Source organism: Paraburkholderia sp. J10-1 (assembly GCF_905220165.1).
In the GTDB taxonomy this organism is placed as follows: Bacteria; Pseudomonadota; Gammaproteobacteria; order Burkholderiales; family Burkholderiaceae; genus Paraburkholderia.
Genome location: NZ_CAJMYW010000002.1, coordinates 627604 through 685274, shown reverse-complemented (window position 1 = coordinate 685274; position 57671 = coordinate 627604). Strand labels below are relative to the sequence as shown.

Genomic DNA, 57671 nt, shown 5'->3' with positions numbered 1-57671 from the left:
ATGATCATCATGTTCGGAATGCAGCGCATGAACGCGAGATCGTAGGCGCCCGCGTGCGTCGCGCCATCGGCGCCGACGAGACCCGCGCGGTCGATGGCGAACACGACCGGCAGGTTCTGCAGCGCCACGTCGTGAATCAGCTGGTCGTAGGCGCGCTGCAGGAAGGTCGAGTAGATCGCGACCACGGGCTTCAGGCCCTCGGCTGCGATACCGCCCGCGAACGTCACCGCGTGCTGCTCGGCAATGCCCACGTCGTAGTAACGGTCCGGGAAGCGCTTTTCGAACTCCACCATGCCCGAGCCTTCGCGCATGGCCGGCGTGATGCCGATCACGCGGTGGTCGAGCTCGGCAGCGTCGCACAGCCATTCGCCGAACACCTGCGTGTAGGTCTTCTTCGCGGGCGTTGCCGACGGCTTGATGCCTTCAGCCGGGTTGAACTTGCCGGGACCGTGGTACAGGACCGGGTCGGCTTCGGCGAGCTTGTAGCCCTGGCCTTTCTTCGTCACGACGTGCAGGAATTGCGGGCCGCGCAGTTCCTTGATGTTCTGCAGCGTCGGGATCAGCGAATCGAGGTCGTGACCGTCGATCGGCCCGATGTAGTTGAAGCCGAATTCCTCGAACAGCGTGGCCGGCACGATCATGCCCTTCGCGTGCTCTTCGAGCTTGCGCGCGAGGTCGAGCACCGGCGGCGCATGGCGCAGCACGCGCTCCACGCCTGCGCGTGCGGCGGCGTAGAAGCGGCCCGACATGAGGCGCGCGAGATGGCGATTGAGCGCGCCCACCGGCGGCGAAATCGACATGTCGTTGTCGTTGAGGATGACGAGCAGCGGCACGTCGTCTTCGACGCCGCCGTTGTTCAGCGCCTCGAACGCCATGCCGGCCGTCATCGCGCCGTCGCCGATCACGGCGATGCCCATGGCGTTGTCGCCCTTGAGCTTGCTCGCCACGGCCATGCCGAGCGCCGCCGAGATCGACGTGCTCGAGTGCGCGGTGCCGAACGTGTCATACGGCGACTCGTCGCGTTTCGGGAAGCCCGAAATGCCGCCGAGTTGGCGCAGCGTCGACATCTGGTCGCGGCGGCCCGTCAGGATCTTGTGCGGATAGGTCTGATGGCCCACGTCCCAGACGATGCGGTCGCGCGGCGTGTCGAACACGTAGTGCAGCGCGATCGTCAGTTCGACCGTACCGAGGTTGGACGACAAGTGGCCGCCCGTTTGCGAGACGCTCTCGAGAACGAAGGCACGCAGTTCGTCGGCAAGCGGTTGCAACTGGCGGCGATCAAGGCGGCGCAAATCCGCCGGGTCGTCAATGGTTTTCAGCAAGTCGTACATCGTCGTTCCATTGTAGGAAAACTGGCGCTCCCGCACTTGTTCTGCGCATTACATCCCATTTCATGCGCGTGGGCGGGTTGGCGCGATCAGCTCACCCGGTTCACCACCAGGTCAGCGAGTTCGGCGAGGCGCTGTGCGCGCGCGCCGAACGGTTCGAGCGCCGCGTGCGCGTCGGCGCGCAACTGCTGCGCGAGTGCACGCGAGGCATCAAGACCGATAATCGACACGTAGGTCGGCTTGCCGTCCTTCGCGTCCTTGCCCGCGGTCTTGCCGAGCGTTGCGGAGTCGGCGGTGACGTCGAGAATGTCGTCCACCACCTGGAATGCGAGGCCCACGGCCGCTGCGTATTTGTCGAGCGCGGCAAGGCTTTGCGCCGAAGGCGTCTCGCCCGCAAGCGCCCCCATGCGGACCGCGGCGCGCAGGAGCGCGCCGGTCTTCAGGCGGTGCATGGTCTCGAGTTGCTCGCGGGTGAGCGAATGGCCCACGCTCGCGAGGTCGATGGCCTGGCCGCCGGCCATGCCGATCGAGCCGCTAGCCAGCGCGAGCTCGCGCACGAGCGAGGCCTGGCGCTCAGCGCTGAGCACATCGGACGTCAGCGCGACGAAGGCTTGCGACTGCAGCGCATCGCCCACGAGGAGCGCCGTCGGTTCGTCATATTTGACGTGTACGGTGGGTTTGCCGCGACGCATGTCGTCGTCGTCCATGCACGGCATGTCGTCGTGCACGAGCGAGTAGACGTGAATCATTTCGAGCGCGCAAGCCGCCGCATCGAGCGCTTCGGGCGTGGCGTTCGTGAGTTCGCCCGCCGCGTGGCACAGAAGCGGACGCACCCGCTTGCCGCCGCCCATCACGGCATAACGCATGGCGTCATGCAGCGGCGCCGGCAGCACGTCGGCAGCCGGCAAATAGTGATCGAGCGCGCTTTCGACCCGATCGAGTACCTGCCGGGTCCATTGGTCAAATGTCATAGATCGTCGTCTCCGCCCGCTGCGGAGTCTGTCGTATTGAGGGGCACGGGCCGCAACGTCTCGCCGTCGAGCACGCGCACCTGTTGTTCAACCTTTTCGAGCTGCTGCTGGCAGAAGCGCACGAGCGCCGCGCCGCGACGATACGCCGCTAGCGATTCTTCCAGGCTCAGGCTGCCGCCTTCCATGCGTGCAACGAGCCCGTCGAGCTCCGCAAGCGCCGCCTCGTAGCTCTCGGGCAGGGTTTCGCCCTCGGCCAGCCCGGCTGCGCTTTCGCCCGCGCCAGCGCGGTCTTTCGTTGCGGATTTCGCCATGAGTCGTCGCCAGAATGAAACAAGGCGGACATTCTACGGCAAAAGGTCCCTTTCGACCCGCTCCCCGGCTTGTGTACCCTCTCGACCACACACTCGGGGACAGTACAGATCGGTTCCAGACGGCCCGATTCCCCGTGCATTTGTCTCATATTTCCTGATTTTCTGCCGTCTTTCCGGTGTAATTTTGGCAAAAATCAGTCACTTAGCTACCCCATGACGGGGTAACCGGGTATAATCGCCGGCTCCCTAAATCGAATCTTCGATGGTTGGGTTGTTCACTGCTTTCACGTCTTCATCGGGAGTGGGAATGTCCAATCTGAGCAATGCATTGCAGCTGAAGTCTATCCACAGCCAGCTGCCAGTCACCGCTTATTTTGACGAAGCGCTACTCAAGCGCGAAATCGACACGCTTTTCCAGAAGGGTCCTCGCTACGTCGGGCACGAACTCATGGTGCCCGAGGCGGGAAACTATTTTGCGCTGCCTGGCGAGAAAGAAGGCCGCGTGCTCGTTCGCAACAAGAGCAACGAGATCGAACTGCTCTCGAACGTGTGCCGGCACCGCCAGGCCATCATGCTAAACGGTCGCGGCACGGCAGACAACATTGTATGTCCGCTGCATCGCTGGACCTATGACCTCAAGGGCGAACTGCTCGGCGCACCGCACTTCGCGGACAAGCCGTGTCTGAATCTGAACAGCTCGCCGCTGCAGAAGTGGAACGGGCTGCTCTTCGAATCCGCGGGCCGCGACGTCGCGCGCGATCTTGCACGCCTTGGGCCGGCGAAACACCTCGACTTTACGGACTATATGTTCGACCACGTCGAGGTCCACGAGTGCAACTACAACTGGAAGACCTTCATCGAGGTCTATCTGGAAGACTATCACGTCGTGCCGTTCCACCCGGGCCTCGGCAACTTCGTGTCGTGCGACGACCTCCAGTGGGAGTTCGGCGACTGGTATAGCGTGCAGACGGTCGGCGTGCACAATCACCTCGGCAAGCCGGGCAGCCCGACGTACCGCAAGTGGCACGACGAGGTCCTGCGCTTTCGCAATGGCGTGCCGCCCGAGTTCGGCGCGATCTGGATGGTGTACTACCCGAATCTCATGATCGAGTGGTATCCGCACGTGCTCGTCGTTTCGTGGCTGATCCCCCAGGGCACGCAGAAAACGACGAACATCGTCGAGTTCTATTACCCCGAGGAAATCACGCTGTTCGAGCGCGAGTTCGTCGAGGCCGAGCGCGCCGCCTATATGGAGACGGCCGTCGAAGACGACGAAATTGCCGAGCGCATGGACGCCGGCCGCCGTGCGCTCTTCGAGCGCGGCGTTTCGGAAGTCGGCCCGTACCAGAGCCCGATGGAAGACGGCATGCAGCACTTCCATGAGTTCCTGCGCCGCGAGCTGGGACCGATCTGATGCCCGGCAGGCGCAAGCCTCTGGCGATCATGAGCAATGCGGAACGCATGACGGAAAGACGGGCTTAGGCCCGTCTTTTTGTTTAGACTGACGGCATCGGGCCGTTGTATAGCTGGAGATGGCGGCCTTGCACGAATCAAGGAGCCGTCATGCCCCACACGCACTACACCACACTGATCTCGGCCGCCAATCTGCACGAACGCCTGACCGCCGCGCCGGGCAGCGTGCTGGTCTTCGACTGCCGCTTCGATCTCGCCGATCCCGCCGCCGGTGAAAATGGCTATGCGCTCGGCCATCTGCCCGGCGCGCAATACCTGCATCTGGACCGCGACCTCTCGGGCCCGAAGACCGGCAAGAACGGCCGCCACCCGCTGCCCGACCGTTCGGCGCTCGTCGCCACACTCTCGCTGCACGGGCTCAACGAAGGCCAGCAGGTCGTCGCGTACGACGCACAAGGCGGCGCCTACGCCGCGCGCCTGTGGTGGCTCTTGCGCTGGCTCGGCCACGACTCGGTGGCCGTGCTCGACGGCGGCCTCAAGGCATGGGAAGCAGCCGGCTTCCCGCTCGTGCGCGACGTGCCCACGCCCGCTCGCGGCACCTTCAAGGCCGGTGCACCGCTCCAGGTGACGGTGGATGCGCAGGCCATCGTACGCAATCTCGCCACGCACGAACTCACGGTCGTCGACGCGCGCGCCGCCGACCGCTATCGCGGCGAGAACGAAACGATCGACCCGGTGGGCGGCCATATTCCTGGCGCGCGCAATCGGTTTTATCAGGACAACCTGACGGCAGACGGCCGCTTCAAGTCGGCGCATACGCTGCGCGAGGAATTCACCGCCGTGCTGCCCGGTATCACGCCCGAACACGTGGTCCTGCAATGCGGCTCGGGTGTGACCGCCTGCCACAACGCACTCGCGATGGAGATCGCCGGCCTGCACGGCGCGGCGCTCTACCCCGGATCGTGGAGCGAATGGAGCGCCGACCCATCGCGGCCGGTCGCCACGGGCCCCAACCCCTAAGCCGGGAGCCTGGAACCCGGCACGGCGTCAGCTCTCGCCGTGCTCCTCGAACCAGGCAATCGCGCGCTTCCAGCCGTCTTCGGCATCCGCCTTGCGATAGCTCGGGCGGTAGTCAGCGAAGAATGCGTGGCCCGCGTCGTTGTACACGACGATTTGCGAGCCGCGCCCGCCCTGCGGACCTTGCGCGATAGCGGCCTTCATCTGCTCGAGCGTGTCCTGCGGGATGCTCTGGTCCTGCAAGCCGTACATGGCGAGCACCGGCACCTGCAAGGTGTTCGCGAGATCGAGCGGATTGCTCGGCGCGTTCGCCGTGTGCGGTCCCGCCACGCGCCCATACCACACCACTGCCGCCTTGATGTGCGGGTCGTGCTCGGCATAGAGCCACGCATAGCGCCCGCCCCAGCAAAATCCGTTCACGCCTACGCGCTTCGTGTCGCCGCCATGTTCGCCTGCCCAGGCAATGGCCGCGTCGATGTCGCCGATCACCTGCGCGTCGGGCACCTTGCTCGCGATGTTGTCGTTGATCTGCTGAATCGTCGGGTACGCCGAGGCATCGCCCTGGCGCACGAAGAAGTCCGGCGCGATGGCCAGATAGCCGAGCTTCGCGAAGCGGCGGCACACATCGGCGATATGCTCGTGCACGCCGAAGATCTCGTGGATCACGATGATGACAGGCAGATGCGTCTTGCCGCGCGGCTGCGCACGATACGCCGGGATGAGCGTGCCGCCCGACTGAAAGCCGATCTCGCCGGCTTCTAGACCTTCGCTGTCGGTGTGGATGGTTTGCGCGGAGACGGGCAGCACGGCAGCGGCGAATCCGCTGCCGAGCGCCGCCTTGATGAAAGTACGCCGGTTGAACGGCACGTGCGGGACGAGGCTATCGACTTCGGGTTTCAGCATGCAGCGCTCCTTTGAGGTCAAACTGCGAAAACAAGCAGAATAGCGCTGCGCCCTCCGCGCAAGCGCCGCTCAGTGCAGCTTCACACGCGGCAGTGTCGTGCGGCGCAGCCAGTGCGCGAAGGTATCGAGCACCATGCGCGCGTAGCCGTGCAGCGCCGCGATGTGCAGCCGGTACAGCGACATGTACATGAAACGGGCAAACAATCCTTCGATCAACATATTCCCGCCGATCAGCCCGCCCATCAGATTACCGACCGCGCTGAAGTGGCCGAGCGACACCAGCGAGCCGAAGTCGCGATAGGTGAACTCCTCCAGCGGCTTGCCGGCGAGCAGATTGCCAAGCGACTTGAACAGGAACGTGGCTTGCTGGTGCGCGGCCTGCGCACGGGGCGGCACACCGCGTTCGTGGCCCGGCCAATCACAGGCCGCGCAATCGCCGAGCGCGAAAATGTTGTCGTCGAGTTCGGTTTGCAGCGTACGGCGCACGATGAGTTGGCCGAGCTTGTTGACGGTGAGGCCATCGAGCCGCGAGAGCACAGCCGGCGCAGTGATGCCCGCGGCCCAGACCGTGAGGTCCGCGCGCAGGTTCTTGCCGCTTGCCGTGCGCACGACGCCCGGCGCGACCTCGGTCACGCGCTCGCCAGTCAGCAGCCTCACACCGAGCTTGTTCAGCAGCTCCGCCGTGGCCGAAGAAACGCGCTCGGGCAACGCAGGCAGGATGCGCGTGCCCGCCTCGATCAGCACGATGCCCACGTCGTGCCGCGGATCGAGCTTGTGCAGCCCATAGGCCGAAAGCACCTGCGCGGTGTTGCGCAACTCGGCGGAAAGCTCGACGCCCGTCGCGCCTGCGCCGATGATCGCCACTTGCACGCGCGGCTCGCCGCCCCCGTTCATGGCCGGTGTGAGATCGTCTGCCGTCACCTCCGCCGCGACGCTTTCGGGCGCCAGATGTTCGGCGCGCATGCACGCGGCGATCAGGCGCTTGCGAAAGCGCTCGGCCTGCTCGACGGTATCGAGCGCGATGGAATTCTCGGCCGCGCCCGGCACGCCGAAAAAGTGCGTCGTGCTGCCGATGGCGAGCACCAGCGTGTCGTACTCCAGCACGCGCTCGGGCAGCATTTCCGCACCGTCTTCGTCGAGCACGCGCCCGAGCGTGATGCGCTTCGCCGCGCGGTCGAGCCCGATCAGTTCGCCCTGCTGGAACTCGAAGCCATGCCAGCGCGCCTGCGCCGGATATTCGAGCTGATGCGTGAACGGATCCATGCTGCCCGCCGCAACTTCGTGCAGGAGCGGTTTCCAGATATGCGTTGGATTGCGGTCGACCAGGGTGACCGATGCCGCTTGCGGTTTGCCACGCTTCGCGCGCGCTTCGCCGTAACGATCGCCGAGCCGTGTTGCCAGTTCCAGCCCGCCTGCGCCTCCTCCCACAACGATAAAGCGATGCATAGACTCTCCGTGCATATCGAAAGGCGATAGAAAGGCCGATGCATCGGCAACATCACGCGCGGGGCACCGGCCTTCGATCAAATCATTGTCGGCTGACGGAGCGCGCGGCGGCAACCCTTGCGGCGCGCATTCGCGACATCACGCACGCGAGGCTTGCCTTATCGCGCGCGTGCAGTTAGGTCCTTGTTGCGGTACGGCGCATTCAGTATGTACTTAGTAGAGCTGCACTAAGCACTGCAACGCCTTCGGTACGGCTTCAGTGCGCCTCTTCCCAGTTTTCGCCCACACCGACTTCGGCCACGAGCGGAACCTTGAGCTGCGCCACCGAGCACATCAGTTCGGGCAAGCGCTTGCGCACCTCGGCGAGTTCGTCGCCCGGGACTTCGAGCACCAGTTCATCGTGCACCTGCATGATCATCTTCGTGCCGATCTTGCGTTCGTCAAGCCACTTCTGCACCGCGACCATGGAAAGCTTGATGAGGTCGGCAGCCGTGCCCTGCATGGGCGCGTTGATGGCGGCGCGCTCGGCGGCCTGGCGGCGCGGGCCGTTGCCGCCATTGATCTCGGGCAGCCACAGACGGCGGCCGAACACGGTCTCCACATAGCCGCGCGACTTCGCATCCATGCGCGTTTCGTCCATGTAGCGCGCAACGCCCGGATAGCGCGCGAAATAGCGGTCGATATAAAGCTTCGCCGCGTCGCGCGTAATGCCGAGATTCGATGCGAGCCCGAACGCGCTCATACCGTAAATCAGGCCGAAATTGATGACCTTCGCGATGCGCCGCTGGTCCGAGCTCACTTCGAGCGGCGTGACGCCGAACACCTCGGCGGCCGTGGCGCGGTGAATGTCGTCGCCGCGTGCGAACGCGGCGAGCAGCGACTCGTCGCCCGAGATATGCGCCATGATGCGCAGTTCGATCTGCGAGTAGTCGGCGGAAACGATCTTGTGACCCGGCGGCGCGATGAACGCTTCGCGAATGCGGCGCCCTTCGCCCGTGCGCACGGGGATGTTCTGCAGATTCGGATCGTTCGACGCAAGCCGGCCGGTGACCGCCACGGCCTGCGCGTAGTTCGTGTGCACGCGGCCCGTTTGCGCATTGACCATGCGCGGCAGCTTGTCGGTGTACGTCGACTTGAGCTTGGCAAGACCGCGATGCTCGAGCAGGATCTTGGGCAGCGGGTAATCTTCGGCGAGCTTTTGCAGCACTTCTTCGTCGGTGGAAGGCGCGCCGCTAGGCGTTTTCTTCACAACCGGCAGTTGCAGCTTCTCGAAGAAGATCTGGCCAATCTGCTTGGGCGAACCGAGGTTGAATTCGCCGCCCGCGAGCGCATACGCTTCCTGTTCGAGCGCAATGAGCCGCACGGCGATCTCGGCGCTCTGCTTCTCGAGCCGTTCGGTGTCGATGAGCACACCGTTGCGCTCCATCTTGCGCAGCACGCGCGACGTAGGCAATTCGATGTTGCGATAGACGTAGTCGAGGCCCTTCTCCGGCGCGATCTGCGGATAGAGCGCGCGGTGCAGTTGCAGCGTGACGTCGGCGTCTTCGGCAGCGTATTCGGCGGCCTTTTCCAGCGAGACATCATCGAAGCCGATCTGCTGCGCGCCCTTGCCCGCCACCTCTTCGTACTTGATCGTCTTGATGCCGAGATGGCGCAGCGCGAGGCTGTCCATGTCGTGACTGCGATGCGATTCGAGCACATACGATTCGAGCAGCGTGTCATGCTCCACGCCGTTCAGCTCGATACCGTAGTTCGCGAGCACCTGCTCGTCATACTTCATGTGCTGGCCGACTTTCTTGTGCTTTTCGCTTTCGAGCCACGGCTTCAGGCGCGCGAGCACTTCGCCCTGCGGCAGTTGATCGGGCGCGTCCGGGCCGCGATGCGCGAGCGGCAAATACGCGGCCACGCCCGGCTCCGTCGAGAACGACATGCCAACGAGCTTCGCGACCATCGGATCGAGCGCCGTGGTCTCGGTGTCGAACGCCGTGAGTTCGGCGGCCTCGATTCTCTTGAGCCACGTATCGAACTGCGGCCACGTCTGGATCGTTTCGTAATGGCGCGGCGCATCGACGAAGAGCGCGGGCTGCACGATCGCGTCTTTCTCGGGGGCGTCGCCTTGGGTTGCGGCGGGCACCGTCTCGCTCTGCTGGCTCGCTTCGGTCACTTCGCGCAGCCAGGTCTTGAAACCGTGGCGCGCGAAGATATCGCGCAGTTCTTCGCGCGCTTCAGGGCGCGTCGCGAGCGACGCTTCGATCGTCTCGAGATGCGGCGCGAGGTCACAAGCCGTTTCCACCGTGACGAGCTTGCGCGCCATCGGCAGGAAGTCGAGTGCGTCGCGCAGATAGCCGCCCACGGCGCCCTTGATTTCGTCCGCATGCGCGATCACGCCATCGAGCGAATCGTATTGCGTGAGCCACTTCACCGCGGTTTTCGGGCCGCACTTGTTCACGCCCGGCACGTTGTCGACGGTGTCGCCGATGAGCGAGAGATAATCGATGATGCGCTCGGGCGGCACGCCGAACTTCGCGATCACGCCTTCGCGATCGAGCGTTTCGTTCGTCATCGTGTTGATGAGCGTGACGTGGTCCGTGACGAGCTGCGCCAAGTCCTTGTCGCCCGTGGAAACGATGACCTTCATGCCGCGCTTTTCCGCCTCGCGGGCGAGCGTGCCGATCACGTCGTCGGCCTCGACGCCTTCGATCATCAGAAGCGGCCAGCCGAGCGCGCGCACCGCCGTGTGAATGGGCTCGATTTGTGCTGCGAGCGGCTCGGGCATGGAAGGCCGGTTGGCCTTGTACTCGGGGTACCAGTCGTCGCGGAACGTCTTGCCCTTTGCATCGAACACGCACGCGCTATACTCTGCCGTAACGTCCTTGCGCATGCGACGCAGCATGTTGATGATGCCGTATAGCGCGCCCGTCGGTTCGCCGTCGGGACCGCGCAGGTCCGGCATCGCATGGAAGGCCCGATAGAGATAGCTAGAACCGTCGACCAGCAGCAGGGTCTTCCCTTCCAGCTCATTTTGTAGCTTCGTTTCCACGCGTAGTTCTTCAGGCATTATGGACAAGAGAAAAGTGATTCCGAGTCTGCGTTCACTCGCAGATCAAGAGCGCGCGACGGCCAAGAAGGCGCGCGCATCGTGGCAGATGTTCACGATTATGGCAGAGTTTATTGAGGCGACCGAGTACCTGTCCGAGATCCGGCCAGCGGTCAGCATCTATGGCTCCGCCCGCCTGAAACCGGAGTCGGAGTACTACCAGCTCGCCAGCACGATCGCGCGAAAAGTCTCGGACGCGGGCTTCGCCGTGATCTCCGGTGGCGGCCCCGGCATCATGGAAGCCGCGAACCAGGGCGCGCATGCGGGCAAGTCGCCTTCGGTGGGCCTGAACATCGAGTTGCCGCACGAGCAGTCGGGCAACCAGTGGCAGGACATTTCGCTGCGTTTTCGCCATTTCTTCACGCGCAAGGTCACGTTCGTGAAGAACTCGGACGCCGTGATCGTCATGCCCGGCGGCTTCGGCACGCTCGACGAACTGGCCGAGGTGCTCACGCTCATCCAGACGAAAAAGTCGCGTCACGTGCCCATCATTCTGGTGGGCAGCACGTTCTGGAAGGGCCTGCTCGACTGGTTCCGCTCGGCGCTCGTGCCGATGGGCCTCATCAATCCCGAAGACATGGACTTGATGCAGGTGATCGACGACCCCGACCAGGTGCTCGAAGCCGTTCTCAAGTTCTACGAAGATGCGGACACCGCCGAAGATGCCGGCAAGGAACACCCAGCGCGCCGCGACCGTGACCGCGACTCCGACGAAGACCGGATGTTCTACCTCTGATGCGGCGCTTCAAGCGCAGCGTGCGGATGGCTTGCGGTTAATGTTTCCGTAGGCCTGCGCACCGCTCGCGCTTGAGCGCCTCACACTCCTCATGCTTTCTCCGCGCTTGCGGGCACGCCGGATGCACCGAGCGGCGCCCGCGCGCTCGCCTGCTCCTCCAGCCAGCGGCAAAACTGCGAGACGAGCGGCGCTTGCGCCACCTCGCGGCGCGCCACCCACCAGTAACCGCGCGCGTCGAGATGCGGTCCTGCCAGCGGGGTGACGAGACGCCCTGAAGCGAGTTCGTCGTCGAGCAGCGGCAGTGGGCCGAGCGCCACGCCAAGACCATCCACGGCAGCCTGCAAGGCCAGGTAGAAGTGGTCGAACGACTGCTTCTTCCGGCATTTGGCCTTTACCCCCGCGGCCGCAAGCCACGTACGCCACGCATCGGGACGCGTGTCCGAATGCAGCAGCACATGGCGCGCCAGATCGCCCGCCTGGTGAATCGGCGCGCGTTTGAGCAGCGCCGGGCTGCACACCGGCAGCTCCATCTCATCAAGGAAATGACCGGCCTCGCAGTCGGGCCAGTGGGCCGGACCGCGCCGCACGGCCACGTCGAAGCCTTCGAGCGTCTCGACCGGCGCGTTCGAGGTGGACAGGCGCAACTCGACGTTCGGCGCGAGACGCTGAAACTGCGAGAGCCGCGGCAGCAGCCATTTCATCGCGAAGGTAGGTAGCGCATTCACGCGCAGCACGTGCACCACGCCCGTGTCGCGCAACTGGTTGGTTGCGCGCGCGATGTCGTCGAATGCCGATTGCACAGCGGCCAGGTAGCGCCGCCCGTCCTCGGTCAGCGCGACCCGCTTGCCGTGACGATGAAACACCTGCACGCCGACCCACGCCTCGAGCGCGGCCACCTGCCGGCTGATGGCACCGTGAGTCACATTGAGCTCGCCCGCCGCGGCGGAGAAGCTGTTGTGCCGCGCTGCGGCTTCGAACGCGCGCAGCGCGGGAAAGGGAGGAAGGGAGCGTGCCATCCTTGTGAGTGTAGATCACAAGAGCGCGCCATAGAAATCGTTTTGCCGCGCGCGCGATTGGGCTTAATCTCCGAACTTGCCTCAGAGGTCCCTTCCATTCATGAAACAACCCATCTCATCGCCCGCCGCTACCGCTGCCGCGACCGGCACGGACGACGGCCTGCACACGCCCACGGTGCGCGATCTGTTCTACGGCTTCCTCGGTCTTGGCTTCACATCGTTTGGCGGCGCCCTGCCATTGGCGCGCCGCACCATCGTCGAGCAGCGCCGCTGGCTCAGCGCCAGCGAGTTCACCGACCTGCTCGGGCTCTGCCAGTTTTTGCCGGGCGGCAACGTCATCAACCTGTCGGTTGCGCTCGGCATGCGATTTCAGGGCTGGCGCGGTGCGCTCGCGGGCATTCTCGGCCTGATCGCGGGTCCGTCGCTCGTCGTGATCGGGCTCGGCGTGCTCTACGAGCGCACGCAAAACGACCCGCACGTGCGGCACTTGTTCGTGGGGCTCGCCGCGGCGGCCGCCGGGCTGCTCGTCTCGATGGCGCTGAAGATCGTGCTGCCGCTGCGGCGCGACCCCGCCGCGGCCGTCGTCGCCGCGCTCGGCTTCGTGGCCATTGCCGTGCTGCGCACGCCCCTTTTGCCCACCATGCTCGTGCTGACGCCAGTCGGCATCGCGCTCGCGGCCCGCGCGGCGCGCAAGGAAGGAGGCTCGCGATGACCGCCACACTCGTTGCGCTCGCTGCAATCTTCAGCCAGCTCTCGCTGCTCGCATTCGGCGGCGGCAACACGATCCTGCCCGAGATGCAGCGTCAGGTCGTCGAGGTGCACCACTGGATGCCCGCAAGCGAGTTCAGCGCGCTCTTCGCGCTTGCCCAGGCCGCCCCGGGGCCGAACATGATGGTCGTGACGCTGGTGGGCTGGCACGTGGCCGGCTGGGCGGGCATGCTGGTCACGTCGATTGCGAAGTTCGGACCGTCGTCGCTCGTCACGATCGCCGCACTGCATGCGTGGGACCGCTTCAAGGACCGCCCGTGGCGTCGCATCGCGCAAAAAGGGCTCGTGCCGGTAACGGCGGGCCTCGTGGCCGCGAGCGCGGTGCTGATTGCGAAGGCTTCAGATCCTTCGTGGATCGCGTGGGCGATTACCGGCGTGTGCGCCGTGCTCGCGTTTCGCACGAAGATTCACCCGCTGTGGCTGCTTGGCGCGGGGAGTCTGATCGGGTTGTTGGGGTTTGGGCAGTGAAGTGACGGCGGGGGTTGGGGATGGTGCGATTCAGGCTTCCTCGATATTCACCATCCACGCCGCACGCCTGCCGCCGATCGCCACCCGCGCGACCAGTGCGATTCCGATCAATGCCATGCACAGGGTCAGCGCGAGAATGACGGCCTCCGTTCCCAGGCGCGACGCGCAGAGCCCAACCAGCAGCCCGGCAAGCGGCTGGGTCAGATTGTTAAGTAGTGCGATCAGACCCACGGTCTTGCCGAAGTCCTCCGCGGGAATCAGCCGTTGCCGCACCCCACGCATGAATACGCTGAACATCTTGTCAAAGCCGATGACCGCGACAAAGCCTGCGACATAGACAAAAGGCAGCGATTTCCACCCCGTCAACAAACCGCCTAGCACGATCAGCAGATAGGAGACCGCGCCCGATACGCGCGCGGGCAGCTTCACATGAGCGACGAACATCAGCACGACGACCGTTGCGATCGAGCCGGCCACCTGCAGCCACGCATAGGCTGAAGCCGTCTGACCATACACCCCCGTGAACATGGCCGCCGATGTCGCGAGCGTCACGCCAATGACGAGATTCACCCCAGCCGCAAGCAGGATCATTTCCAGCAAGCCGGGTATCGCGACGATGTGCACGAGCGCAATGCGATACGGGACGAGCCAGTTCCGGCGAGGATGCGCTTGATCGAACACCGGCACCTGCTGCCCCGCAGCCCAAAGTGAAAACGCGATATCGGACACGAGGAAAATCGCGGCTGTGGCCAACACCACGTACTCCCAGCCCGAAACGCCCAGTAAGCCCGCTGCTGCGAGCGGTCCCAGGACGGTCCCCAACTGATCCGCGATCTGCGTGTACGAGAGACTTTTACGGTAGGCGTCGCCATGAAAGATGCGCGGCAACATGGCTTCGCGCGCCATGAAGCCTTGCGTCGTGAGCACGCCCGCGCCCGCCGAAATGACGATGAGCCACACGAGGCTGCCGTGTATCGCGAAAGCAAGCACGCCGCCAACGCAGACGATCGAGCGCCAATGCTGACTCCAGCGAATCAGCTTGAGCGTCGAAACACGGTCGCAAAGCGCACCGCAGACCGGAAAGGCCGCATAGCGCGGCAACGCTTCGCAGAAGAATGCGATGCCCGACCATGCAGCGCTCCCCGACAGCTTGAATACGACAAGCGGCACGGTGAATAGCAGGATCTGATCCGCGAGTCGCGTGAGCAGCAGTGAGAGGTAGAGGAGTCTAAGGTGCCCGCGCACGCCTGCGTTCCTGTCAGGTAAGCGAGAACGACAAGACAAACCGGCGGCGAGCCTGTGGCCAGCCGCCGTCGTTCAAGACGCGCCTACTGAAACGCCACCTCCGCAAAACTGCGCAATTTCCGGCTATGCAGCTTGTGCAAGCCGTTCGTGCGCAGAATCTCCATCGCCTTCACGCCGATCTGCAAATGCTGATCGACCTGCGCGCGATAGAACGAATCGGCCATGCCCGGCAGCTTGAGCTCGCCGTGCAACGGCTTGTCGGAAACGCATAGCAAGGTGCCGTACGGCACGCGAAAGCGGAATCCGTTCGCGGCGATGGTCGCGCTTTCCATGTCGAGTGCGATCGCGCGGCTCTGCGAAAGGCGCAGCACCGGCTCGCGATGATCGCGCAGCTCCCAGTTGCGGTTGTCCACGCTCGCCACCGTCCCCGTGCGCATCACGCGCTTGAGTTCCACGCCGTCGAGCTTCGTGACGTCCGCGACCGCCCGCTCGAGCGCGAGCTGCACTTCCGCGAGCGCCGGAATGGGCACCCACAGCGGCAAATCGGCGTCGAGCACGTGATCCTCACGCACATAGCCGTGCGCGAGCACGTAGTCGCCCAGGCGCTGCGTATTGCGCAGGCCCGCGCAGTGGCCAAGCATGATCCACGCATGCGGGCGCAGCACGGCAATGTGATCGGTGATCGTCTTCGCGTTCGACGGGCCCACGCCGATGTTGATCATCGTGATGCCGCTGCCGTCTGCGCGCTTGAGGTGGTAGGCCGGCATTTGCGGCAAGCGCGCCGGCGCCGTGCCCTCGTCGTCCTGCTCGCCCAGGTTCGCGTTGTAGGTGACGACGTCGCCGGGCTCGACGAACGAGGTGTATTCGCTGCGGTAGTTGCGCAGGTCGGCGTCGTCGGTATGCGCCATCATTGCGCGGCCGAGCTTCACGAACTCGTCGATATAGAACTGATAGTTCGTGTAGAGCACGTAGTTCTGCACGTGCGTGGGCGACGTCGCCGTGTAGTGCTTGAGCCGGTGCAGCGAGAAGTCCACGCGCGGCGCGGTGAAAAGCGCAAGCGGATGCGGCTCGCCCGGCTCCGGCTCGTAAGTACCATTCACGATGCGGTCGTCGAGCTGCGCGAGATCGGGCACATCGAACACGTCGCGCATGGCGAAGAGGCGTTCGCGGTCGAGATCGCCTTCGAGGTGGATGCCTTCGGCGAACGCGAAGTGCACGGGAATCGGCTGATCCGATACGCCCACTTCGATAGCCACGTGATGGTTCTTCGCGAGCAGGCGCAACTGCTCGCGATAGTAATTGCCGAACAGGTCGGGCCGCGTGACGGTGGTCTCGAACACGCCTGGGCCGGCCACGAAACCGTACGAGCGGCGTGAGTCGATATGTGTGTTGACGTTGGTGCGGATGCGCACGAACGGGTAGCACGCGCGCACGCGACGGTCGAACGCCTCGCCGCGGCGATAGCGCGCAAACGCGTCGCGCAGGAAAGACGTATTCGCTTCGTAAATGCTCGAGAGGCGCGCCACGGCGTCGGCGGCGTCGTCGAAAGATTCGTCCGGGAAGTCGTGCGCCGGCGTCATGAGGGGCCGCAGGTAGTCGTTCTTCATCTTCGTTCGCCTCTCCGTTTGATGGGTCCACATTACCACGGAAGCCACGAATTTCTGGCGACGAACCTCGCCGCGTCCAGGGCTTTTGCAACACCGGCCACGCGCGGGCTGCGGGCGCGGCGCACCGCCCGCCGGGCGCGGGCCGCAGCGCCTGCGCGACATGGGGCGAAGCGCCCGGATTTGCTAGAATTGGGGCATCCCATCGGAGAATGACCATGAAGTCGCACCTTCTTGCCGCCGTCGCGGTGACACTCGCTTTCAGCAGGGTCGCCATGGCCGCGCCGGCCGACGACGCAAAGACCGCCGTCGAGGCACAATCCGCGCAGTCCGAGAATGAACGCGCGGGCCTGCCCGACCTGGCCGCGATCAACAACCAGCCGGCCGCACGCGTCACCTCGAAGGTCAACATCAACGACGTGCCGCGCGTGCCCAGCTATCACGAAGTGAGCCGGAACGGCACCGAAATCACCGAATACCGCGACAAGGGCAAGCCCGTCGAGATCAACGTGCATTCGAACTTCGGCACGCGCTACACGATGAGCGCGAACCCCGACACCTCGCCGCAAGTGCGCAACAACGGCCAGGCCAGCACGCGGCTGCCGTCGATCAACCTGCATTACTGAGCCATCCGGGCGCGCGTATGCCTTGGCATGCCCGCGCCACCGCCATGTGCGCCGCCCCGTGAGCCGGGCCGCCGCCATCGCACCTGAGCCGGACACGCTCGCAAATCCCTCGGGCAGCACGACGCAGCGTTCGCCGACCCGCCAATACCACTCAACCGACCTTCTTGCATGGCCGTCTTCACCGCTGTCACCGACCAAGAGCTTGCCCAATGGCTGCGCGACTACGATCTCGGCGATGTCGTCGAATTTCGCGGCATCCAGTCCGGCATTGAAAACAGCAACTTCTTCCTGACGACGACGCGCGGCGAATACGTCCTGACGATCTTCGAAAAGCTGACGGCCGAACAACTGCCGTTCTACCTCGACCTGATGCGGCACCTCGCCTCGCATCGCGTGCCGGTACCCGACCCCGTGCCGCGCAAGGACGGCGCGCTTTTCGGCCTGCTGCACGGCAAGCCCGCGGCCATCGTCTCGAAGCTCGAAGGCAAGCCCGAACTCGCGCCCGGCGTGGAGCACTGCGCGGAAGTGGGCCAGATGCTCGCGCGCATGCATCTGGCGGGCCGCGACTACCGCGGCGACCAGCCGAACCTGCGCAGCCTGTCGTGGTGGGAAGAAACGGTGCCGACGGTGCTGCCGTACCTCACCGACGCCCAGCGCACGCTCCTCACGAGCGAACTCGACCACCAGCGCGCGTTCTTCGCCTCGGCCGACTATGCGGCGCTGCCGGGCGGTCCGTGCCATTGCGACCTGTTCCGCGACAATGCGATGTTCGCGCACTCGCATCCGGCGCCGGGTCACGAAGTTCGGTTGGGCGGCTTTTTCGACTTCTATTTCGCCGGCTGCGACAAGTGGCTGTTCGACGTCGCTGTGACCGTGAACGACTGGTGTGTCGACCTCGCCACCGGCAAGCTCGACACGGCGCGCGCCGACGCGCTTTTGCGCGCCTACCAGACCGTGCGCCCATTCACGCCCGAAGAAGCCCGGCACTGGATGGACATGCTGCGCGCAGGTGCGTACCGCTTCTGGGTCTCGCGCCTGTATGATTTCCACCTGCCCCGCTCGGCCGAACTGCTCAAGCCGCACGATCCCGGCCACTTCGAGCGCATCCTTCGCGAGCGCCTCGCTGGCAGCGAGGCCGGCTCCCATCACGCCTTGCCCCATCGCCCATGCAACTAATTGAAGTCCCCGCGAAGACGGGCTACGTCTGGTTCCGCCAGGGTATCTGGCTGTTCCGCCGCAATCCGCTCGCGTTTCTCACGCTGTTTTTCGCCTATTTGCTGGCGATGACGCTGATTTCCGCCATTCCCGTGATCGGCGGCGTGCTGCCGCTCCTGTTCGTGCCCGGCGTGGCCGTCGGCTTCATGGCGGCGTGCCGTGACACGATCGCGGGCAAGCCGGTGTTCCCGACCATCCTGATCGACGGCTTTCGTTCGTACGGCAGCAACGTGGCGAAGCAGCTTCTGGTGCTCGGGGCGATATACGTGGTGGCGATGTTGCTGGTACTGGCCGCGTCTGCGTTCGTGGACGGCGGCGCGCTATTGCACCTGATGACGATCGGCGGCGACCTCGACGCCGAAGCGCTCGCCAACAGCGACGTGCCGCTTGCGGTGCTCGCCTCGCTGCTCTGCTACGTGCCGGTGTCGATGCTGTTCTGGTTCGCGCCCGTGCTCACGGCATGGCACGACGTGCCGCCCGTGAAGGCCATGTTCTTCAGCATCGTGAGCTGCTGGCGCAACAAGGGCGCATTCATGGTGTACGGCGCGCTGTGGTTCGCGGTCTCGACCGTCGTATCGATCGGCTTGTCGACGCTGCTGCGCGCGCTCGGCGCGGGCGACTTCACGGTGGCGATCCTGATGCCCGCGCTCATCATCGTGACGACGATGCTCTATTGCTCGTTCTACGCGACCTATCGCGGCTGCTACGGCGTGCAGGAAAAGCAACCCGCCGAAATGCCGGATTCGGGCCGCTGAACGGCGCGGCGATCCAGTACTCGTCACGCACGCTTGAACGCAAAAACGGCGCCCTGGGCGCCGTTCTCATTTTGCCCCTTCGTTATATAGACGGGCACAGCATTCCTGCTTAGCCGTAGTGATTCATCCACGACGGGTGACGCGTGGTCTTCTCGCGATCCATCTTGCGCATGCGAAATTCGAGATCGTAGATGTCGACGGACTCCGCGAGATACGCTTCCTCGCGCTGCTGGCGGCGAGCTTCGGCGGTTTCGGAGAGGAACAGGAAAAGTCGGCTGAGCAGGTACATGATTTGGCCCTTCTTTGACGGGCACGTGCCCGCGAATCGAATGAAGCCATTATAGGGTAAACCCTGTTAAGGGTAAACACCTAAGTTGCCCGCAAACGCGTTTAACCTGCGTCCTGCGTCAATTCGTCGTCATAGGCCTCGTCGATCGCCTCGCGCCGATGAGCCTCGAAAAAGTCCCAGATCAGCGTGCTCGCGTCCGGTCCCGTCGACGAATGGAACGGCACGGTGTCGTCGCCGCCGCTCCAGGCGTGGTCGAGGTCCGCCACGCGGCACAGCCGCACGACGCTTGCGCCGTCGAGTTCGTAGTCCTGCTCGCGATAGCCGTCCTTGAACGTCTCGTGCGACACGACGCCCTGACGCACGCCGCGCGAATCCGCAAGACCGTTCAGGCGCAGCAGTTGCACCGCGAGCTGTTCCGCGTTCACGGGCGCGACGACCGCATCGGCGTCGCCCTGCACGACGATCGCCGGCATGCCCGGGTGGATGCGGGCGCCCAATTGAGTGTCGACGAGCGCCACCGGATCGTGGTGCACGCCGCGCCGCATCACGTCGAGCGCGGTCACGCCGGAGCGTGCCTCACCGAAAGCGGGGCCGGAATGCAGCGCGATGGCTGCAAAGCGGCTGGGCGAGCGCACCGCGAGCAGCATGGCGAGCCCTGCGCCCGCCGACAAGCCCGCCAGATAGACGCGCGAGCGGTCGAATCCATGCTCCTCGACGAGCGTATCGACCAGAGAAACAACGGCCGCTGCCTCGCCGCCGCCCGCCGCGTCGCGCGAGTCGTACCAATGCCAGCATTGGTGCGGGTGCGCGCGCTCGGACTGCTCGGGATAGACCACCGCGAACCCATGGCGGTCGGCGAGCAGATTCATGCGCGTGCCTTCCGCGAAAGAGTCCATCGACTGCTTGCAGCCATGCAACATCACGACGAGCGGCATGCCCTTCGTCTTGTGTCCCGGCGGCAGATAGAGCCCGTAAGGCAGCGAGCGCCCGGCATGCAGGGCGTTCGCCGGTACAAGGTGCTCGGCGCGCTGCCATTCGCCTGCGGCCCAGGCGGCCGCTCGCGGGCCCACGCGCGACTCGCGCACCGGCGCGCCGCTGCGCGCCTGCGCCGGCGTAACCTGCTTCGCCGCCTGATCGGCTGCGGCCTGAGCGGCGCGCCAGATTGCCTGCGGCTGGGGCATGTCGATCCCCGCGCCCTTCAGGGCGTCGCGGGTAGCCCGGGTCTGGATGGCGAGCAGACGTCGCATGCCACCTGCCCATAGCTTCGTCAGATTTTTCGTCATCTATGGCCTCGTAAAAGGGTCTGACACATCGTGGCGTTTTGCCGCGATCCGTCGTTGTGCAACGCACAATAACACCATTTGGACGCGGCTGCAGATCGGATCAGTTCGATTCCGTCCTTGCGTCCGTTCGACGGGGCACGCCTGCGTTTATGCGACGCAGCTATACTGGATACTTGTCTCGCGCGCGTGTCAGCCAGCCTGGCGGCTCGCGCGTTGAGTCGCTATCAGGTAGCGACTCACCACCTGCAATCCCTGGATCTTGTTCAGAAAGCCGGCAGTACGGACTCATGCCAGATTTACCGATTCACCTTTGGTACTCGATTACCAACCTCGGCGGCGCAGGCCTCACCCTGCCGCTCGCGTTGGCTATCGCGCTGTGGCTCGTGGTCGGCTACTCGTGGCGCATGGCGGCGAGCTGGGTGTTCCTGATCGGCGTGGCAATCGGCCTCGTGACGCTCACCAAGATCGCATTTCTGGGCTGGGGCGTAGGGGTAAGAGAACTGGACTTCACGGGTATCAGCGGCCACGCCATGCTTTCCGCCGCCGTCTATCCCGTCGCGTTTTTCCTGGTGCTGCAAGGCACGCCATCCTTCGTGCGCGCCGCAGGGGTGACCGTTGGGCTCGCGGTGGGGCTCGCGGTAGCGCTCTCGCGCGTGGTGCTCGACGCCCATTCGCCTTCCGAGGCTGTCACGGGCTGTGTGGTCGGGGCGCTTACCGCGCTGGTGTTCGTGCGGTACTGGTGGCGAGCGCAGGCTCAGCGAATTTCGGCGGCGGTCGTCGCGCTGAGCCTCGCGGCGCTCACTGTCGCATTGCACAACGTGCACGTGCCCACGCACCGCTGGGTCACGAACATCGCGCTGACGGTTTCGGGCCACGACCGGCCCTATGTGCGCGCCAAATGGAAGGCCAACCGCGTCAACCGGGCCCCCGTCGCGCCCATCTCTCAAACCCGCAACGGTCTCACGCCGCCCCCGCAACGCCGCGCCTGATCCCGCCTCGCTGACCGCACCACCCCGGTTAGCCGCTGCCCAGACGCTCAGCCGGCCACGCCCAGCAGCACACTCGAAGCCTTGAACACGGCCGTCGCCGCTTGACCCGCGGCGAGTCCGAGCGCGTCCACGCTCGCGTCGGTCACGATTGCAGCGATGACGGTGCCGCCCGGCATGGCAAGCGTCACTTCGGCGTTCACGGCGCCGCGCCGCACGACTTCGATCGTCCCGCTCAACCGGTTGCGCGCAGAGAGCCGCGCCGCATCCGCCGCACTCGCGACCAGCACGACCGAAGTCGCCTTCACGAGCGCCACCACGGGCGCACCTTCCACAAGCCCCAGGGCCTCGGCGCTTTCTCGCGTGACCGTCGCGACGAGCGCTTCGCCGCCGGGCAGCGCGATCGACACCTCGTCGTTCACTACGCCCCTCACGATTGCCGAAACGGTGCCAAAAAGCTGATTGCGCGCGCTCGTGCGCATCGCGAAGCGCCCGAGTACGGCCAGATCGCGCGCGAAACCGCCAGCCGGTGCATCGTCGCCTTCGTTCGAAACGGCCCCGAGCGCTTGCGCCGCATGCTCGATAAAGCGCTGGTGCTCGCGCTCGATGGCGCGAAACGTCTCGACGAGCCGCAACGCCCGCGGCGTGAGCGTCGTTCCGCCGCCGCCCTTGCCGCCCGTCGCGCGCACCACGAGCGCCTCGCCCGCGAGATTGTTCATGACGTCGACGGCGTCCCAGGCGCCCTTGTAGCTCATGCCGACCGCTTTCGCCGCGCCTGTGATCGAGCCGGTCGCGTGGATCGCTTCGAGCAGCGCGATGCGCGCCCCACCGCCGAGCATCTGCTGGCCGGACTGAAACCAGACCGAGCCGCCCAGACCCAGTTCCGGCGCCTCGGAGGATCGGGATGTGTCTGTGGAACCGGCATCTGCGTGGCCGGCGCCGGTGGATGGGGAGTGCGAGTCAGTGGGATTCATCATGCGTAATACAAGCAAAAACAAGACAAACAAGCGACGGTTCGGCGTGGCTCGCCGAAATCCGCCAGCGATTATAGAGACGCGCCTCAGGCGCCGCGCGGCACCTTCGGCTCGCCCAGTTCGCGCAACAGGCGCTCACCTTCCTTTGCGGTATAGCGCTTGACGGCCTCGCACCAGCCACGAGCGAACCCAAGCTGATACGGCTCGGCATCCATGCGCTCGAGATAGCGCAGGGCCACTGCCGCGTCGTTGCCGTCGCCGAGCACGGTCTGCAGCCGCGCGAGCGAGCGCGCCACCTCCACGCGCGTGCGGCGCGACGTGAGCGTGGCGAAGAATTCGATCGTGTAACGCAAATATTTCGCGTTGATGCGCGCGCGATGGCGGCTCGCCTCGTCGATGGCGGTGAGCTTTTGCGTGCTCGCGAGCCGCTCGTAGTAGCGCCGCACGCGCTTCTTCGCGTGGCGGTGCAGCGAGCGCCCACCGGCGCCGGCGTCGCTCGCGCGCCGCGCGAGCGTGTCGAGCCACCGGAGCCACGCCAGCGCCACCCGCGCGTAGCGCGGCGAAGCCAGCCCCTCGCGCAGCCGCGCCCGCGCGGCGAGCCGTTGCGCGTTTGCCTCGTCGCGAATCGCGTTCCAGCGCCCCGGCTCGACGTCGGCGGCGGCGAGCGCCGGCAGCGTCGATTCGACGAAGACGTCGCGGTCGCGCGCATCGCCGAGCAGGCCGCCCAGCCATTTGAGCTCCGGCTCGATGCGCGTTTCCCAGGCCTCGTCGCACCAGTGCGAGAAGATGCGCATGGCGGTACGCAACCGCCGCTGCGACACGCGCATCTGATGGATGAACTCGCCGTTCGTGCTGTCGCGCACGCCCGCGTCATTGCCGAACCACTGCGCGCTGATGTTGCGCCCGATTGCCACGAGCGCGGCTTCAGCGGTGGCCGCGGCGCCGAGATTCACGGCTTCGGCTTTGATGGCAGCGGCGTCGCCGGTCACGCTGCCCGAGGCGGCGCGCTCGAGCGCGTCGGTCAAGCGCACGAACGCGGGCAACGCCTCGATCAGGTCGCCGGCGCAGGCAAAAAGCGCGTCGACGACAGGCCGCTCGTCTTCGCCATCGGGCCAGGGCGCACTCACGCGTAACTCGTGCAGGCTGGGCAAGCCGGGCGCAGGCGATGCATCCGCGCCTTGCGTGCCCCCGGCCAGCGCGGTTTGCGGCAGAGCCGCCGGCTCGTGCAAATCTTCGTCGAACGTGAGCAGCACCTCGATGCCATCGCGCGGCCACTGCCAGCAACTGCGCGCGGCCACGAGCGTGGCCGCCGCAGAGAGATCGTCCGCGCTGCCCAGCGCCTCGCGAAACGGCTCGGGCGCGGCGTCGAAGAGCGCATGCGCGATCCCGTTCGCATCGAGCGCCGCCTCGAAGATCGGTGCGACCGCGGTGACACCGGGCGTATGAACGCGCCGCTTCGACACGACGACGCACTGTGTCTCGCCGCGCGATTCGACAGCGACGCGCCAGCCAAGCCCCGCAAGGACGCCGCCGCGGTCGAAGACGACCGTCGTCACGCGTTCGCGCGCATCGGACAGCGGCACGAGCGACGGCACGGCGGCGCACAGAGCGACGCTCCACTCCGAAGGCGTCGGGCTGGCGTGCGGCCTGGACGCCGCGCCCGTGGCGGCGGCGTTTGAGCTTCTTCTATCCGGCGCTGCCGGGATCACGACATCCAGCACGATTTCCAGAACGCGATCCATGAACGCTCCAGGATGCTGTGGGTGGGCGCGAAGGCTTAGAACAGTGCAAGGGGATGGAGAGCCAGGAACAGCGACGACGCGATCGATGGTACACGCGAGCGCGCCTCGACGCCCCAGGTAACGTCCCTGACCCTTCCAGCGGGTCTCTGATGATGGTCAAGACTGCCACGACGAGACGGTGGAAAAATAATTACGTTTCAATTTCTCCCATTTTGACTATCTGTAAGGAGTGTTGAGTGTTCCCAGAATACCGAGATTTGATTTCGCGCCTCAAGATTCAAGACGACCATTTCGCCCGCATTTTTCATCGTCACAACGAGCTCGACCAGCAGATCAAGAACATGGAGGCCGGCGTCGTGGCTTCGCATGGCATGGAAGTCGAGCAGTTGAAAAAGGAAAAGCTCCAACTCAAGGACTCGCTTTACCTGATCCTGAGAAAAGCGGCGAACGCCTGAACCAGGCGGCGTCCAGCGCTGGCCGCCAGTGTGCCGGCGCTGGCCATCGACCGCCGGCTTTGCGCTGTCGCGCCTGCTAATCAAGCCGCGACGGCTTCCCTGCGCCCTGGTGCCGCTCACGCGTTATTCCTTTCGCTTCGATGCTCCCGCTTTGAATGCGAGTCACTTCGCACGCACTCCGCTCTCCGCGTTCGCCTACATCATGCCCAAATCCATTCCCTACTCCGCCTCCGACGACCCCAGCCCCGCCGCGCGCCTGCCGCTCGTCACGCCCCACAGCGCCGAGTTGCGCACCGTCGACAGTGCCGTCGAGTCCGCGAGCGAAGTCATCGCAGGCGCTGTCCATGATCTCGTCACGCGCGCTCACGCCGAGCAAAATCCGCCCGCCAGGTTGCTCGAGTCGATCGCGGCATTGATGCAAGGCATGTCACCCGACGAAGCCGCCCAGTTGCGCAGTCTGATTCTCGAAGGCAACCCTGCCGACTGGCGCAACTCACGCACGCGCCACCCCGACGAGGAACTTGCCGCTGGCTGGCGCGAAGGCGGCTATCCGTATCGTAATTTGATGTCGCGCCGCGCCTACGAGCGGCAGAAGTATCGGCTGCAGGTCGAATTGCTCAAGCTTCAGGCGTGGGTGCGCGAAACCGGCCAGCGCGTGGTGATCCTGTTCGAGGGCCGCGACGCCGCCGGAAAAGGCGGCACGATCAAGCGCTTCATGGAGCATCTGAACCCGCGCGGCGCGCGCGTGGTGGCGCTCGAAAAGCCCACCGAAGTCGAACGCGGCCAGTGGTATTTCCAGCGTTACGTGCAGCATCTGCCTTCGGCGGGAGAGATCGTGCTGTTCGATCGGTCCTGGTACAACCGCGCGGGCGTCGAGCATGTCATGGGCTTCTGCACGCCTGACGAATATGCGGATTTCATGCAGCAAGCGCCGGAGTTCGAACGGCAACTGATTCGCAGCGGCATCCACCTGATCAAGTTCTGGTTCTCGGTGAGCCGCGCGGAGCAGCGCCGCCGCTTCAAGGAGCGCAAGGTGCATCCGCTCAAGCAATGGAAGCTGAGCCCTGTCGATCTCGCTTCTCTCGACAAGTGGGAAGCGTATACGCAGGCAAAGGAGGCGATGTTCTCGCAAACCGACACGGCCGATGCGCCGTGGACCGTCGTTCGCTCCGATTGCAAGAAGCGCGCACGGCTGAATGCCATGCGGTTCGTGCTGCATAAGCTGCCTTATGCAAGCCGGGATGGGGAGGCGATTGGGGTAGTCGATCCGTTGCTGGTGAGTCGGGCGCTGTAGAGGTGTGATTGCCCTCTCCACAATCGGCCTTTCAGCTTCATCGGTCCGCGCGCTTCCCCCAAATCAGTGCCTCCGGGTGGCGTTCGAGATAATCGGACAGGGCGTTCAGGCTGGCCAGCGTACGCCGCAGCTCGGCCAATGCCTGATGAACATCGCGCTGCTGCGGTGAAGCCTGGTCGAGCATCTCGTTCGCCGAACGAAACGCCCGTTGCGCGGATTCGAGCGTCGAACGCGCAGCCGGCACGATCTGCGTATCGAGCCGCGCAAACAAGACATTCGACTGCTGCAGCGAGACGTCCAGATTGCGCCCGATCTCCTGAAGCGGCATGCGGTCGAGCCGGCGCACGATGTTCGACAACTGGTCTTGCAGTTCTTCAAGCGAGTTGGGCACCGTCGGCAACTCGACTGGCGAGCGATCCGTGTCGACGCGGGCCGCGGGGGCGTGCGCAAAGACATCGAGTGCGACGTACTTCTGCCCCGTCAAAAGACTGCCCGTGCGTAGCTGCGCGCGCAGTCCCTGAGCAACGAGCTGCCGCAGCAGATCTTTACCCGCTGCGCCTGCGCCGTCGCCAAGCGCGGCGCGGTAACTGCGGCCGAGCCGGGAGGGAAAAAGGCTCAGCGTGACCAGCATGTCGAAACGGCCGCTTTCGGGTTTGAGGTCGATATCGATCGCCGTGACGGTGCCCAGCTCGACACCGCGGAACTCGACAGGCGCCCCCACCGACAACCCCCGTACCGATTGCGCGAAACGCATACGCACGACTGCAGGCGGACCTTCGTTCGCACGCATGGCGTCTGCGCGGCTATCCGCGAGTTGAAATTCCTCGACGCTCGTGGCGGACACGGCATGCACGCTCCCACGCGGCGTATCGAATGCAACTGCGCCCGCGAGCAGCGCCGCGGGCGCAGGGGTCTCCAGGCGCATGCCGCTGGAATCGACCTTGAGTTCGACACCGCTCGCCTGCCACCATCGCGTATCGGAGGCCACCAGACGATCGAAAGGTCTCCTGACGAAAACGCCTATGCGGACGGCGTCGCCCCTGCGCGCCAGCGAATAGCCGAGCACCTGTCCGACCTGCACACCGCGAAAATAAACGGGTGAACCAGCGTTCAGCGAGCCAAGCGTGGGGGCGCGAATCACGAAACGCGTGCCATCGTCGTCGCTCGTGATTGCCGGCGGCGTGTCGAAGCCGGTGAACGTGTCGCACGCCCTAAGCGAATGCACATCGATATCGACGTCGATCCAGGTTCCCGATATGGCGGTCATGAGCCCCGAGATGTTCTTCACGTCAATGCGCGGACGCACGACCCAGAATTTCGTGCCGCACGTCGCGACACGTTGCCCGGCGGCATCGAGTCTCAGTTCGGCATCGACGCGCTGACCGTCTGCCGACGCACGCAAATGTTCGAGCTGGCCAATTGCCACGCCTCGATATCGCACCGGCGTTTTCCCGGCAGCAAGCCCGGCGCCGGACGCAAAGCTCACCGTCACGCGCGTACTGCGCTGCGCCAGCGCTTGAGCCAGCGTTTGAGCCAACATCAGGCCGCCAGCCAGGTTCGCAAAAAGCCAGGCAGCCCAGACAGCGGAGCGCCACCGCCGACGGACATTCACAACGCCCTCACGACCGCGCGCCCGTTAGCGCAGCTGCTCGACGAGCGCATCGGCGCCCTTGTCGATGCCGGTCCTCGCCGCACTCAGGGTGCCGAATGCGGCGGCCAGATTCATCGCATTCGGGTATTGCTTCGTCACATAGGCGCGCAGCAGACGGCCCGACGCACTGTCGTAAACCTCCACGGCATACGACACCGATCCGCTGAACGCCCCCTTGCCGCCCCTGATCGCCTGTACACCGTTGTAGAGATTGCCCGCGATGTCGAAGTGCATTGCCTGGCCGATCACGGCAGTCGTTTTTTCCGCGCCGGTCAACGTGAGCTTCACGCGCAGCGTAGCGGGCGAAGGCTCGTTCGCGAGGTCGAAGCGCCTCGACAGCGTATCGGCAAACGTCTTGTGCATGTAGGCGGCGAGCACGTCCTTGTCCGAATCCGACAAGTCGCCGAACTGATTGTCGCCGCCTTGATACACCACGACCGGATCGACGATGACCTGCGAATAGCGCGACCAGAGCACCGGCGCCGCGTACCGGAACGGCGTTTGGGCGGCGTCGCTGTCCCGGTTCTCCTTGAGTTGGGAAGATGAGGCGAGGCTGCCATAGGCAACGGGCTGCACGCCCGCACAGGCGGATAACGTTAGGAATACTACGCAAGCCGATGACATAGGGAGAAGGCGGCTGTTGAGCACGAAGGCATCCTTTTAAAAATGACCGAATACCGCCTGGCATCCGGCCGGGTTCAAGACGAGACGAAGCGTAGCATCGGTCTAAAAATATGTAAACCGTCTATCCGGTTTGTTTACGGAATCATGCAGGGGTACAATCACGCCCATGGATAACCAGACACGTTCCGAGATTTCCCGCAGAAAGGCGATTGACGCGGCGCTTGCCATCCTGACCCGCGACGGAGTCGGCGGCCTGACATTCGATGCGCTCGCGCGCGAAAGCGGCATCAGCAAGGGTGGGCTGCTGCACCAGTTTCGCAACAAACTGGGCGTGCTGCGCGCGCTGCTCGATCGTCAGCGGGAGCAATTTGCGCAGATCGCGCAAGAACACCTGGCCGCCGGCGGCGAGGCCCTCGCAGAACCGGTGCTGTCGGCGCAGATCGCGATTTTCAGGGAATCGATCAACCAGCCGGACTCGGTGGCGCGCGCGGTGCTCGCGGCCCTGGTCGAAAGCCCGGCGCTGCTCGAAGACCTGAAGGCCCAGGACACGGCCAAGATGGAACAGCTGCAGGCCGAGGCACGCGATCTCGAACTCTCGCTGCTACGCTACTTTGCCGCGAGCGGTATTGCGTTCAGCGCACTGCTCGGGCTTTCCGCCGTGCCCGACGCGTTGCGCGAACGGCTTTTCGACCGCCTGCTCGACGAGAAGAAGTGGTAATACGGCGGCCTCGCGAAAGCGATCGCGAGGCACGTTGACGGCGGCAACACGAAACCGCTCGCTCAGGTCGCGTACTGCGCCACCCCGTTCCCAAACGACCAGTTTTCCCGCGCGACATCCACGAGATTGACGAACACGTCCTCTCGCCTCACCCCCGGATCGCGCGCGAGGTTTTCGGCGATCTGCGCGAATAGCGCCTTCTTCTGATCCTGCCCGCGCGTATTGCTCACCGCGATCTGGATCATGACCAGATCGTCGCTGCGCTCGATCCCGAGGTAATGCCGGCCGAACACGAAGTTATCGGCATCGTGTTCAGTGACGACCATGAAGATGTCGTCTTCGGGCGCCTTGAAAACCTCCATGAGCGCCTGATGAATGCCCTGCGTGAGCGCCTTGCGGTACGTGGCGGGCTTGCCTGCACGAACAGCGATACGAGTGAATGGCATGTCGAGCTCCTTCTTCGATGGGTTTGACGTGACATCAGCTTAGGCGCGATCTATCATCACAAACAGACATAGATAGATATTTCATCCATTTTCATCTGAAATGAAACCACTGGATCTCGACGCCGTGCGCGCCTTCGTGCTCGTCGCCGAGCTGCGCAGCTTCACGCGCGCCGCCGACGCGCTCGACACCACGCAATCGGCCGTGAGTCTCAAGCTCAAGCGACTCGAAGCGCATCTGGGCAAGCAGTTGCTCGAGCGCACGCCGCGCGTCGTGCGGCTTTCGGCGGACGGTCTCACGTTCCTCGCCGCAGCGCGCGACCTTCTCGGCGCGCATGAGCGCGCGCTCGGGGCGCTTTCTGGCGACGAGCGGCGGCTCACGCTCGGCCTGAGCGAGCATGTCGCGGACGCGAACCTGGCCCGCCAGCTCGCCCAGCTTCGCATTCATGATCCCGGGCTCGTGATCGAGCTGCATCTGGGGCTTTCCGCGCAGTTGCTCGCGCAGTACGACGAGCGGCGGCTCGATGCCGTTATCGTCCGTCAGGAGGAAGAGGAGGCGCCGCGCGGCGATGCCCGGCGGCTCTTCGCCGAGCCGCTCGTCTGGCTGGCGGCACCGCAGTGGCAGTGGCAGCCCGGCACGGCGCTGCCGCTCGCGCTGCTCGCCGCGCCGTGCGCAGTGCGGGCCGCGGCGGTTCGCGCGCTCGACGCCGCAGGCGTGGCGTGGACGGAAGTATTTGTGGGTGGCGGCGTCGCGGCGGTGGGTGCCGCGCTGGCAGCGGGTCTTGCGGTGTCGCCGCTGGCACGCCGCGTCGCGCCGCGCGAACTCATCGACGTCGGTGCGCGGCTCGGCTTGCCCGCGTTGCCGGCTTCGCAAGTGATGCTTCACTCGCGGGTGCGCGAGCCCAGGACCGCCGCGACGCTGCAATTGTTCGCTTCGGGGCTCGGCACGGGCTGAACCACTCTCAGCTCAGGATGGGCGGCAGTGCGTGCGGCGCGGGAATCGCGCGCTGGATGTGCGGCGGCGGCGCATCCACCACGAGCTTGCGATGCGGCGCGGGACGCACCGCGGCCGGCTTCGGCGCGGGCCGCTTTTGCGTGACCGTTTTGGGCGCGGGTGCCGCGCCAGAAGCCGGATGATGCGTTCGTGCCGCCGCATGGACGTCACCGGGCGTATGCCGCTGCGCCGCGGTGTGACCCTTATCGTGCGATGGCTTGCCGGCCTTCACGGCGTGGTGCGGGGCGCTCGCATGCGCGGAAGCGCCTACATGTGTAGAGCGTCCAGTCGTGTGCGAAGCCCCAGCACCATGCGCGCCGCGCGCTTTGGATGCGTGCGCCCCATGCGCCCCTGCCGTTTTCGCCTGCCCCGATGCCCACACCGGCGCGGCAAGCATCATTGCCGCAACCATCAATACGCCTGCCCGCACCTCGTCTCTCCCCATATGCCGTCTCGATGTCCGGCGAGGATTATACCGAGTCAAAACTTGCAATAATCTACATATGGACTAATATCAACTAAAAGTTCATTTCGGGACTCGACCACCATGCCACCTGCCACTGCCTCCGTTACGCCGTCGCGCCGCCCCGGCGCCGAGCCATCGCTCACCGAAATGTCGGCGGCGGGGCTCAGGGCATTCTTCCGAATTGCGAGCGACTGGGACCTGAGCGCCGAAGAGCAGATTACTCTGCTCGGCTCGCCGGGCCGATCCACGTTCTTCAAGTGGAAGCAGTCCCCGCAAACCGCCCGGCTTGGCCGCGACACACTCGAACGCCTTTCGCTGCTACTCGGCATCTATAAGGCGCTGCAGATTCTCCTGCCCCAACCCACCTCCGCCGACACCTGGATCAAGCGCCCCAACAGCGCGCCGCCCTTTGGCGGCCGGCGCGCGCTTGACCGCATGCTGGCCGGCAATGTCAGCGACCTCGTGGCGGTGCGCCAGTATCTCGACGCAATGCGAGGCGGCTGGGCGTGACGCAATCGAACTGGCAAGACCGCTGGCGCAGCGCGCAGCTCACCTGGTCACCCGCGTTCAGGGTGATTCCCACTCGTTTTCCGGCCGTGAACCTGTTCGACCGCGTGGCCTCTGTCGAGGACTTCGAGGCGCTCTATGCGCTCGAAGCGCTCACCAACGACCGCCTGCGCACCGAAACCGGCGACCTCGACCTCGTGCCACGCGAGGAACGCCGCTTCGGCCCGGGCTATGGCCCGATCATGGCGGCCTTCACGCATCTGAATCCGCAGGGCAGCCGTTTTTCCGACGGCACCTACGGCGTGTTCTACTGCGCGCGCTCGCGTGCCACCGCCGTAGCGGAAACACGCTATCACTCGGCGCTTTTTCTTGCGGCCACGAATGAGCCGCCCATCCGGCAGCAAATGCGGCTCTACACAGTGATGGCGCAGGGCGAGGTGATCGATTTGCGCGGCGACCCCGCGCTCGACCCGAGCGTGCTCTCGCCCGACGACTACACAGCCGGCCAGGCGCTAGGCCGCGCCGCCCGCGAGGCGCGTGCGCCCGGCATTGCGTATCCGTCGGTGCGCGACGAGGACGGCGAATGCCTCGCCGCGCTCAGCACGACGCTGCTGCGCGCGTGCCATCACGCGGCGTATCTGGAATACAACTGGAATGGGCACATCATCGACATGGTGTTCGAGTTGAACCGCATCGTGTAGCCCGAAGGCAAGCCTCAGGGCAGCACGATCGCGGCCGCGCCGTGTGCGAGCGCTTCGACCTGCGAGACCGACCAGATGCGCGACGTGAGCGCCTCGACCATGGTAAGGCGTCCTTCGGTAATGAACGCGCCGGTGTCGATGAACACCTGCGAGCCGATCTGCCGCACTTCACGCACCGGCGTATGCCCGCAGAACGTGAGCGAGAGCGCGTGGCGCGCCGGATCGCCAGTGCCGAGCACGAGATCGCGTCCCCACAGCATGCGCTCGCGCACTTCGGAATTGAACTGGCCGCTGTCGAGTGCAGCATCGTCGCCGAAAAACTCTGCGTGAATGATGTTGAAGCGCTTTTCGCCTTCACCCACCACGCGTGCCAGCGGCAATTGACGCAGCCGGTGCGCATACTTCACGAGTTCGGCGTCAGGCACGCTCTGCGCCCAGCCGCCGCCGATGCCATACCAGCGATTGCGCGGCATACGCCCTTCGGCCACGGCGCACAACGCGTCTTCGTGATTGCCGAGCACGGCGTAGAACCATGGTTTATCGAGCAACGCGAGCGCCTGTTCGCACTGCTCGCGTTCGCCCCGGTCAACGAGATCACCCACCGAAAACAGCCGGTCCCGCGCCGTGTCGAACTCCACTTCGCGCAAAAGATAGCGCAACGCCTCCACGCAACCATGCAAGTCGCCTACAACGAAATCGCGACCTGCAAGGTTGGCGGCATGGTGCTGCACGAGAGCGTCAGGTGTATGCGTCATCACTTCATCATAGCGCTGTGTGAGTGGGCCATATGAGCGCCAAATATCGTTTCGACCTCGATTGCGAGGGGCGCGTCACGAGGCAGACTGCACGCAAGCGGCGTGCCTGCTCTTACAGCATACGCGCTTGTGGCCGTCGCTGGTGTTGCCGCCAGCGTGCGCGTGGCGCAAAGTCCCCGCGCCCCCCGGAATTACTGGGGCTGAGCGCGCAGCGCCGCGACCTGATCGGCCGTGAGCGTGGCCTGCGGGTTGCCAAACCGCTTCGTCACGTAGTTGGAAATGGCCGCCACCTGTTCGTTGTTCAATTCATCAGCGAACGCTGGCATCAGCATGTCGCTGTCCTTCGTTTGGCGCCTCACGCCGTGCAGGATCACCATCGCGAGGTTGTCCGGGCTCGGCGCGCCCACCACGCTGTTGTGAATGAGCGATGGAAGCGCTCCCAGCACGTTTCCCCCCACGCCCTCGCCGGTCCAGCGGTGGCAGCTCGCGCAGTTCACCGCGAAGAGCTGCAGGCCGCTGACGGTGGTGACGGCCGTGCCGCGCAGGCTGGTAATGTCGTCAGCGGCCGGCATGCCCCACGCATCGCGCGGCCGCGTCACGCCGCCCGAAACCGGCGGCAGCGCACGCAGATACGCCACGATCGAGCGCAAGTCTTCGTACTTCAGATATTGCGTCGAATGCTGGACAACATCTGCCATCGGGCCCGCTGCGCTCGCGTGGCCCGCGGCGATGCCCGTGGAAAGGTAGGCGATCAGCGCGTCGTCGCTCCAGTTGCCAATGCCGCTCGTGCGGTCGGGCGTGATGTTGTACGCCTGCCAGCCCGCCTGCGTTGCGCCCGAGAAGCGCTCGGTCGTCTTGAGGCCCTGCATGAAATTGCGCGGCGTGTGGCACGCCTCGCAATGCGCAAGGCCTTCGACGAGATAGGCGCCGCGGTTGTATTGCGGGCTTTGCTTCGGGTCCGGCACGAAGCGGCCTTCGTTGAAGTTGAAGAGATTCCACACGATCATCAGCCAGCGCTGGTTGAACGGAAAGCGCAGCTCATTCGCGGGCGGCCTGTAGTGCACCGGCGCGAGCGTGTTCAGATACGCGCGAATCGCGAGCATGTCCTGCTCGGTCATGCGCGTGAATTCGACGTAAGGGAACGCGGGATAGAGCCGCTCGCCGGCTTTGCCGATGCCTTCGTGCAGCGCGCGCACGAAGTCGGTATCGCTCCATTGGCCGATGCCGGTGTCGGGGTCCGGCGTGATGTTCGGCGTGTAGATTTTTCCAAACGGCGTGCTGATGGACCGCCCGCCCGCAAAGGGGCGGCCTGGGTCGGCGGTATGACACGCGGCGCAATCGCCTACGCGCGTGAGATAGGCGCCGCGCTTGATGAGGTCGGACTTGTCCACGTCCGCATTCGGTATGGAGGTATCGTCGCCGCGCGCCGTAGACATCGGCAGTTCGTCGATGGGACGCGTTTGCGATTCGTGCGACGCGTGCCACGCGATATAAAGCGCAAAGGCACAGAAAAGCGCGGCCGCGATGGCGGCACGCGCGCGTCTGTCTCGCTCGTGATTGGCGGTGGCCGTGGCGGGGGACTTCGCTATTTTCATCGTCTGGCTCGCTTCAAAGCTCGTGGCGCAGCCCATGATCGTCGTGCCCATGATGTGATGGTTGAGCGCGAAGGTGTCGTCGAGCGCAATGTCCATGCCGCCGAAAAGCTGCGCGATCTGCGCATACGTTGTCGACCTCTACCGTTGGCTTTCGTTGTGGGGACCCGGCGCGATCCGCTATATGCGCGCTTGTTGTTTCGCTTCTTGTTCCGCTATTCGCCAGCGGGTTTGTGCGTCCTGTAGAACGACACGTCGCGGCAATACGAAGCAATCGTGAGCACGTCGTCGACCGGGTCGAACATCAACGCCTTTTCGAAGGCCACCACCTGCACGTTCGGCGTCTCGCCCACGAGACCGAGATACCACGCGCGCATGACGTCGCCCACCATCGAGGCGAGTTCCGGCTGATCGGTCTTGAGCGCAGCGGTCACGGTATCGGAGGGCACGCCGCCATGACCTTGCCGCCCGAGGGGCGACGTTTGATGCCTGGCAACGAAAAAACGTTTGCTATCGTCATTGAACGCGGATCACTGCATATGCACCCGTCGTTGCGCTGATTTCGAAAGCACCTTGCCGCGTTGCGCAAGCAATATAGCCCGTTATGGCCCGATAAGACAAACCGAAAGCCTGCATGCCGGGCATAACAGCGCGCTACCGCTCGAGGCCTCGCACGGTAGAATCGCCGCAATCGTTCATCACCCCGCTCCCTTCGCGCGTCACGCCATGAAGCTCATCCCGCAGGTGCTGCGCAACCGGCCGCACATGATGATCGCCATCGCCGTGGGCATCGTGCTCGGCACGTTCGCACCCGCCTCGATCCGCACTTCGGCGCGCGTGTTGCTAGGCTGGGACGCCACGGTGTGGACCTACCTTGTGCTGATCTGGCTGCACATGGTGTTCGCAAACGAAGAGAGCGTGCGCGCGAATGCCCGCCGCGAAGACCAGAACGCGGGCACCGTGCTGTTCCTGATCTGCACGGCCACGGTCGCGAGCATCGTCGCCATCGTCATCGAACTGGGCACGACGAAAGAACTCGGCACGGCCTCGAAAGTGCTGCATTCGCTGCTCACAGGCGCAACGCTCATCGGAGCGTGGTTTCTCATTCCCACGATATTCACGCTGCACTACGCGCGCCTTTACTACGGCTCCGATCCCAACGAGCCCGCCCTCGTGTTTCCCGACAAAAAACTCACGCCGAATTACTGGGACTTTCTGTACTTTTCGTTCACCATCGCGTGCGCCTCGCAAACCGCCGATATCGGCCTGCGCGGGCGCAGCGCGCGGCGCGGTGTCCTTGCGCAATCGATTTTGTCGTTCTATTTCAACGTTTCTGTGCTAGGGCTATGCGTGAACATCGCCGCAAGCATGGTCGGTAGCTAAGCCTTCCTTTTTCCTTTTTTCGCCGGTGCAACGGATACCGGCAATCCACGCGGGTTTCTCCTGTCGATTCGCCTGTCCTTGCGCCCAGGACCCTGCGAATGTCCATCTGCGCGCAGCGGCGCGCGCCCTCATGCATCATGGGCATGTGCCTTGCTGCCCTTCCCCGCAAGTCGCCACGCGGCGCAAGCGGTTTGGTTCCGGCCTGCTCTTGCACTACTCTGAACAGGTGCCTGTCCACACGCGCAGCGCGGCACGCTCCGGCAGCCCCCGGGCGGCGCGATCGCATTGCGGCTCACCCCGTCGTGCATCCCCTTCGCCTGACGTACCTGGAATACGACCGATGGAACCTCCCCACGCCTATGCGCCGCGGATCTACTTCGTCCATTCCGTCCTTGCAGGACCCCTCGACGCGTGGCCGGCCCACATCGCCCGCGCGGCGTCACTGGGCTTCGATCACGTCCTGATCGGCGCGCTGTTCGCCGCGGGCGCATCGGGCGACGACCGCATCGTCGCCGACCATACGCGCCTGCACGCGGCCTTCGGCTCCCCGCTTTGCGTCGACGATGCCATGCGCGAACTCGCCCTCGCGGCGCAATCGCGCGGCGTCACGCTGCTCGCGGATCTCGTGCTCGACCGCAGCGCCGCCGACGGTGCGCTCTACGGCGCGCATCCTGAGTGGTTCCACCCCTTCGAGCCCGAAGACGCGCGCCTCGACCCACGCCACGGCCATCGCGAAGCCAACGTCGCCTATGCCGATTTCGAGCGCGCGAGCGCACCGCTCATTGCATGGTGGACCGCGCGCGCCACCGCGCTCGTCGAAGCGGGCGTCGGCGGCTTTCGCGTGGACTCGCCGCACCGCACGCCGCCCCATGTGCTGCGCGCGATTTTCGATGCCGTACGCGCACGCTTTCCACAAACGCGCTGGCTAGCCGCGACACCCGGCCTGCCGCGTGAGGCGCTCGCGCACCTCGAAGGTGCAGGCTTCGACGCAGCCTTTTCCTCGCTGCGCTGGTGGGACTTTTCGTCGAGCTGGATGGTCGAGGAGCACGCCGCGTTGCGCCGCGTGGGCTCGCCGATATCGTTTCCAGAAGCGCCCTATGGCGCACGCTACGCGCACGACCAGGAAGGCGCCGCCGATGCGCGCGCCGTCGAACGCGCGTATCGCCGCATGTTGCGCGCATCCGCCGCGCTCGGAACCGGCTGGCTCATGCCGATGGGCTTCGAATACGGCGTGGACGAAGCGACCGCGCACAGCGGCAACAGCGCGCAGGCGTGGGAAGCCGCGAAAGCGCGCGCACCCTTCGATCTGAGTGCCGATGTCGCGCACGCCAACGCGCTGCAACGCGAAACGTGGACACTGCAAACCAACGGCGAGCTGCGCGCGCTCAATGGCCCGGGGGCCAGCGTCGCGGCGCTCCTGCGCGGCGACCGTGCGGACCTGCGCGACGCGGGCGACGCCACGCTTACGCTCATCAATCCCGCGCTTGCCGCGCCTGTGCGTGTGGATCTCTCACGCCTGCTCGACGGCGTGCCCGGCGGGTTCACGCGCTTCGCGCCGCTCGATGCCGAAACACTGCGCGGCGCGCGCCTGCCCGCGTCGCGCGACGCGAGCGCGATCCCCGACACGTTCGCGCTGCCCGCGGGCGCATGCTGGATCTTCCGCGCGCTCGCGAGCCCGCTCGTGGTGCTCGCGCCGCCCGAAGATCGCGGCAAGACGGCAACGAGCGGCCACAAGAGCGTGCTCGAGGCGATCGCCGCGCCCCGCATCGCCATCGAGAGCACACAGCCCTCGGTCGATCACGGCCGCTTCGCCGCGAAGCGCACCGTGGGCGAACGCTGCGAAGTGCGCGCGGCGATCTTTGCCGAGGGCCACGACCGCATCGACGCCGCCGTGCTCTGGCGCGCCGCCGACGAAACCGCGTGGCACGAGTCGGCCATGACGCCCGTGCCGCCCGCCGGCACCGACCTGTGGGCGGGCCACATTCCGCTCGATCGCGTGGGACGCTACGAATATGTCGTGATTGCGTGGCGCGACGACTTCGCCTCGCTCGCCGAACATCTGCACAAGAAGCGCGTGGCGAACCAGCCTGTCGATCTGGAGCTGGAGGAAGCGAGCCGCCTGTTCGCTCTCGTGCTCGCCACGGCCGAAACATCGGGCACGGGCGACGACGACCAGAAGCGCATCAACGAAACACTCGATGCCATCGTCAAGCGCTTTATTGCTGCGGACACCGAAACACGTTGCGCGATCATCGCCGCGCCTTCCACGGCGGCCGCGGTGCGCGCCGCGCACCACCGCCCGTTCCTTTCGCGCGACACGATCGTGGGTCGCGTGGAGGTGGAGCGCACCGCGGCGCGCTTCGCAAGCTGGTACGAAATCTTCCCGCGCTCGATGAGCGACGACGAATCGCGCCACGGCACCTTCGACGACGTGATCGCGAAGATGCCGCGCATTCGCGAAATGGGCTTCGACGTGCTGTACTTCCCGCCGATCCACCCCATCGGCCTCGCCAACCGCAAAGGGCGCAACAACTCGCTCAATGCGCAGCCCGGCGACGTGGGCAGCCCCTACGCAATCGGCGCGGCCGAAGGCGGCCATACCGCCGTGCATCCGCAATTGGGCACGCTCGAGGACTTCTGCCGCATGCTCGCCGCGGCGCACGAACAAGGCCTCGAAATCGCACTCGATTTCGCGATTCAATGCTCGCCGGATCACCCGTGGTTGAAGGCGCATCCCACCTGGTTCGCATGGCGGCCCGACGGCACGCTGCGCTACGCCGAAAACCCGCCGAAGAAGTATCAGGACATCGTGAACCCCGAGTTCTACGCGCACGACGCGAAGCCCGATTTGTGGCTCGCGCTGCGCGACGCAATTCTGTTCTGGGTGGACACCGGCGTACGCATTTTCCGCGTGGACAACCCGCACACGAAGCCGCTGCCGTTCTGGGAATGGATGATCGCCGACGTGCGCGGGCGCCACCCCGACGTGATCTTCCTCTCCGAAGCCTTCACGCGGCCGCGCCTCATGTACCGGCTCGCCAAGCTCGGCTTCTCGCAGTCGTACACCTACTTCACGTGGCGCGAATCGAAGCGCGATTTCACGGAGTACCTCACGGAACTCACGCAAACCGACGTGCGCGACTTCTATCGGCCGAACTTCTTCGTCAACACGCCCGACATCAATCCGCGCCATTTGCAGACCGGCGCGCGCTCGAGCTTTCTGATTCGCGCGGCGCTAGCCGCGACGCTTTCCGGGCTGTGGGGCGTGTATTGCGGCTTCGAACTGTGCGAAGGACGCGCGCTGCCCAATTCGGAGGAATATCTGGACTCCGAAAAATATCAGTTGCGCGCCTGGGACTGGCATCGTCCCGGCAATATCGTCGCGGAGATCGCCGAACTCAATCGCATACGGCGCGCCAACCCTGCACTGCAAACCCATCTTGGCATCACGTTCCTCGACGCGCGCAACGACTCGCTGCTCTGCTTCGAGAAGGCCACGCCCGCGCGCGACAACGTGCTCGTCGTGGCCATCAATCTCGACGCCTTCAGCGAGCAGGGCGCCGACTTCGAACTCTCGTGGGCGACGTTCCAGCGCTGGCACCTCGACGACCACGCGGCGCTCAGCGTCGTCGACGAAATGACGGGCGAGCGCTTCGAGTGGCACGGGCGCTGGCAGCACGTGCGGCTCGACCCGCATGCGCGCCCATTCGCGATCTGGCGTATCGAGCCTGCGAAGGGCCTGCCGCGCGAAGAACCGCTGCCCGAACATGCTGCTGAATACGATGAGCACATCGAGGGCCATCCCGAACTCGACGCCGACTTCCCGCCCGGAGGAGCGACATGAAACGCGACCCCGCTACGCACGAGCCTGTGGCAACCAACGTGCAGACCGTCACGCGAGACTCGACCGCACAAGACCCGCACCACGAGGAACGCGCCGCGCAACGGCGCGGCAAGCCGTCGATGCTTTCCGACGACCCGCTCTGGTACAAGGACGCGATCATCTACCAGGTGCACGTGAAGTCGTTCTTCGATTCGAACAACGACGGCGTAGGCGATTTCCCCGGCCTGCTCGCGAAGCTCGACTACATTGCGGGCCTGGGCGTGACGGCCATCTGGCTGCTGCCGTTCTACCCCTCGCCGCGCCGCGACGACGGCTACGACATCGCCGACTATCGCAACGTGCACCCGGACTACGGGCAGCTCGCCGACGTGCGCCGCTTCATTCAGGAAGCGCACGCGCGCGGCATCCGCGTGATCACCGAACTGGTCATCAACCATACCTCGGACCAGCATCCGTGGTTCCAGCGCGCGCGCCGCGCGAAGCCCGGCTCGAATCATCGCAACTACTACGTGTGGTCCGACACCGACCAAAAGTACCAGGGTACGCGCATCATCTTCATCGACACGGAAGCGTCGAACTGGACGCACGACCCCGTGGCTGGCGCGTATTACTGGCACCGCTTCTATTCGCACCAGCCCGACCTGAACTTCGACAATCCGGCCGTGCTGCGCGAAGTGCTGCAGGTCATGCGTTTCTGGCTCGACATGGGCATAGACGGGCTGCGTCTGGACGCCGTGCCTTACCTCGTGGAGCGTGAAGGCACGAACAACGAGAACCTGCCCGAAACGCACGGTATTCTGAAGCGCATCCGCGCGGCGATTGACGAGCACTACCCGAACCGCATGCTGCTGGCCGAAGCGAACCAGTGGCCGGAAGATGTGCAGGAGTACTTCGGCAACGAAGACGAATGCCACATGGCGTTCCACTTCCCGCTCATGCCGCGCCTCTATATGGCGATTGCGAGCGAGGACCGCTTCCCGATCCTCGACATCATGAAGCAGACGCCCGACTTGCTGCCAACCTGCCAGTGGGCGATCTTCCTGCGCAATCACGACGAACTCACGCTCGAAATGGTCACGGACTCCGAGCGCGATTACCTCTGGAACACCTACGCGAGCGACCGCCGCGCGCGCCTGAATCTCGGCATTCGCCGGCGCCTCGCGCCGCTCATGGAGCGCGACCGCCGCCGCATCGAACTCATCAACTCGCTGCTGCTCTCCATGCCCGGCACGCCGGTGATCTATTACGGCGACGAACTCGGCATGGGCGACAACATTCACCTGGGCGACCGCGACGGCGTACGCACGCCGATGCAGTGGTCGTCGGACCGCAACGGCGGCTTTTCGCGCGCCGATCCGGAACAGCTCGTGCTGCCGCCGCTCATGGGCTCCCTCTACGGTTACGACGCCATCAACGTCGAAGCGCAAAGCCGCGATCCGCATTCGCTGCTCAACTGGACGCGCCGCATGCTCGCCACGCGCCGGGCCAGGCAGGCGTTCGGCCGCGGGACGATCCGCTTCCTGCGCCCCGCAAACCGCAAGATTCTCGCGTACCTGCGCGAAATGCCCGGTGAAGCGCCGATCCTGTGCGTGGCGAATCTCTCGCGCGCGCCGCAGGCGGTGGAGCTCGATCTTTCCGAATTCGCAGGCATGTCCCCCGTGGAAATGACGGCGGATTCCGTGTTCCCGGCGGTTGGTCAGCTCCCCTATCTGCTGACCTTCCCGCCCTACGGCTTCCTGTGGTTCCTCCTGAGCGCCGGCGATCAGCGGCCTTCCTGGAGCCAGCCGACCTCCGAGCAATTGCCCGAGTTCGTGACGGTGGTGCTGCGTGAAGGCCAGGCGGGCGCGACGCCTGAAAACGTGCGGCTGCTCGAATCCGAAGTGCTGCCGTCGTGGCTCTCGCGGCGCCGCTGGTTCGCCTCGAAGGACAAGCCGCTGCGCGCCGTGCGCCTCGCGGCACTGACGACGATCTACGGCGCGGGCTTCGCGTTCACGGAAATCGAAGCGGAACTCGCGGATGGCACGAGCGAACGCTATGTACTCCCTATCGCCATCACGTGGGGCACCGAGATCACCACGCCGCTGCACATACAGCTCGCGCTCTCGCGCGTGCGGCGCGGCCGCACCGTGGGCTATTTGACCGACGCGTTCTCGCTGCCGTGGTTCGCCTATGGTGTGCTGCGCAAGCTGCGCGAGCGCGCCGCGGTGCCCACGGTGCAGCAGAGCACCATCCGCTTCGAGCCGACAGAACGCCTCGACGAACTGGACCTGGGCGACACGCCGGAAGTGCGCTGGCTCGCCGCTGAGCAGAGCAACAGCTCGCTCGTGATCGCCGAAACCCTCGTGCTCAAGATCGTGCGCCGGCTGATGGCGGGCGTGCACCCCGAAGCGGAAATGAGCCGCTACCTCACGAAACTCGGCTACGCGAACACGGCGCCGCTTTATGGCGAAGTGGTGCGCGTCGACCCTGCTGGGGTGCCGCACACGCTCATCATCGTGCAGGGTTTCATCGACAACCAGGGCAACGCGTGGGACTGGGCGCTCGACTATCTGCGCCGCACGATCGACGAACTCGCGCTCGCCATGGACGACGACACGAGCGTCGATCAGGCACACGAGGAAGAAGCCGTTCAAGGCTACTGCACGGTGATCGGCGCCATTGGCAAGCGTCTCGGCGAACTGCATGCGTTACTCTCGCGGCCCAGCGACGATGAAGCCTTCTCACCCGTTGCCGCCACGCCCGGCGACGTGCGTGCGTGGGTTGCCGACACGAAGACCATGCTCAACGAAGCGCTCGACATCGTCGCGCGGCATACGGGCGAGGACGAACAGACGCTCGACGAAGACGCCCGCGACCTCGCGCGCAGCCTGATCGATCGCCGCAAGGCGCTCGTCGCGAAAGTCGACGAACTCGTGCCGGACGACACGAAGGCCGTACGCATTCGCATCCACGGCGATTTCCACCTGGGCCAGGTCCTGCTTTCGCAGGGCGACGCCTATCTGATCGACTTCGAAGGCGAGCCCGCGCGCGCGCTCGAATACCGGCGCGCGAAGACCTCGCCGCTGCGCGACGTGGCGGGCCTGCTGCGCTCGCTCTCGTACGCGGGCGCGGCAGCGCAATCGACGCTCGAAAACGCACCGCAGCAAGTCGTCGATCGCAAGCGCGCCCTCTTCGAACGCTTCCGCGGTTATGCGGCGGAAGCGTTCTTGAGCCAATACCGCGCGGCCGTGGCCGAAGGTCCGCTCACGCTCGTGAGCGCTTCGCAGGAGCAGGCGCTGCTCGACCTGTTCCTGATCGAGAAGGCGGCGTACGAAATCCGCTACGAGGCGGCGAACCGCCCCACCTGGCTCGCACTGCCGGTGCGCGGCCTCGCCGCGCTGGCAGCGCGCGTGCTCGGGCTCCCGCCCACGCAGTCCACGCAGCACACGCAAACGCATGGCGGCGGAGGTGGCCATGGTTGACCGCGCGCCCCAAGCCGGCCTGAATCCGCACGACGCCGACGCGCTCGCCGGCGCCTACCACGCCGATCCTTTCGCCGTGCTCGGGCTGCACTGGGTGGACGGCGCGCCCTACGTGCGCGCGTGGCTGCCAAACGCCTCCGGCGCGAGCGTGGTGGCGCGCGACCGCGCCCATACGCTCGGCGAACTGTCGCTCGTGCATCCGGCGGGACTCTATGCAGGGCCGCTCGCAGAGGCGGTGCCGTACCGTCTCGTGGTCGACTGGCACGGCGTAAGTCAGGAAATAGAGGATACCTATTCTTTTGCACCGCAACTCTCGCACGAAGCGCTCGTGCGTCTCGCCGACGGCGACCCCTACGCGGTGCTCGAATGTCTCGGCGCGCGGCCCTTGACGTGCGACGGTGTGCCCGGCGTGCGCTTCGCGGTCTGGGCGCCGAATGCGAAGCGCGTTTCCGTGGTGGGCGACTTCAACGCGTGGGATGGGCGGCGTCACCCCATGCGGCTGCGCCACGAAGCGGGCGTATGGGAGCTTTTCATTCCCCGTGTGGCCCCCGGCGCTCGCTACAAGTACGAGATCCTTGGTGCGCGCGGCGTCGTCCTCCCGCTCAAGGCCGACCCCTGCGCGCTGCAGACGGAATGCCCACCGGGCACGGCGTCGATCGTCGCGCCCGTCGAAGCAATCGACCATTACGCGTGGCGCGACCAGGAGTGGCTGCTAACACGCGCCGAACGCCAGAACGCGCGCGCGGCCATGTCGGTCTACGAGGTGCACGCGCCCTCGTGGCTGCCCACACAAGGCGCCGATGCTCCCGCGCCCGACTGGAGCACGCTCGCCGAGCGTCTGATCCCCTACGCGCAGGGCATGGGCTTTACGCACATCGAATTGATGCCTGTGGCGGAGCATCCGTTTGGCGGCTCGTGGGGCTATCAGCCGCTTTCGCAGTTCGCACCCACCGCGCGGCTTGGCGCGCCGGTAGACTTTGCGGCGTTCGTCGATCGCGCGCACGAAGCGGGACTTGGCGTGATTCTCGACTGGGTGCCCGCGCACTTTCCGAATGACGCGCACGGTCTCGTCGATTTCGACGGCACGGCGCTCTACGAGCACGCCGACCCGCGCGAGGGCTATCACCCCGACTGGAACACGATGATCTACAACCTGGGACGCCGCGAGGTGAGCGCGTTCCTGATCGCGTCGGGTCTCGCCTGGCTCGTGCGTTATCACGTGGATGGGCTGCGCGTGGACGCGGTCGCCTCGATGCTCTACCGCGACTATTCGCGCGCGCAAGGCGAATGGGTGCCCAACCTCTATGGCGGCCGCGAAAATCTCGAATCGATCGCGTTCCTCAAGCGCCTCAATCATGAAACGCAATACGTTCCGCAGCGCCCGGGCGTCATCACCATTGCTGAGGAATCCACAGCATGGCCGGGCGTCACGGCACGCCCAGAGGATGGCGGCCTCGGCTTCCAGTTCAAGTGGAACATGGGCTGGATGCACGACACGCTGCACTACATGCAGGAAGACCCCGTTTATCGCCGCTATCACCATCACCTGATGACGTTCGCGATGGTCTACGCGTGGTCCGAACGCTTCGTGCTGCCGCTTTCGCATGACGAGGTGGTGCACGGCAAGGGGTCGCTGCTCGGCAAGATGCCGGGCGACCGCTGGCAGAAGTTCGCAAACCTGCGCGCGTATTTCGGCTTCATGTGGGCGCACCCGGGCAAGAAGCTGCTCTTCATGGGCGGCGAGTTCGGGCAGATGGCCGAATTCGATCACGACGGCACGCCCCACTGGAACCTGCTCGACGACCCGTTGCACCGCGGCGTGCAAACGCTCGTGCGCGACCTCAACCGCCTGTACGCGGGCGAACCCGCGCTCTACACGCTCGACTCGGAACCCGGCGGCTTCGAGTGGCTGGTTGCCGACGACAACGAAAACAGCGTGCTCGCGTGGCGCCGCGTAGACGGCTCGGGCCGCGAAATCGTGGTCATCTGCAACTTCACACCGGTGCCTCGCCACGGCTACCGTATCGGCATGCCGCAGCCGGGCCAGTGGGAAGAAGCGCTCAACACCGACGCCGAAGTGTACGGCGGCTCGAACATGGGCAACGGGGGTCTCGTTGCCACCGAGGGCGTGGCGAGCCACGGCAAGCCGCAGTCGGCCGCGCTCGTTCTGCCGCCGCTTGGCACGCTGATCCTGCGTCTGCGCCGATAAGGCTGCGCGGCGGGGGGATTTGATCAGGAAACCGATGCAAAACGAAGAACAACACATGGAGCATCGTCATGGCAAACGGTCCGCCTGAGCGTCTGCTGCCCGGCTCCCCCTGGCCGCTCGGGGCGACGTGGGACGGCCTTGGCACCAACTTCGCCGTGTTCTCGGCCCACGCCTGGCGCATCGAGCTGTGCCTCTTCGACCCCACCGGCCGCAAGGAGCGCACTCGCTACACGCTGCCCGAATGTACCGACGAGGTGTGGCACGGCTATCTTCCTGGAGCCCATCCGGGCACGGTCTATGGCCTGCGCGCGCATGGCGCGTATCAACCGCATCTGGGGCACCGCTTCAACCCGCACAAGTTGCTGCTGGACCCGTACGCGAAGCAACTCCTCGGCCAGTTCCGCTGGTCGGACACGCTGTACGGTTATCGCGCGCATTCGAACCGCGTGGACCTCTCGATCGACCGGCGCGATTCCGCGCCCGCCATGCCCAAATGCGTCGTGGTGAACGACAACTTCGACTGGTCGCGCGACCGGCGGCCCAATACGCCGTGGGGCGACACCGTGATTTACGAGGCGCATCTGCGCGGGCTCTCGATGCTGCGTCATGACTTGCGCACGCACATGCGCGGCACGTTTGCAGGTCTTGCCGCGCCGCGTTTCATCGAGCATCTGCACAAGCTCGGCGTGACGGCCATCGAGATCTTGCCGGTGCACGCGTTTCTCTCCGAGCGGTTTCTGATCGATCGTGGACTGCGCAACTACTGGGGCTACAACTCGGCCGCGTTCTTCGCGCCCGAGCCTAGCTACCTGGTGGGCTATGGCACCGACGAAATGCGCATTGCCGTACGGCAGCTGCATGCGGCGGGTATCGAAGTCTTTCTCGACGTGGTCTACAACCACACGTGCGAAGGCGGCGAAATGGGCCCCACCGTTTCGTGGCGCGGCCTCGACAACGCCAGCTATTACCGCTGCGTGCCCGGCGACGAGCGCCACTTCATCAACGACACGGGCTGCGGCAACACGCTCGACCTTTCGCATCCGCGCGTGCTGCAGATGGTCGCCGACTCGCTACGCCACTGGGCCACGTCATACGGCATCGACGGCTTTCGCTTCGACCTTGGCGTGACGCTCGGGCGCGAACACGCGGGCTTCGACCCGAACGGCGGGTTCTTCGACGTGCTGCGCCAGGACCCCGTACTGTCGCAATGCAAGCTGATCTCCGAGCCGTGGGACGTGGGCCCTGGCGGCTACCAGCTAGGCAACCATCCGCCCGGCTTTTCCGAATGGAACGACCGTTTTCGCGACAGCGTGCGGCGCTACTGGCGCGGCGCGCCGGGCCAGCGCGCGGACCTCGCGGCACGCCTGACCGGCAGCGCGGACCTGTTCGACAAACGCAAACGCCGGCCGTGGGCATCGATCAATTTCGTCACCTCGCACGACGGCTTCACGCTCGCCGACCTCGTTTCATACGAGCGCAAGCACAACGAGGCCAACGGCGAGGAGAACCGCGACGGCCACAATGAAAACTGGAGCGCGAACTGGGGCGTGGAAGGCCCCACCGACGACCCGGCCATCCTCGCCACGCGCGCGCGCGTGGCCCGCTCGATGATGGCCACGCTCCTTATCGCGCTCGGCACGCCCATGCTGCTCGCGGGCGACGAGTCCTGCCGCACGCAGCGCGGCAACAACAATGCGTACTGCCAGGACAACGATATTTCGTGGTTCGACTGGGCGCTCGCCGACACGCCCCAGGGCAAGGCCATGACGCGTTTCGCCGCGCGGGTGATCGCGCTGCGCCGCGAACACCCGCTGCTGCGCGAAACGCGCTTTTTGTTTGGCGAGCGCGAACTGATGCCCGGCGTGCACGACATCGACTGGTTCGACGAACGCGGCGAGCCGCTCTCGCCCGAGGCCTGGCACGACCCGGAAGCGAGCGCATTCACGATGCGGCGCGCAGGAGCGGGACTCCACGGCCAAATGGAAGTATTGTTGATGATGCTGAACGCTTCGCAGGGTGCGGTGACGTTCTCCGCGCCCGCGCCGCGCATGGCATGGGAGGTGCTGCTCGATACCGCCCGTCCCGATGCGGCGCCCTACGCGCTGCCCGACACGACGTACGAGCTGGCCGCGCGAGCGCTCGCCGTGCTGCGCGCCCGTCCGGCGCGTGCCGAAGCGCACCGGCCGCACGGCGCGCGCGACGACACGCCGACGCCGGACCCGCGCCGTACGCCGGGCGCGTCTGCGCCGGGCTCCCCCGCGGGCCCGGACGAAGCCGCGGCCGGATGAAAACTGGATGAGTCAGGCAAGCAACGAGGAAGCAAACCAGGAATCGACCATGTCCCCGCTTTCGCACGATCCGCACGCCCGCCAGTACATGCATTGCCTGCCGTTCGGCGCACAGCTGATCGGGGCGGCGCACACGCAGCCGCATACGCGCTTTCGCTTCTGGGCGCCTTCGTGTCGATCGGTGCAGATCGTTTTTGAAAACGTGAAGGACGCGCCCCCGCTCGACATGACGCCAACTGGCAACGGCTGGTTCGAAGCGCAGGCGCCGTGCGGGCCGGGCACGCTGTACCGCTACTGCATCGACGGTCAGCAACGCGTACCCGACCCCGCATCGCGCTTCCAGCCGCAAGGTGTGCACGGCCCGAGCGAAGTGCTCGACCCGCGCGCCTACGCCTGGCAGCGTGCGCACTGGCAAGGACGCCCGTGGGAAGAGACGGTGATCTACGAGCTGCACGTGGGCGCGCTGGGCGGCTATCAAGGTGTGATGAAACGTTTGCCCGCATTGGCCGCGCTTGGCGTGACGGCGGTCGAACTCATGCCGCTCAACGATTACCCGGGCGAGCGCGGCTGGGGCTACGACGTCGTGCTGCCCTACGCGCCGCACGCGGCCTATGGCAGTCCTGATGAACTGAAAGCGCTCGTGGACACCGCGCACGGGCTGGGGCTGCAGATGTTCATCGACGTCGTGTACAACCACTTCGGCCCGGACGGAAACTGGCTCGGCCACTATGCCAAGCCGTTTTTCCGCGAAGGCGTGAAGACGCCATGGGGCGAAGCACTCGACTTCGACCGCTTCGAAGTTCGCGACTTCTACTGCGACAACGCGCTCTACTGGCTCACAGAATATCGCTTCGACGGACTGCGCATCGACGCCGCGCATGCGATCGGCAACACCAACTGGCTGCGCGAGCTGGCCGATCATGTGAAGGCGCGCGTGGAGCCAGACCGGCATGTGCACCTCGTACTCGAAAACGAGCACAACGAAGCGAATCTGCTCGAATCGCACTTCAGCGCGCAATGGAACGATGATGCGCATCACTGCTTTCACGTGCTGCTGACCGGCGAATCGGAAGGCTACTACCGCGCGTTCGCGGATTCCCCCATCGGCAAGCTCGCGCGCGTGCTCGGCGAAGGTTTCGTGTACCAGGGCGAGCCGTCGCCCGTGCATGCGGGCGAGCCGCGCGGCGAACCGAGCGCGCACCTGCCCCCTACCGCGTTCGTGATGTTTTTGCAGAACCACGACCAGATCGGCAACCGCGCGCTCGGCGACCGCCTGCGCACGCTGGCCGACGACGACGCCTTGCGCGCGGCCACGGCCATGCTGCTGCTCTCGCCGCAAATTCCGCTGCTCTTCATGGAAGAGGAATACGGCTCGACGCAGCCGTTCCAGTTCTTCACCGCCTTCACCGGCCAGCTCGCCGAAGCCGTGCGCGAAGGGCGCCGCCGTGAATTCAAGGCATTCAGCGCGTTCAACGACGAGGCGAGCCGCGCGCGCATCCCCGATCCGAACGATCTGCAGACCTTCGTCAATTCGTCGCCGCCCGCCGATGCGCCGCTCGATGGCGAACGGCTCGAATGGATGCACTTCTACAAATCGGCGCTGTGCGTGCGGGCGCATTTGCTCATGCCGCGCCTGCGCCACGCGCGAGCACTCGGCGCCACCGTGCTGGCCGACGACGCCGCGAACGGGCTCGCCGCGCTCGTCGCGCGCTGGCGGCTCGACGACGGCGAAACGCTCACGATCGCGCTGAACCTGGGCCGCGACGGCGTGCCGCTCAGTCCGCGGCCCGAGGGCATGGTGATCTTCGAAACGCCGCCACGTGCGCGCGACTATGCCGACAATGGCGTGCTGCCCGAGAGCGCGTGCATCGCATGGCTCACCGGAGACGTACCCGGATATTCGAGCGAGCACGATGCGCGCGTCGTTCATCGCGAGGAGCCCTACGCATGAGCACGGCGCGCCGCAGCGAAACGCTCGCGACTCTCGCCGCCCGCGCGGGCTTCGAGGTCGAATGGACTGACGCGCACGGCGCCGTGCAGCGCGTGCCGGACAGCACGCTCGCCGCGCTGCTCGAATGCGCGGGCCTGCCATGCGCCAATGCCACGCAGATCCGCCAGAGTGCTTCCGCGCTGAACGCCGAGCAGTCGGCGCGGCGCCTGCCGCCGCTCATCACCGCCGAATACGACAGCGCCATCGAACTGCCGCCTTCGGTCGTGCGCGCGGGCAGCCACTATCGTGTCGACCTTGAAAGCGGCGAGCATATCGAAGGCCGCTTCACCTCGCCGCGCGGCGAGAGCGCGCTGCTCGCGCCGCTTGCGGAGCCGGGCTACCACACGCTCACGGTCAACGACCATCGCCTGACGATAGCGGTCGCGCCGCCGCACTGCCATACGGTTGCCGACGCCTGGCGCGCGCGTCATGGCGACAGCGGCACGGTGCCGCCGTTATGGGGGCTCGCCGCGCAATTATATGGACTCCGACGCAAAGGCGATGGCGGTATCGGCGACTACACCGCGCTCGCCACGCTCGCAACGCAAAGCGCGCGGCGCGGCGCGCAAGCGCTGGCAGTGAGCCCGACCCATGCGATGTTCAGCGCCGAGCCGGGCCACTTCAGCCCCTATTCGCCTTCGTCGCGCCTGTGGGTCAATGTCGCGCATATCGACCCGGCAGCGGTCTTTGGCGCCAAGGGCGCGCACGACGCGAGCGTGGCCGCGAATGCGGGCGACGCCTGGCGCGAACTCGAAGACGCACCGCTCGTGGACTGGCAGCGTGCGTTGCCGCTCAAGCTCAAGGTGCTGCGCGCGCTGTACGAACGCTTCGACACGGACGAACGTGCAAGCGGCTCGCCGCGCGCCGCTGTGTTCGCCGCATTCTGCGCGCAGGGCGGCGAAGCACTCGAAGACCACGCGCGTTTCGAGGCGCTGCAAGAGGCCATGCTGCACGGCCCCGGCGGCGAGCGCCATTGGCGCGACTGGCCCGAACCGCTGCGCGACCCGCGCAGCGCCGACGTGGCGACGTTCGCGCAGGAACATCGGCGCGAAGTCGACTTTCATTGCTTCCTGCAATGGCTCGCGGCAGAAGGGCTTTCGGGCGCACAACGCAGCGCGCGAGAGGCCGGCATGGCGATCGGCCTCGTCGCCGATCTCGCCGTGGGCTGCGATGGCGGCGGCTCGCACGCGTGGTCACTGCCGCAGGACATGCTGCAACGCGTGTCGGTCGGCGCGCCGCCCGACATCTTCAACCAGGCCGGGCAAAGCTGGGGCCTCACCACGTTCTCGCCGCGCGCGATGCACAACAATGGCTTTCGGGCGTTCATCGACATGCTGCGCGCGGCGTTCGCCCATGCGGGCGGCGTGCGCATCGATCATATCCTCGGGCTGCGGCGGCTCTGGCTCGTGCCCGAAGGCGAAAGTGCGCGCCACGGCGCGTATCTGCGCTATCCGTTCGACGACCTCGTGCGGCTCATCGCGCTCGAGTCGTGGCGTCATCGCGCGATCGTGATCGGCGAAGACCTCGGAACCGTGCCACCGGGGCTGCGCGAGCGGCTCGCGGCGCACGGCCTGTATGGCATCCGCGTGCTGTGGTTCGAGCGCGACGGCAAGGGCTTTCTCGCGCCCGAGCGCTGGGACCCCCACGGCGTTGCAACGACCACCACGCACGATCTGGCGACCGTCGCGGGCTGGTGGAGCGGCGCGGATATCGACTGGCGCAACCGTATCGGCCAGACGCTCCCGCGCGCCGATGGGCTCGACCCCGTCGCGCTCGACCACGCGCAGCGCGCGGAAGATCGCGTCGCGCTCTGGCACGCGTTGCAGCAAAGCGGGCTCGCACCGCACGACGCCAATCCGCCGCCAGCCGACGACCCGCCCGTGAATGCCGCACTCGCCTATGTCGCGGCAACGAGGAGCCCGCTCGTCACCTGTCCGCTCGAAGACCTGCTCGCGTTGGCCGATCAGCCGAATCTGCCCGGCTCGATCGACGAGCATCCGAACTGGCGCCGCCGCCTGCCGCTGCCCGTCGAGTCGCTGTTCACCGATCCGGCCGTTGCCGCGCGCGTTCAAGCCGTCGTACACGCACGCGAGGCCGTCGCGCGTACGCAGGTCGACCCGAGCGCCGGTGCAGGCGCGCATGACGCCCACCCAACCGCCAGCGGCGCGCCATACGCGCCCGAAAAGAAGCCGACGCCATGACCTACCCTCGCGCGACGCTGCGCCTGCAGCTCCATCACGGCTTCACGTTCGACGACGCGCTCGCGCAGCTCGACTACTTCGCCGCGCTCGGCGTGAGCCATCTCTACCTTTCTCCGGTCACGACCGCGCAGCCCGGATCGATGCACGGCTACGACACCGTCGATTACGGCACGGTGAGCGCGGAGCTGGGCGGCGAAGGCGCGTTGCGCCGCTTCGCCGCGAAAGTGCACGAGCGTGGCATGGGCATCGTCGCCGACTTCGTGCCGAATCATATGGGCGTGGGCGGCGCTCACAACGCCTGGTGGCTCGACATTCTCGAATGGGGGCGCCACAGCGCGTATGCGCGCCATTTCGACGTGGACTGGCACTCGCCCGACCCCGCCCTGCGCGGCAAGGTGCTGATGCCGTTTCTCGGCGCACAGTACGGCGAAGAACTCGCGGCAGGCCGTATCGAGCTGAAGTTCGACCCGGTCGCCGCGCGCTTCTACGTGCAATACGGGCCGCACGTGTGCCCGATCTGCCCGACCGACTATGCAGCGCTCCTGCAGTCCGCCAACCGCGCCGATCTCAACACCCTCGCCGGGCCGTTCCAGGGCCTCACGACCCAGCCCGACGATCAGGAGCGCGCCGCCGCCGGGCGCGATGCGCTGCGCGCGTTCGTCGAACGGGCCGGCACGGACCCCATCGAATTTGTTCTGGAATCCTATTCAAGTAGCGACCCGGTGCCGCGCGACCGGCTGCACCGCTTGCTGGAGCGCCAGCACTTCCGGCTCGCCTGGTGGCGCACCGCCACCGACGAGATCAACTGGCGTCGCTTCTTCGACGTTACCGCGCTCGCAGGCGTGCGTGTGGAACGCCACGACGTGTTCGAGGCCGTGCACAAGCTCATGTTTCGCCTCTACGCCGACGGCGTGATCGACGGCTTGCGCATCGATCATATCGACGGGCTCGCGGACCCGCGCGAGTACTGCGAACGCCTGCGGCAACGGCTCGCCACGCTGCGTGCCACGCCGCCGTACATCGTGGTCGAGAAAATTCTCGCGCAAGGCGAAACGCTGCGCGACGACTGGCCCGTGCAAGGCACGACAGGCTACGACTTCATGAACGACGTGGGCGCGTTTCTGCACGATCCCGCGGGCGCCGCGCCGCTTGCCGAAGCGTGGACCGCCATCTCCGGCGACGGCCGGCCGTTCGCGGCCTACGCGCTCGATGCGCGCCGCGAAATGCTGGCCGCCTATCTCCCCGCGGAACTCGACCATGCCACTCGCGCGCTGCACCGTATCGCGCGCGAACTGCCGGGCACGCGCGACACCACCTATGCGTCGGTGCACCGCGTGGCCGCGCATCTGGCCATGTACTTCCCGATCTACCGGATCTATCCGGTGAACGGCTTGCGCGGCGCGCTCGACAACCGTTATTTCGATGTTGCGCTCGAAGCCGCGCGACGCGCGCTGCCGCGCGCGAGCCTGGCGGCGCTCGATCTCGTCGATGGCTGGCTAGGCGGCCGCGCCCCCGAGCCGGCAGCGAACAACACCGGCAGCGGTAGCGGCAACAGCGGCGGCGGCGGCGGCAGTGCCAAGCCGCCACGCGCCGCGCCGGCCGGCGCAAACACGAATGCGGGCAACAGCCAGGCAAATACGCCGCTCAGCCATGCGCTTATTGCGCAACGCACGGCGCTTGCGCTGTTCTCGCAGCTCACCGCGCCGCTTGCGGCAAAGGCCACGGAAGACACCGCGCTCTATCGCTACGGACGCCTGCTCTCGCGCAACGAAGTGGGCGCGGACCCCGACGATTTCGCGCGCACGCCACATGACTTTCATGCGGCGAACCGCCTGCGCCAGCGCCGCCCTTATGGGCTGCTCGCTACGGCCACGCACGACCACAAGCGCGGCGAGGACGTGCGCGCGCGGCTCGCCGTGCTAAGCGAGATCGCGCTCGACTGGAGCAACACGTTGCGTGCCTGGTCGGCGCTGAACCAGACACATCGCCGTACCGACGCGACGGCCGGCGCGGCATGGTCGCCTGGGCCCGCCGCTGAGGCGATGCTTTATCAAACGCTCGTGGGCTGCTGGCCGCCCGAACTGGACCCCGGCGACAAAGCGGGCGTGCATGCGCTGGCGGAGCGTGTGTCGAAGTGGCAGCTCAAAGCGTTGCGCGAAGCGAAGCTGCGCACGAACTGGCTCTCGCCCGATGAAACCTATGAATCGGAGTGCCAGGCATTTCTCTTCGATATCCTCGCACCGCAACGGCGCGACGGCTTCTTGCAGGCACTTGCCGGGTTCGTCGCGCACGTGGCGCCCGCGGGCGCGCTCAATACGCTCGTGCAAACGGTGCTTCGGCTCACCTCGCCGGGCGTACCTGACCTTTATCAGGGGACCGAACTATGGGATTTCAGCCTCGTCGATCCCGATAACCGGCGCCCTGTCGACTACGCGGCCCGCGCAGCCGCGCTCGACAATCAAGCGCCTGCCGCAAAGCTGAAAGACTGGCGCAACGCACACGTGAAGCTGGCCACCGTGCATCGCCTGCTCGCGCTGCGAGCGAAAATGCCGGAACTCTTGCGCGAAGGCGAATATCTGCCGCTCACGGTGAACGGCGCACAGGCTTCACACGTGATTGCGTTCGCGCGCCATCACGGCAACGCTTGGGCCATCGTGATCGGCACGCGCCACGCCGCGGGGCTGCTGGATGGCGACACGCCGCTCGTCGCACCCGCACGCTGGGACGATACGACCGTTGAACTGCCCAAGGGCTGCACGCAAGCCACGTTGCACGACTGGCTCAGCGACGCAACGCACACGGTGCCCGAAGGCGGCACGCTTGCAGTGCGCGACATCCTGAGCGCCATGCCGGTGGCCGTGCTCTCGACGCTCACGCGCAGCTAAGATGCGCGCTCGAGGCACGCTCAACCGCCTTCGTCGTCGAGATCTTTCGGATACACGCGCACGAGCACGATGCGCGGCCCCTTCATCTTCTTCACGACGATATCGAAGCGGTCGAACTCAACGCGCTGCCCTTCGGTGGGCAGATCGTTGAGCGCATGAATCACCAGACCGCCCACCGACTCCGCACGCCCTTCGTCGATATCGATGCCGAGCGCCTGTTCCAGCGACACCACGGGCAGGCTGCCGCGACCCATCAGCGTGCCGTCGTCCATGCGGGTCCAGTCGGTGTCGGCCTGGTGAAACTCGTCGTGAATCTGGCCTACGAGCGCGCCAAGCAGATTGTCGAGCGTGAGAAAGCCGAGCGGGCGCGCGCCCTTGTGCCCCACCAGCGCGAAATGCGGCGCACCTTTGCGAAAGCGGCGAAAGAGCGCCAGCGCCGGCGTATCGGGCCGCACGTACTGCACAGGGCGCACGAACTTGCCGAGATCGCTGAGTGCGTTGCCCGACTCGCGCGCAAGCAACAGGTCCTTCAGGTGGATGAGACCCGCCACGCGTTCGCCCGTCGCGTCTTCGAACAGCGGGTAGCGGCTGAAGCGATGGCGCGCCACGATTTGCATGTTCTCGCGCAGCGGCAGGTCGCGGCGCAAGCCCACCATTTCGTGCGTGGGCCGCATGAGGTCGGAAATGGTGAGGCGCGAAAAGTCGAGCGAATGGGCGAGCGTGTTCCATTCGTCGGCGTTATAGGCGTTCGCGGCTGGCGCGGGGAGCAGCGGCAGTGTGCCGTTTTTGCCGTTTGTACCCCGCTGCTCGTGCATTGACTCGTTCGCCTCGGCCTGTGCGGCGGCGCGGCGGCTGCGCAGGATCAGCTTGAGTTCGTCAGTCGAATAGTGCGTATCGTGGCCGTGCTCCGAGGCAAGGCCCGCGAGACGCAGCACCGCGTTTGCGCTCGAATTGAGCAGCCAGATCGCGGGATACATGGTCCAGTAGAAGCCGTAGAGCGGCATGGCCGTCCAAAGCGAAATCTTCTCGGCCTGGCGGATGGCGAGCGACTTCGGCGCAAGCTCCCCCACCACGATGTGCAGGAACGAGATCACCGTGAACGCGAACACCAGCGAAATGGCATGGACGAGTTGCGCCGATTGCACGCCTAGCAGTTCGAACACCGGCGCCAGCAATTGCGCGAACGCCGGCTCGCCGATCCAGCCAAGGCCGAGCGACGCGAGCGTGATGCCGAGCTGGCACGCGGAAAGATAGGCATCGAGCTGGCCATGCACCTTGGCGAGCAGCCGGCCGCGCAAGCCATGCTGCTGCGCGAGGCTCTGCACGCGCGTGGCGCGCAGCTTGACGAGGCCGAATTCGGCCGCGACGAAGAAACCGTTGAGGGCAACGAGCAGGAACGCCCCAATGAGGGCGAGAAGCTGGATCAAGACAAATGGCTCCGAAGGACGAAGCGCTCAGTATAAATGTGCAAGGTGGATGAAAGGCGATGACGCGCGCACTACGGCCTGCGGCTCACGCCCCGTTCAGCGGCGGCACATCCAACACCAGCGCCGTCTCCTCGCCCTCGCCCACGAGAGCCGGCGCCGCGAAGCGTCCGCCGTGCGCTTCGGCCACGCGCTGGCACAGCGCCAGCACCCAGGCGCAGCGCCCCGCTTCCTGCTGCTCGCTCGCCTGGGCGCGCGCGAACGGTTCCAGCACGTGCGCAAGCGCGTCGTCGGTGAGCGCCTGGCGGGTAGCGCGCCAGTTCACTTCCAGGTGGGCGCCGGCTGCGCTCGCGCTGGCCGCGAGCGTCACGCCCGTGCCTTGCGCGCTCGTTTCCGCCGCGAACACCAGCATCAGCCACAGCGCCTGTGCAATGCGTTGGCGGTCGCCGTCGAGCGTCACCGCGCCGGTCGCATCCTGCACCGCGAACGTCACGCCGCGCGTGTCGCCAAGCGCGGCGCGGGCATCTTCCACGGCTTCGCCGATCAGCGCCGCGACGGCAAACGGCGCGCGCTCGATGCGCAGCTTGCGCGTTTCGGCGCGCGTGGTGTCAACGAGCGTTTCCAGCAGCCGAACCTGCTGCTCCACGCCCGTGCGAATACCGCCCAGCGCGCGCTGCGCGGCGGCGTCGGCGCTGTCGATCTTGCGCTCGAGCACGTAAGCCCAGCTATGGATGGCATTGAGCGGGCTGCGCAGATCATGCGAGACGCGCGAGAGCACGTGGTCGCGCATGAAAAGCGCGGTCTCGGCGCACAGGCGCGCCGTGCGCTCGGTACGGTTTTGCGAAGTCGGCTCCATCTGATTCCTCTTATTGCGCCTCAAGCCGGGCGAGCGGTCCCCCATTATAGGCAGCGGCTAGCGAGCAACCGGCGTGCCCGGCAGGCTGCCGCCCGCCCCGGCCTGCAAAGCGCCTACAATAACGGGTTCAACTATTCGAATCAGGAGTTTTTCCATGTCTACCGTGACCACCGAATCCGGCCTCAAGTACGAAGACCTGACCGAAGGCACCGGCGCCGAAGCCAAGGCCGGCCAGACCGTCAGCGTGCACTACACCGGCTGGCTGACGGACGGCCAGAAGTTCGATTCGAGCAAGGACCGCAACGACCCGTTCGCCTTCGTGCTGGGCGGCGGCATGGTCATCAAGGGCTGGGACGAAGGCGTGCAGGGCATGAAGGTGGGCGGCGTGCGCAAGCTGACGATTCCGCCGCATCTGGGCTACGGCGTGCGCGGCGCAGGCGGCGTGATTCCGCCGAACGCCACGCTCGTGTTCGAAGTCGAGCTGCTCGAAGTTTGATGCCCGCTTGATGCTTTACAGCGCTCGCCTTTTTTGCAACCGCAACCGGTCATCATGAATCCGCATTACCACGCTCCCGTCACCGCGCCCGGCGTCGAATTGCGCCGCTACGGCGCGATCGAGGAAACCGATCTGCACGATTTTCACCAGATCGTGCTCGGCCTCGACGGCGAGATGGAGATGACCGTGAACGGCCAGGGCGAGCGCATCGACAGTTGTTCCGCCTGGCTCATTCCGGCAG

Annotated in this window: 47 protein-coding genes (2 of these 47 only partly in view); 25 read left to right on the top strand and 22 right to left on the bottom strand. The window is 65.8% G+C overall.

Annotation, left to right across the window (positions count from 1 at the left end; all coding sequences use genetic code 11):
* The 3 genes from dxs to U5A65_RS09895 form a co-directional block, all read right to left on the bottom strand.
* A protein-coding gene (gene dxs / locus U5A65_RS09905) for a 1-deoxy-D-xylulose-5-phosphate synthase (protein ID WP_321909701.1) crosses the window boundary here: on the bottom strand, positions 1 to 1331 show its 5' portion. Its footprint begins 577 nt before the window's first position; the window shows 1331 of its 1908 coding nt (coding positions 1-1331); it begins with the start codon at positions 1329 to 1331; its stop codon lies beyond the left edge, outside the window.
* An 86-nt stretch (positions 1332 to 1417) separates the two neighbouring features.
* Positions 1418 to 2299 carry a farnesyl diphosphate synthase gene (locus tag U5A65_RS09900; protein WP_321909704.1) on the bottom strand — a complete coding sequence of 294 codons (882 nt, stop codon included), beginning with the start codon at positions 2297 to 2299 and terminating at the stop codon, positions 1418 to 1420.
* The gene (locus tag U5A65_RS09895) at positions 2296 to 2610 is read right to left on the bottom strand and encodes an exodeoxyribonuclease VII small subunit (protein WP_321909706.1); all 315 of its coding nucleotides are present in this window, start codon (positions 2608 to 2610) and stop codon (positions 2296 to 2298) included. Before U5A65_RS09895 ends, U5A65_RS09900 begins: the two co-directional genes overlap by 4 nt.
* Positions 2611 to 2917: 307 nt before the next feature.
* On the opposite strand from U5A65_RS09895, the gene U5A65_RS09890 reads away from it, so the two are divergent.
* Entirely contained in the window at positions 2918 to 4024 is a 1107-nt protein-coding gene (locus U5A65_RS09890) for an aromatic ring-hydroxylating dioxygenase subunit alpha (RefSeq protein ID WP_321909707.1), read from the top strand.
* A gap of 149 nt (positions 4025 to 4173) precedes the next feature.
* Positions 4174 to 5043: a sulfurtransferase gene (locus U5A65_RS09885; protein WP_321909709.1), complete on the top strand. Its 870-nt coding sequence runs from the start codon at positions 4174 to 4176 to the stop codon at positions 5041 to 5043.
* A 27-nt stretch (positions 5044 to 5070) separates the two neighbouring features.
* Here the strand turns inward: U5A65_RS09885 and U5A65_RS09880 are convergent, their stop codons facing one another.
* The 3 genes from U5A65_RS09880 to polA form a co-directional block, all read right to left on the bottom strand.
* Complete coding sequence (locus tag U5A65_RS09880) at positions 5071 to 5943, bottom strand: dienelactone hydrolase family protein (RefSeq protein WP_321909712.1); 873 nt, start codon at positions 5941 to 5943, stop codon at positions 5071 to 5073.
* Positions 5944 to 6012: 69 nt separating this feature from the next.
* Positions 6013 to 7389, bottom strand: coding sequence for an NAD(P)/FAD-dependent oxidoreductase (locus U5A65_RS09875; RefSeq protein WP_321946139.1), 1377 nt, complete (start codon positions 7387 to 7389; stop codon positions 6013 to 6015).
* A gap of 256 nt (positions 7390 to 7645) precedes the next feature.
* Positions 7646 to 10447, bottom strand: a complete 2802-nt coding sequence (polA, locus tag U5A65_RS09870; protein WP_321934165.1) for a DNA polymerase I — start codon at positions 10445 to 10447, stop codon at positions 7646 to 7648.
* A gap of 1 nt (position 10448) precedes the next feature.
* On the opposite strand from polA, the gene U5A65_RS09865 reads away from it, so the two are divergent.
* Positions 10449 to 11222 carry a TIGR00730 family Rossman fold protein gene (locus U5A65_RS09865; RefSeq protein WP_321909716.1) on the top strand — a complete coding sequence of 258 codons (774 nt, stop codon included), beginning with the start codon at positions 10449 to 10451 and terminating at the stop codon, positions 11220 to 11222.
* Between the two features lie 89 nt (positions 11223 to 11311).
* Here U5A65_RS09865 and U5A65_RS09860 read toward each other — a convergent pair whose 3' ends face one another.
* Positions 11312 to 12238 carry a transcriptional regulator GcvA gene (locus tag U5A65_RS09860; RefSeq protein WP_321909718.1) on the bottom strand — a complete coding sequence of 309 codons (927 nt, stop codon included), beginning with the start codon at positions 12236 to 12238 and terminating at the stop codon, positions 11312 to 11314.
* Between the two features lie 100 nt (positions 12239 to 12338).
* On the opposite strand from U5A65_RS09860, the gene U5A65_RS09855 reads away from it, so the two are divergent.
* Positions 12339 to 12950 carry a chromate transporter gene (locus tag U5A65_RS09855; protein WP_321909721.1) on the top strand — a complete coding sequence of 204 codons (612 nt, stop codon included), beginning with the start codon at positions 12339 to 12341 and terminating at the stop codon, positions 12948 to 12950.
* Positions 12947 to 13474: a chromate transporter gene (locus U5A65_RS09850; protein WP_321909723.1), complete on the top strand. Its 528-nt coding sequence runs from the start codon at positions 12947 to 12949 to the stop codon at positions 13472 to 13474. Before U5A65_RS09855 ends, U5A65_RS09850 begins: the two co-directional genes overlap by 4 nt.
* Before the next feature lie 30 nt (positions 13475 to 13504).
* Here the strand turns inward: U5A65_RS09850 and U5A65_RS09845 are convergent, their stop codons facing one another.
* Together U5A65_RS09845 and U5A65_RS09840 are read right to left on the bottom strand one after the other, a co-directional pair.
* Complete coding sequence (locus U5A65_RS09845; RefSeq protein WP_321946138.1) at positions 13505 to 14719, bottom strand: MFS transporter; 1215 nt, start codon at positions 14717 to 14719, stop codon at positions 13505 to 13507.
* Between the two features lie 83 nt (positions 14720 to 14802).
* Entirely contained in the window at positions 14803 to 16326 is a 1524-nt protein-coding gene (locus U5A65_RS09840; RefSeq protein WP_321909727.1) for an AMP nucleosidase, read from the bottom strand.
* Positions 16327 to 16541: 215 nt separating this feature from the next.
* Here U5A65_RS09840 and U5A65_RS09835 point away from each other — a divergent pair, with 215 nt between their 5' ends.
* From U5A65_RS09835 to U5A65_RS09825, 3 genes are all read left to right on the top strand, one after another.
* Positions 16542 to 16949: a hypothetical protein gene (locus U5A65_RS09835; protein WP_321909728.1), complete on the top strand. Its 408-nt coding sequence runs from the start codon at positions 16542 to 16544 to the stop codon at positions 16947 to 16949.
* A 168-nt stretch (positions 16950 to 17117) separates the two neighbouring features.
* Entirely contained in the window at positions 17118 to 18125 is a 1008-nt protein-coding gene (locus U5A65_RS09830) for a homoserine kinase (protein ID WP_321909729.1), read from the top strand.
* A complete protein-coding gene (locus U5A65_RS09825; protein WP_321946137.1) occupies positions 18116 to 18919 on the top strand; it encodes a BPSS1780 family membrane protein in 804 nt (267 codons plus the stop codon). Before U5A65_RS09830 ends, U5A65_RS09825 begins: the two co-directional genes overlap by 10 nt.
* 109 nt (positions 18920 to 19028) lie before the next feature.
* On the opposite strand, the gene U5A65_RS09820 is transcribed toward U5A65_RS09825, so the two are convergent.
* Both U5A65_RS09820 and U5A65_RS09815 read right to left on the bottom strand, forming a co-directional pair.
* Entirely contained in the window at positions 19029 to 19208 is a 180-nt protein-coding gene (locus tag U5A65_RS09820) for a DUF3563 family protein (protein ID WP_321909732.1), read from the bottom strand.
* 101 nt (positions 19209 to 19309) lie between these two features.
* The gene (locus tag U5A65_RS09815; protein ID WP_321909733.1) at positions 19310 to 20491 is read right to left on the bottom strand and encodes a PHB depolymerase family esterase; all 1182 of its coding nucleotides are present in this window, start codon (positions 20489 to 20491) and stop codon (positions 19310 to 19312) included.
* 287 nt (positions 20492 to 20778) lie between these two features.
* Between U5A65_RS09815 and U5A65_RS09810 the strand changes: the two genes are divergently transcribed.
* Positions 20779 to 21480: a phosphatase PAP2 family protein gene (locus tag U5A65_RS09810; protein ID WP_321946135.1), complete on the top strand. Its 702-nt coding sequence runs from the start codon at positions 20779 to 20781 to the stop codon at positions 21478 to 21480.
* Positions 21481 to 21527: 47 nt separating this feature from the next.
* On the opposite strand, the gene U5A65_RS09805 is transcribed toward U5A65_RS09810, so the two are convergent.
* Together U5A65_RS09805 and U5A65_RS09800 are read right to left on the bottom strand one after the other, a co-directional pair.
* A complete protein-coding gene (locus U5A65_RS09805) occupies positions 21528 to 22451 on the bottom strand; it encodes a TOBE domain-containing protein (RefSeq protein WP_415764712.1) in 924 nt (307 codons plus the stop codon).
* A gap of 86 nt (positions 22452 to 22537) precedes the next feature.
* Entirely contained in the window at positions 22538 to 24193 is a 1656-nt protein-coding gene (locus U5A65_RS09800) for a CHAD domain-containing protein (RefSeq protein ID WP_321946131.1), read from the bottom strand.
* 236 nt (positions 24194 to 24429) lie between these two features.
* On the opposite strand from U5A65_RS09800, the gene U5A65_RS09795 reads away from it, so the two are divergent.
* Entirely contained in the window at positions 24430 to 24648 is a 219-nt protein-coding gene (locus U5A65_RS09795; protein WP_158760529.1) for a YdcH family protein, read from the top strand.
* A 202-nt stretch (positions 24649 to 24850) separates the two neighbouring features.
* Entirely contained in the window at positions 24851 to 25942 is a 1092-nt protein-coding gene (ppk2, locus tag U5A65_RS09790) for a polyphosphate kinase 2 (protein WP_415764510.1), read from the top strand.
* A 37-nt stretch (positions 25943 to 25979) separates the two neighbouring features.
* Here the strand turns inward: ppk2 and U5A65_RS09785 are convergent, their stop codons facing one another.
* Complete coding sequence (locus U5A65_RS09785) at positions 25980 to 27482, bottom strand: intermembrane transport protein PqiB (RefSeq protein ID WP_321946130.1); 1503 nt, start codon at positions 27480 to 27482, stop codon at positions 25980 to 25982.
* A gap of 96 nt (positions 27483 to 27578) precedes the next feature.
* The gene (locus tag U5A65_RS09780; protein WP_321946443.1) at positions 27579 to 28217 is read right to left on the bottom strand and encodes a DUF3313 domain-containing protein; all 639 of its coding nucleotides are present in this window, start codon (positions 28215 to 28217) and stop codon (positions 27579 to 27581) included.
* A gap of 166 nt (positions 28218 to 28383) precedes the next feature.
* On the opposite strand from U5A65_RS09780, the gene U5A65_RS09775 reads away from it, so the two are divergent.
* A complete protein-coding gene (locus tag U5A65_RS09775; protein WP_321909742.1) occupies positions 28384 to 28935 on the top strand; it encodes a TetR/AcrR family transcriptional regulator in 552 nt (183 codons plus the stop codon).
* A 62-nt stretch (positions 28936 to 28997) separates the two neighbouring features.
* Here the strand turns inward: U5A65_RS09775 and U5A65_RS09770 are convergent, their stop codons facing one another.
* Entirely contained in the window at positions 28998 to 29381 is a 384-nt protein-coding gene (locus U5A65_RS09770) for a tautomerase family protein (RefSeq protein WP_321909743.1), read from the bottom strand.
* Between the two features lie 100 nt (positions 29382 to 29481).
* Here U5A65_RS09770 and U5A65_RS09765 point away from each other — a divergent pair, with 100 nt between their 5' ends.
* Entirely contained in the window at positions 29482 to 30333 is an 852-nt protein-coding gene (locus U5A65_RS09765; RefSeq protein ID WP_321946129.1) for a LysR family transcriptional regulator, read from the top strand.
* A gap of 7 nt (positions 30334 to 30340) precedes the next feature.
* Here U5A65_RS09765 and U5A65_RS09760 read toward each other — a convergent pair whose 3' ends face one another.
* Positions 30341 to 30817 (bottom strand): hypothetical protein, encoded by a 477-nt coding sequence (locus tag U5A65_RS09760; protein ID WP_321909747.1) that lies wholly within the window; start codon positions 30815 to 30817, stop codon positions 30341 to 30343.
* Between the two features lie 102 nt (positions 30818 to 30919).
* Here U5A65_RS09760 and U5A65_RS09755 point away from each other — a divergent pair, with 102 nt between their 5' ends.
* Complete coding sequence (locus U5A65_RS09755; RefSeq protein ID WP_321909749.1) at positions 30920 to 31348, top strand: MbcA/ParS/Xre antitoxin family protein; 429 nt, start codon at positions 30920 to 30922, stop codon at positions 31346 to 31348.
* Positions 31345 to 32046, top strand: coding sequence for an RES family NAD+ phosphorylase (locus U5A65_RS09750; protein WP_321909752.1), 702 nt, complete (start codon positions 31345 to 31347; stop codon positions 32044 to 32046). Before U5A65_RS09755 ends, U5A65_RS09750 begins: the two co-directional genes overlap by 4 nt.
* A gap of 14 nt (positions 32047 to 32060) precedes the next feature.
* On the opposite strand, the gene U5A65_RS09745 is transcribed toward U5A65_RS09750, so the two are convergent.
* The 3 genes from U5A65_RS09745 to U5A65_RS09735 all read right to left on the bottom strand — a co-directional run bounded on the left by U5A65_RS09745 (position 32061) and on the right by U5A65_RS09735 (position 34842).
* Positions 32061 to 32801, bottom strand: coding sequence for a metallophosphoesterase (locus U5A65_RS09745; protein WP_321909753.1), 741 nt, complete (start codon positions 32799 to 32801; stop codon positions 32061 to 32063).
* Between the two features lie 191 nt (positions 32802 to 32992).
* Positions 32993 to 34396, bottom strand: a complete 1404-nt coding sequence (locus tag U5A65_RS09740) for a c-type cytochrome (protein ID WP_415764710.1) — start codon at positions 34394 to 34396, stop codon at positions 32993 to 32995.
* A gap of 212 nt (positions 34397 to 34608) precedes the next feature.
* Positions 34609 to 34842: a sugar dehydrogenase complex small subunit gene (locus U5A65_RS09735; protein WP_415764506.1), complete on the bottom strand. Its 234-nt coding sequence runs from the start codon at positions 34840 to 34842 to the stop codon at positions 34609 to 34611.
* A 277-nt stretch (positions 34843 to 35119) separates the two neighbouring features.
* Here U5A65_RS09735 and U5A65_RS09730 point away from each other — a divergent pair, with 277 nt between their 5' ends.
* The 8 genes from U5A65_RS09730 (at position 35120) to treY (ending at position 54654) form a co-directional block, all read left to right on the top strand.
* Positions 35120 to 35776, top strand: a complete 657-nt coding sequence (locus tag U5A65_RS09730; protein WP_321909759.1) for a DUF1345 domain-containing protein — start codon at positions 35120 to 35122, stop codon at positions 35774 to 35776.
* Between the two features lie 340 nt (positions 35777 to 36116).
* Positions 36117 to 39620, top strand: coding sequence for a maltotransferase domain-containing protein (locus U5A65_RS09725; RefSeq protein WP_321946125.1), 3504 nt, complete (start codon positions 36117 to 36119; stop codon positions 39618 to 39620).
* Between the two features lie 119 nt (positions 39621 to 39739).
* Positions 39740 to 43081, top strand: coding sequence for a maltose alpha-D-glucosyltransferase (treS, locus tag U5A65_RS09720; protein WP_321946442.1), 3342 nt, complete (start codon positions 39740 to 39742; stop codon positions 43079 to 43081).
* Positions 43074 to 45290, top strand: coding sequence for a 1,4-alpha-glucan branching protein GlgB (gene glgB / locus U5A65_RS09715; RefSeq protein WP_321946124.1), 2217 nt, complete (start codon positions 43074 to 43076; stop codon positions 45288 to 45290). The genes treS and glgB overlap by 8 nt, the downstream gene beginning before the upstream one ends.
* A gap of 68 nt (positions 45291 to 45358) precedes the next feature.
* Positions 45359 to 47578 carry a glycogen debranching protein GlgX gene (gene glgX, locus U5A65_RS09710; protein ID WP_321933841.1) on the top strand — a complete coding sequence of 740 codons (2220 nt, stop codon included), beginning with the start codon at positions 45359 to 45361 and terminating at the stop codon, positions 47576 to 47578.
* A gap of 49 nt (positions 47579 to 47627) precedes the next feature.
* Positions 47628 to 49529: a malto-oligosyltrehalose trehalohydrolase gene (gene treZ / locus U5A65_RS09705; RefSeq protein ID WP_321946123.1), complete on the top strand. Its 1902-nt coding sequence runs from the start codon at positions 47628 to 47630 to the stop codon at positions 49527 to 49529.
* Complete coding sequence (malQ, locus tag U5A65_RS09700) at positions 49526 to 51769, top strand: 4-alpha-glucanotransferase (RefSeq protein WP_321909768.1); 2244 nt, start codon at positions 49526 to 49528, stop codon at positions 51767 to 51769. The genes treZ and malQ overlap by 4 nt, the downstream gene beginning before the upstream one ends.
* Positions 51766 to 54654 (top strand): malto-oligosyltrehalose synthase, encoded by a 2889-nt coding sequence (gene treY, locus U5A65_RS09695; protein WP_321909769.1) that lies wholly within the window; start codon positions 51766 to 51768, stop codon positions 54652 to 54654. The genes malQ and treY overlap by 4 nt, the downstream gene beginning before the upstream one ends.
* Positions 54655 to 54674: 20 nt before the next feature.
* On the opposite strand, the gene U5A65_RS09690 is transcribed toward treY, so the two are convergent.
* Both U5A65_RS09690 and U5A65_RS09685 read right to left on the bottom strand, forming a co-directional pair.
* Positions 54675 to 56081 (bottom strand): hemolysin family protein, encoded by a 1407-nt coding sequence (locus U5A65_RS09690; RefSeq protein WP_321946122.1) that lies wholly within the window; start codon positions 56079 to 56081, stop codon positions 54675 to 54677.
* 85 nt (positions 56082 to 56166) lie between these two features.
* Positions 56167 to 56934: a HAMP domain-containing sensor histidine kinase gene (locus U5A65_RS09685; protein WP_321946121.1), complete on the bottom strand. Its 768-nt coding sequence runs from the start codon at positions 56932 to 56934 to the stop codon at positions 56167 to 56169.
* Positions 56935 to 57088: 154 nt separating this feature from the next.
* On the opposite strand from U5A65_RS09685, the gene U5A65_RS09680 reads away from it, so the two are divergent.
* Both U5A65_RS09680 and U5A65_RS09675 read left to right on the top strand, forming a co-directional pair.
* Entirely contained in the window at positions 57089 to 57430 is a 342-nt protein-coding gene (locus U5A65_RS09680; RefSeq protein WP_321909774.1) for an FKBP-type peptidyl-prolyl cis-trans isomerase, read from the top strand.
* A 54-nt stretch (positions 57431 to 57484) separates the two neighbouring features.
* Positions 57485 to 57671: the 5' portion of an AraC family transcriptional regulator gene (locus U5A65_RS09675; RefSeq protein WP_321933851.1), read on the top strand. The gene runs 617 nt beyond the window's last position; 187 of the gene's 804 nt are visible here — the first part of the coding sequence; it begins with the start codon at positions 57485 to 57487; its stop codon lies off the right edge, out of view.

What these genes read in the sequence shown, in the direction of transcription:
- U5A65_RS09900 (WP_321909704.1), bottom strand. Translation starts at nt 2,299, where the DNA reads ATGACATTTGACCAATGGACCCGGCAGGTACTCGATCGGGTCGAAAGC.
- U5A65_RS09895 (WP_321909706.1), bottom strand. Translation starts at nt 2,610, where the DNA reads ATGGCGAAATCCGCAACGAAAGACCGCGCTGGCGCGGGCGAAAGCGCA.
- U5A65_RS09890 (WP_321909707.1), top strand. Translation starts at nt 2,918, where the DNA reads ATGTCCAATCTGAGCAATGCATTGCAGCTGAAGTCTATCCACAGCCAG.
- U5A65_RS09885 (WP_321909709.1), top strand. Translation starts at nt 4,174, where the DNA reads ATGCCCCACACGCACTACACCACACTGATCTCGGCCGCCAATCTGCAC.
- U5A65_RS09880 (WP_321909712.1), bottom strand. Translation starts at nt 5,943, where the DNA reads ATGCTGAAACCCGAAGTCGATAGCCTCGTCCCGCACGTGCCGTTCAAC.
- U5A65_RS09875 (WP_321946139.1), bottom strand. Translation starts at nt 7,389, where the DNA reads ATGCATCGCTTTATCGTTGTGGGAGGAGGCGCAGGCGGGCTGGAACTG.
- polA (WP_321934165.1), bottom strand. Translation starts at nt 10,447, where the DNA reads ATGCCTGAAGAACTACGCGTGGAAACGAAGCTACAAAATGAGCTGGAA.
- U5A65_RS09865 (WP_321909716.1), top strand. Translation starts at nt 10,449, where the DNA reads ATGGACAAGAGAAAAGTGATTCCGAGTCTGCGTTCACTCGCAGATCAA.
- U5A65_RS09860 (WP_321909718.1), bottom strand. Translation starts at nt 12,238, where the DNA reads ATGGCACGCTCCCTTCCTCCCTTTCCCGCGCTGCGCGCGTTCGAAGCC.
- U5A65_RS09855 (WP_321909721.1), top strand. Translation starts at nt 12,339, where the DNA reads ATGAAACAACCCATCTCATCGCCCGCCGCTACCGCTGCCGCGACCGGC.
- U5A65_RS09850 (WP_321909723.1), top strand. Translation starts at nt 12,947, where the DNA reads ATGACCGCCACACTCGTTGCGCTCGCTGCAATCTTCAGCCAGCTCTCG.
- U5A65_RS09840 (WP_321909727.1), bottom strand. Translation starts at nt 16,326, where the DNA reads ATGAAGAACGACTACCTGCGGCCCCTCATGACGCCGGCGCACGACTTC.
- U5A65_RS09835 (WP_321909728.1), top strand. Translation starts at nt 16,542, where the DNA reads ATGAAGTCGCACCTTCTTGCCGCCGTCGCGGTGACACTCGCTTTCAGC.
- U5A65_RS09830 (WP_321909729.1), top strand. Translation starts at nt 17,118, where the DNA reads ATGGCCGTCTTCACCGCTGTCACCGACCAAGAGCTTGCCCAATGGCTG.
- U5A65_RS09825 (WP_321946137.1), top strand. Translation starts at nt 18,116, where the DNA reads ATGCAACTAATTGAAGTCCCCGCGAAGACGGGCTACGTCTGGTTCCGC.
- U5A65_RS09820 (WP_321909732.1), bottom strand. Translation starts at nt 19,208, where the DNA reads ATGTACCTGCTCAGCCGACTTTTCCTGTTCCTCTCCGAAACCGCCGAA.
- U5A65_RS09815 (WP_321909733.1), bottom strand. Translation starts at nt 20,491, where the DNA reads ATGACGAAAAATCTGACGAAGCTATGGGCAGGTGGCATGCGACGTCTG.
- U5A65_RS09810 (WP_321946135.1), top strand. Translation starts at nt 20,779, where the DNA reads ATGCCAGATTTACCGATTCACCTTTGGTACTCGATTACCAACCTCGGC.
- U5A65_RS09805 (WP_415764712.1), bottom strand. Translation starts at nt 22,451, where the DNA reads ATGAATCCCACTGACTCGCACTCCCCATCCACCGGCGCCGGCCACGCA.
- U5A65_RS09800 (WP_321946131.1), bottom strand. Translation starts at nt 24,193, where the DNA reads ATGGATCGCGTTCTGGAAATCGTGCTGGATGTCGTGATCCCGGCAGCG.
- ppk2 (WP_415764510.1), top strand. Translation starts at nt 24,851, where the DNA reads ATGCCCAAATCCATTCCCTACTCCGCCTCCGACGACCCCAGCCCCGCC.
- U5A65_RS09785 (WP_321946130.1), bottom strand. Translation starts at nt 27,482, where the DNA reads ATGTTGGCTCAAACGCTGGCTCAAGCGCTGGCGCAGCGCAGTACGCGC.
- U5A65_RS09780 (WP_321946443.1), bottom strand. Translation starts at nt 28,217, where the DNA reads ATGTCATCGGCTTGCGTAGTATTCCTAACGTTATCCGCCTGTGCGGGC.
- U5A65_RS09775 (WP_321909742.1), top strand. Translation starts at nt 28,384, where the DNA reads ATGGATAACCAGACACGTTCCGAGATTTCCCGCAGAAAGGCGATTGAC.
- U5A65_RS09770 (WP_321909743.1), bottom strand. Translation starts at nt 29,381, where the DNA reads ATGCCATTCACTCGTATCGCTGTTCGTGCAGGCAAGCCCGCCACGTAC.
- U5A65_RS09765 (WP_321946129.1), top strand. Translation starts at nt 29,482, where the DNA reads ATGAAACCACTGGATCTCGACGCCGTGCGCGCCTTCGTGCTCGTCGCC.
- U5A65_RS09760 (WP_321909747.1), bottom strand. Translation starts at nt 30,817, where the DNA reads ATGGGGAGAGACGAGGTGCGGGCAGGCGTATTGATGGTTGCGGCAATG.
- U5A65_RS09755 (WP_321909749.1), top strand. Translation starts at nt 30,920, where the DNA reads ATGCCACCTGCCACTGCCTCCGTTACGCCGTCGCGCCGCCCCGGCGCC.
- U5A65_RS09745 (WP_321909753.1), bottom strand. Translation starts at nt 32,801, where the DNA reads ATGACGCATACACCTGACGCTCTCGTGCAGCACCATGCCGCCAACCTT.
- U5A65_RS09740 (WP_415764710.1), bottom strand. Translation starts at nt 34,396, where the DNA reads ATGAAAATAGCGAAGTCCCCCGCCACGGCCACCGCCAATCACGAGCGA.
- U5A65_RS09730 (WP_321909759.1), top strand. Translation starts at nt 35,120, where the DNA reads ATGAAGCTCATCCCGCAGGTGCTGCGCAACCGGCCGCACATGATGATC.
- U5A65_RS09725 (WP_321946125.1), top strand. Translation starts at nt 36,117, where the DNA reads ATGGAACCTCCCCACGCCTATGCGCCGCGGATCTACTTCGTCCATTCC.
- treS (WP_321946442.1), top strand. Translation starts at nt 39,740, where the DNA reads ATGCTTTCCGACGACCCGCTCTGGTACAAGGACGCGATCATCTACCAG.
- glgB (WP_321946124.1), top strand. Translation starts at nt 43,074, where the DNA reads ATGGTTGACCGCGCGCCCCAAGCCGGCCTGAATCCGCACGACGCCGAC.
- glgX (WP_321933841.1), top strand. Translation starts at nt 45,359, where the DNA reads ATGGCAAACGGTCCGCCTGAGCGTCTGCTGCCCGGCTCCCCCTGGCCG.
- treZ (WP_321946123.1), top strand. Translation starts at nt 47,628, where the DNA reads ATGTCCCCGCTTTCGCACGATCCGCACGCCCGCCAGTACATGCATTGC.
- malQ (WP_321909768.1), top strand. Translation starts at nt 49,526, where the DNA reads ATGAGCACGGCGCGCCGCAGCGAAACGCTCGCGACTCTCGCCGCCCGC.
- treY (WP_321909769.1), top strand. Translation starts at nt 51,766, where the DNA reads ATGACCTACCCTCGCGCGACGCTGCGCCTGCAGCTCCATCACGGCTTC.
- U5A65_RS09685 (WP_321946121.1), bottom strand. Translation starts at nt 56,934, where the DNA reads ATGGAGCCGACTTCGCAAAACCGTACCGAGCGCACGGCGCGCCTGTGC.
- U5A65_RS09680 (WP_321909774.1), top strand. Translation starts at nt 57,089, where the DNA reads ATGTCTACCGTGACCACCGAATCCGGCCTCAAGTACGAAGACCTGACC.